Origin of the sequence: Sulfuricystis multivorans (genome assembly GCF_003966565.1) — a bacterium.
GTDB lineage: Bacteria > Pseudomonadota > Gammaproteobacteria > Burkholderiales > Rhodocyclaceae > Sulfuricystis > Sulfuricystis multivorans.
Window position 1 is genome coordinate 562568 of sequence record NZ_AP018718.1, and the last position, 56219, is coordinate 618786.

Sequence of the window (56219 nt, forward strand, 5' to 3'; positions counted from 1 at the left end):
TGAGGGAACTCGGTTTCGGCCGCGCATACCGTTATGCGCACGACGAGCCGGAAGCCTATGCGGCCGGTGAGAATTATTTCCCCGCAGGCATGCCGAAGGTCGAGTGGTACAAGCCGACGCCGCGGGGACTGGAACAGAAGATCGGCGAGAAGCTCAGGCATCTTGCCGCGCTCGATGCGGCCTGGCGCAAGAAACACCGCAACGACGGCTAGAATGCGTGCCATCCACGTTGAACACCGAATCTCGAAATGCTCGACATCCAGCTTTTGCGCACCCAGCCCGATTTCGTCGCTGCCGGTCTCGCCCGGCGCGGCATCGTGATCGATCTCGCCCCGTTCGAGGCGCTCGAAGCCGAGCGCAAGGCGGTGCAAACCCGCACCCAGGAACTGCAGGCCAAACGCAATGCGCTTTCGAAGCAGATCGGTATGCTCAAAGGCCGGCAGAGCAAGGGCGAGGATCTGGCCAGCGAGATCGAGCGTGTCATGACCGAGGTGGCGGGTCTTGGCGATGCGCTCAAGGCCAACGAGGAAAAATTGACCGTGCTGCTGGCGGAAATCGACGCTTTCGTCTCGCGCCTACCCAACCTGCCGCACGAGAGCGTGCCGGAGGGCCGGGACGAGACGGGTAATGTCGAAATCTCGCGCTGCGGCACCCCGCCCGTGTTCGATTTTCCGCCGAAGGATCATGTCGATCTCGGCGAAGCCTTGGGCGGCCTCGACTTCGAGCGCGCGGTGAAGATCGCCGGCAGCCGCTTTGCCTTGATGAAAGGCAGCATTGCCCGGCTACATCGGGCGCTGGCGCAGTTCATGCTCGACGTGCACACCCGTGAGCATGGCTACACCGAGGTCTATGCGCCTTATCTCGTCAATCCGGACAGCATGTTCGGTACCGGCCAGCTGCCGAAGTTCGAGGAAGATCTGTTCCGCATCGAGCGCAATGACGGCAGCCGGCTGTATCTGATCCCGACCGCCGAGGTGCCGGTGACCAACATCGTGCGCGGGGAGATTCTCGATGCCGAGAAACTGCCTTTGAAATTCGTCTGCCACACGCCCTGTTTCCGTTCCGAAGCCGGCAGCTACGGCAAGGACACGCGCGGCATGATCCGCCAGCACCAATTCGACAAGGTCGAGCTGGTGCAGATCGTCGCGCCGGAAGCTTCATGGCAGGCGCTGGAGGAGCTCACCGGCCATGCCGAGACGATCCTGCAGAAACTGAACCTGCCTTACCGCAAAGTGGCGCTGTGCGCCGGCGACTTGGGGTTTGCCGCCGCGAAGACGTACGATCTCGAAGTCTGGCTGCCGGCCCAGAACACGTATCGTGAAATTTCCTCCTGTTCGAATTTCGAGACCTTCCAGGCCCGCCGCATGCAAGCGCGCTGCCGGGACAAGGGCGGCAAGCCGCGCTTGGTGCATACGCTGAACGGCTCGGGACTGGCCGTCGGTCGCACGCTGGTCGCGGTGTTGGAAAACTACCAGTGCGCCGATGGCAGCGTCACCGTCCCCGAAGTGCTGCGCCCCTATCTCGGCGGTCTGGAACGACTCACTGCATAGACAGGCCGGTCTGCAAGGGTGCCGAACGCCGCGGCGCGATGCGTGTCAGGATGTCATAATAGTTGCGCACGTTTTCGACCATGATCACCGCCTCGCCGCCGCGCGCGCGGCCGCTTTTGAGCCGCGAGTAATACTCCGGCCGTGCGAGCAGTGGCAGCACGTCCTTCATGTCGGCCCAGTGATTGGGACTTTTCTTGAGCCCGACCGCGAACTGTCGCCCCCCTTTCAGATGCCCCATGCCGAGGTTGTAGGCGGCAAGCGCGAACCAGAGCCGTTCAGGCGGCAGGATTTCATCCGGCAGCTCATCCATCAGCATCGCCAGATAGCGGGTGCCGGCGAGAATGCTCTCGCGGGGATCGAGTCGGTTTTTCACACCGAGCCGGTCGGCGGTCTCTTCGGTGAGCATCATGATGCCGCGCACGCCGGTCGGCGAGGTGGCGAGGGGCTCCCATTTCGATTCCTGCCAGGCGAGCGCCGCAATGAGCCGCCAGTCGAACCCGCTGATTCTCTCTGCTTCTTCAAAAAAAGGCCGCAGTGCCGGCAGACGGGTCTGCACAGCATCGAGAAATGCTGCGACATCCTGATTGTCGAGCCGTTTGATGTGGCCGAAATAGCGATCGTAGAGGCGTCGCAGCGTGCCATCCTGACGGATCGCGGCGATGAATTCGGCCGCCTTATCACGTAGTTCTGGATAGGCCGGCGCAATCGCCCAGCCGTAGCCCAGCGTGCCTGGCAACTTCAAGGCGATGGCCAGATCTGGGCTGGTGTTGGTGGCCAGATCGAAATGCAGTTCGTCGCTGGCGACCAGTTCGTGGCGCAAATCGGCGATGCCGGCGATGAGCTCCAGCTCGTTCGTGCCGCTGTGTTCGACGAGGCGCGGCGGCGGTTCGATGCCAAGAGCAGCAAGGGCATGAGCTTGCGGCGCTCCCGGCAACAGATGAATCTCCTGCCCAGCCAATTTTTCAGTTTTCTCCAACGGTAAGGCGTTTGCATGTTGCACGATCACTTGGGATGTTTCGAACAGAGGCGGGCTGTTGAGCAGCGATGCGTCTTCAGCCTGGAGCGGCACGGTAGCGATCATGTGCGCCCGCTGCTGCAAGACCATTTCGGCCGCGTGTCCTAGGGCGGGCGGTGGAACGAAGCGCACTTTGACGCCAAGGTATTGTGCAAACCGTTCGACCAGATCGCGGCTGAAGCCGTTCATACCTTCGCTATCGATCGCCGGTTGCGCGAAGGCTGGATCGGCTGACAGGACGACGATGAGCGGCTGCCGTGGCCCCGGCGGCCTCAAGGGCGCTGGCGGTCCAAGGAAATCACAGCCGGTGAGCAGGGTACCGAAAATCAGCGTGACTGCAAGGCAACGGAGGCAGTCGATGAAAGAGTTTTCCCTCACGAAATGGCTGTCCCTTGCCGGGATGAAAGGTATAATGAAAAAATTATGGAGAGGTACCGAAGTGGTCATAACGGCGCCGACTCGAAATCGGATGGTCAGGGAAACCTGGCACAAGGGTTCGAATCCCTTCCTCTCCGCCACTCCCTGCATTATATTTCCCATTCATAAGCCAGCCTGATGCTGGATCAAGTAATTCTTTATTCGATTCTCGGAATTTCATGCATACAATCCCGACTAAAGAAGTCAGGTAAGAGACTAAGAGACTGAAACCGAACCCCCCCAACCCTTACAGAGAGGAAGTCAAAATGATCAATGTCAATGGCAAGGAAATCGAGACCGATGCCGAAGGCTATCTGGCCGATTTGTCCGATTGGAGCGAGGAAGTCGCCGAGTTCCTCGCCGCGCAGGACGATCTGAAGCTCGATGAGAAGTGCTGGCAGGTCATCAACTGGATTCGCAACTACTATGCAGAGAATGGCACTGCGCCCAATCTGCGCGTGATGACCAAGCTGATTGGCGAGGATCTGGGCGAAGAATTTTCCGACAAGAAGTTCCTCTTCGACCTGTTCCCCTATGGCCCGGCCAAGCAGGCCGCGCGTTATGCCGGCATGCCGAAGCCTACCGGCTGCGTTTGATCTTTGCCGCGCCGTGCCGTCCCGCCAGCGCCGACTTTCCGATGTGAGTCGGCGCCCGGCGGGACGTCCCATTTTCCGCCAGCGCCGACTTTCCGATGTGAGTCGGCGCCCGGCGGGACGTCTCATTTTCCGCCAGCGCCGACTTTCCGATGTGAGTCGGCGCCCGGCGGGACGTCCCATTTTCCGCCAGCGCCGACTTTCCGATGTGAATCGGCGCCCGGCGGGACGTCTCATTTTCCGCCAGCGCCGACTTTTCGCGGTGGGCCGGCGGCCGGCGGAGTAATGGTGATTCGCCCGGCTGCCAGGCCGGGACGAGATGCCTTTTGCCATTACCGATCAGATCGGCGCGCCCCATGCGTTTCAAGGCTTCGCGTAACAGCGGCCAGTTCTTTGGATCGTGATAGCGTAAGAACGCCTTGTGGAGCCGGCGTTGTTTGAGGCCCCGTGCGACGGCGACTTTCTCGCTTGCCGGGTCACGCTTGAGCGGGTTGTTTTCCGTGTGCCACATCGCCGTGGCGAGTGCCAGGGGTGTCGGCAGGAAGGTTTGTACCTGATCGAGGCGGAAATCATTGCGCTTCAACCATAGCGCGAGTTCGAGCATATCCTCATCGGTCGTGCCAGGGTGAGCGGCGATGAAGTAGGGGATCAGGTATTGCTCCTTGCCGGCGGCTTTCGACGCCTGCTCGAATAGGCGCTTGAATTTGTCGTAGGCGCCCATTCCCGGCTTCATCATCTTCGAGAGCGGCCCTTCCTCGGTGTGCTCCGGCGCGATCTTGAGATAACCGCCGACGTGATGGGTGACCAGTTCCTTCACGTATTCGGGCGAGCGCACCGCGAGGTCGTAACGCAGTCCTGAACCGATCAGCACTTTTTTTATGCCCGGCACCTGTCGCGCCTTGCGGTAGAGGTGGATCAAGGGGGCATGATCGGTATCGAGGTTCGGGCAGATGTCAGGATAGACACAGGAGAGCCGCCGGCAAGCCGCTTCGATCGCCTTGTCCTTGCAGGCCATGCGGTACATGTTGGCGGTTGGCCCGCCCAGGTCGGAAATGATGCCGGTAAATCCTGGCGTCTTGTCGCGGATCTCCTCGATCTCGCGCAGGATCGATGCTTCCGAGCGGTTCTGGATGATGCGGCCCTCGTGTTCGGTGATCGAGCAAAAGGTGCAGCCGCCGAAACAGCCGCGCATGATGTTGATCGAGAAACGGATCATCTCCCAGGCGGGTATCCTGGCGTCGCCGTATGCGGGGTGCGGCGCGCGGGCATAGGGCAGGCCGTAGATGTAGTCCATCTCGGCGGTGGAGAGTGGAATCGGTGGCGGATTGAGCCACAGGTCCCGGTTGCCGTGTCTTTGCACCAAAGCCCGAGCGTTGCCAGGATTCGATTCGAGGTGAAAGAGCCGCGAAGCTCTGGCATAGGCGAGTTTGTCGCTCTTCACCGTTTCGTAGTCGGGCAGGCGCAGGTAGCTGAGATTGCGATCGTCATGAGCGCGGCGCGTGCCGACCTCGCGCCATTCGGGGCTGGGCGTCCAGCCGGCAGGCACCAAGAAAGCAGAGCCGCGCAGGTCGCGGATGTCCTGAATGGGCGTGCCCTTGGCTAGCCGATGCGCGAGCTCCACCAGCGCCCGTTCGGCATTGCCGTAGAGCAACAGATCAGCCTTGCTGTCCGCGAGCACGGAGCGCTTGACGGTCTCTGACCAGTAGTCGAAGTGGGCGATGCGCCGCAAGCTGGCCTCGATGCCACCGATCACGATCGGCACCTCCTTGAACGCTTCGCGCGCCCGCTGGGCATAGACGGTGACGGCGTAATCCGGTCGCTTACCAGGTTCGGCATGCGGCGTATAGGCATCATCGGAGCGGATCTTGCGGTCGGCGGTGTAGCGATTGACCATCGAATCCATGTTGCCGGCGGTGATGCCAAAGAACAGGTTGGGGCGGCCCAAACGCCGAAAATCCTCCGCCGAGCGCCAGTCGGGTTGCGCAATGATGCCGACGCGAAAGCCCTGCGCTTCCAGCAGCCGCCCGACCAGCGCCATGCCGAAGCTCGGATGGTCGATGTAAGCGTCGCCAGTGACGATGATCACGTCGCAGGAATCCCAGCCGAGCGTTTCCATCTCGGCGCGCGTCATCGGCAGGAAGGGGGCGATGCCGAAGCGTTTCGCCCAATAGGGACGGTAGGCCGTCAGAGCCTTAGTGGTTTTCATTGCATTGCAGGAGTCTATCGCCGAATCAAAGCCTGATCCGGCTCTGGCTGGAGACGTGCTGGGCCAGAAAATCCATCTGGTCGGCGAGGATGTTGCGGTTCGAGAGGATCAGCCACTCGGCTTTGTTCGGCACATAGGGGGCGTAGAGCAGCTGCATGCCAGCCTGTTCCGGCGTACGGCCGCTTTTGCGCTGGTTGCAGGAACGGCAGGCGGTGACGACGTTCATCCAGGTGTCGCGCCCTCCCTGGGAAACCGGGACGATGTGGTCGCGCGTGAGTTTCGTGCTGGGAAGAGAGTTGCCGCAGTAAGCGCAGATGTGGCGGTCGCGATGGAACAGCTCGCGATTGTCGAGCGGTGGCACCTGTTGGAACTGGCGCCCCGAGAGCGCCCGCCCCTTGATCGCGATGATGCTGCTGAAGCGGATTTCCGAACGTTTGCCGGTAAGCCGGTTGAAGCCGCCGCGAATCACGAAGCTGTGCTCGCCGATCGCCCAGGCCACCAGATTCTTCGCGTAATAAAAGCACGCATGCTGCCATGTCACCCAGCGATGGGGGACGCCATAGGGGTCCAGCGTGAGGATCAGCGGATAGGCGCTCATGAACTTACGATGTTGCCGCGATACCTTTCAGACCATTGTGACAGGCTCAAGTTTATTCCAGTCGGCGGAAAAGGCTGACAAAAGCGTCCTGCTGCCAAGACAGGCGCTGCTGCTGTCGCAGGCGAGCGAGGCGCGGCGGGTGCGCCAGAACCCGCAGGCCGCGCGCCGCGCCTTGCCATCCGGCTGCTCGCGACGGCCTTTTCACGCTTCCTTTACGCGATCGATTCGACGTGCAGGCCGAAGCTGCCCTGGCGACGGTCGGCGAAAAAATGCCGCAGCGTCATCGCGATGGTGCGGAAGGCGACGTCGTCCCACGGCACCTGGGCTTCCTCGAACAGCGCGACTTCAAGGGTTTCACTACCGGGGGCGAAGTCGAGGTCGATGAGGCGGGCGCGGAAGATTGCATGCACCTGGCTGATGTGCGGCACCGAGATCATCGTATAAAGAGGCCCGAGCTCGACGTGCGCACAGGCTTCCTCGCGGGTTTCGCGTAGGGCCGCGGCGGCGAGCGTTTCCTCGTTCTCCATGAAGCCGGCCGGGAGGGTCCAATAGCCGTGACGCGGTTCGATCGCGCGCCGACATAGCAGGATGCGATCTTCCCAGACGGGCAGGGTGCCGACCACGAGACGTGGGTTGCGGTAGTGAATCGCGCCGCAGTTCGTGCAGACATGGCGCGGCAGGGAATCGCCGGGCGGAATGCGCACGCTGGTCGGCGCGCCGCAGGTGCAGCAGTAATTGATGGCTGGCTCCATAGTGGGTGATTTTAGCGTCTGATCGAAGAATAGACCTTTGGCCCAGGTGCTATAAATCTCCGATCGTCATGCTTCATCCATCTTTCGCATGTCATCCGTTACCGTGATCGAATCTCCAGTGCGCGCACGGCGCTCTGTCCATCCTCCTGGGCAGCGCGAGCGCATGCGACTGGCTACGCTGTTCAAGGCCGCGATGCAGGAGATCGCCGATCCAGCGACTCTTTCGGCCGCTGCGGCCGAAAGCGACCCGTTTGCTGCGGCAGACGAAGATCGGCTCCGTATCCTGATCGTCGATCAAGACAGCCAGTCACGGGAGAATCTCATCGTAGCCCTGGAAGGGAGGGGGCACCGTGTGCATTGGGCCGGTGACGGCCGGGCAGGATTTCTGATGGCGCTGCAGGTACGCCCGCACATTTTGATCACCGAATGGGACATGGCGGGTATGCGCGGTATCGGCATGATCCGCGCTTTGCGGGAAACCAGATTCGGTCGCGGCATCTATGTCCTGATCACGACCGAGCAGGAAAGCGAGGAAAAACTCGTCGCTGCCTTTGCCGCTGGTGCCGACGATTTCCTCGCCAAGCCGTTGAATCTGCGCGTCATGGAGGCCCGTCTGCGGGCGGCCGAGCGGGTCGTGCGTCTCCAGCGCGAAGTCGAGCGCGACCGGGACGAAATCCGACGCTATGCCGACGAACTGGCCGAGGCGAACCGGCGGCTACGCGAGGCGGCGCTCACCGACGTGCTGACGGGACTGCCCAACCGGCGCTACGCGATCGAGTTCTTCGGCCACGAATGGCAGGTGGCCAGCCGTAGTGGTCGCCCCCTCGTGGCGATGCTGATCGACGTGGATCATTTCAAGGAAATCAACGACAGTCACGGCCATGCCGGCGGCGACGTGGTGCTCAAGGAGATCGCCGCAGCCATCAAGCGTGGCCTGCGGGCGCAGGACGTGGTCTGCCGCACCGGCGGCGACGAATTCACGGTGATCTGCCCAGACACCGATCTGGCGGCCGGGCTCACCTGCGCCGAGCGGGTGCGCAAGTCTGTCGCGGGCTTACGCTTTGCATTCGGCGGGCGCTGTCAGCGCGGCAGCGTCAGTATCGGTGTGGCGGTACGCGATGCCAGTACCGGCGATATCGAAGCCCTGATCCAGTGCGCCGACGCAGGGGCTTATCTGGCCAAGCAGCGCGGGAGAAATTGCGTCGCGAGCGTGCAGGCGGCTTGAAAATCTCATTGAAATACATGAGGTAAAGTCAGTTTTGTAATGTTTTTTCTTACAAGCTTTTCCCATCCCATTCTTACAAAAGGATGGTTTTTTCATTGATTTTCTTCTTGCAATGCAGTCGAGAGAATGGCATGACTGCCAGACGGGTATGCGCGCATCTGACATCTCGGGGCGCATTTCCGGGATTGGCGGCAACGCAAGGAGAGAAAAGATGAAAGTGACCGACACCTACAATGACATCAAGGAGGTCAATCTCGCCTATCTGATGCTGGCCCAGAACATGATCCGCGCCGACCGTGAGGCGGCAGTGTTCCGGCTGGGCATCAGTGAGGAGATTGCCGACATCCTGGAAGCACTCACGCCGGGGCAGATCTTGAAGATGGCCAGCTCCGACATGCTGTTGATGAGTTTCCGTTTCGACGATTCCCTGTTGCTCGATCTGTTGGCGAACCACGAGCGCGAGCGCGGCGTCGGCCACATCCATGCCGCCATCCTCGCCGCCGGCAAGCCCGTCGAGACCGCGGCCTGATAAGTCGGTCGCAATCCTTCTTCAGGGAGGTCGTTCCATGCGCAACAAATCCGTGATCTCGGAGGCGAGGGATATTCGCCTGGCGATCGAACTCATCGAGCTAGGTGCTCGCTTGCAGCTCTTGGAAGCCGAAACCAACCTTTCCCGCGAACGCCTGCTCAAGCTCTACAAGGAAGTGCGCGGCGTCTCGCCGCCGAAGGGCATGCTGCCATTTTCGACCGACTGGTTCATGACTTGGCAGCCGAACGTGCATGCCTCGCTGTTCATGGCCTATTACAACTTCCTCGATCGCCACACGAAACTGGCGGGGATCGAGCGCATCATCAAGGCCTACCGGCTCTATCTGGAACAGACCCAGCGCTGCGGCATGGAGGGCGTACTGTCGCTGACGCGTGCCTGGACGATGGTGCGCTTCTTCGATGCCGGCATGCTGCAGATGACGCGCTGCAAGAGTTGCGGCGGCGAATTCGTCGCTCATGCCCACGACCCTCAGCACGATTATGTCTGCGGCCTGTGTCACATGCCGGCGCGCGCCGGTAAGACCCGTCGGGTGGCCGAAACCACGGAAGCGAAGGGCGTGGCCGCGGCTTGAGGCGGTTTCTTCTCCTTGTCCGTGCGGGGCGCCCATTCCGCTGAAAAGGGAGGGCGCCCCGCGCGTTTTTGCGTGACGACGACCGGAGGAAGCCGTTATCATGCGCGGCAAAGCGAAACGCGCTGGCCCATGAGTCGGCGCTGACGAAGAACGGGGATCCTCATGTTATTGCTCGTCGGCTATGTCATCGTTCTGGCGGCCTCCGTCGGCACCTATGCGGTGCACGGCAGCCTGGGCGCCCTGTGGGTGCCGCTCGAATATCTCGCCATCATCGGACTGACCATCGGTTATCTGGTCGCCTCGAACGGGCCGCGCTCATTGAAGGCGGTGCTCGGGGCGATTCCCTCGGTGCTCAAGGGGACGCCCTACAACAAGGCGTTGTACATGGATCTCCTGGCGCTGTTGTTCGAGATCCTCAGCAAGGTACGCAAGGAGGGGCTGATGTCGATCGAGGGCGACGTCGAGAATCCCGAGGCCAGTCCGATCTTTTCGAAATATCCGTCGGTGATGAAGGATCACCACGTGGTCGAGTTCATTACCGACTATCTGCGCATGATGGTCGGCGGCAACCTGAACGCCTTCGAGATCGAGAACCTGATGGACATAGAGATCGAGACCCATCATGCTGAAGCGCATTTCCCGGCACACATGATGCAATCGACCGCCGGTGCGATTCCCGCGATGGGTATCGTCGTCGCGGTGATGGGCGTGGTCAACGTGATGGGCTCGGTTGGCGCGCCGCCGGCGGTGCTCGGCAAGATGATCGGCGGCGCGCTGGTCGGTACCTTCCTCGGCATCCTGCTCTCCTATGGTTTCGTCGAGCCGATCGCCAACCAGCTCAACCGCCAGGTCGAAGAAGGCAGCAAGATCTATCACGTCATCAAGGCAGTGCTGCTCGCCAGCATGAACGGTTACGCGCCGCAGGTGGCGATCGAATTCGGCCGCAAGGTGCTCTTCTCCGCCGATCGGCCGAGCTTTGCCGAGCTCGAGGAAGACTTGAAGAACCGGAAAGGCAAGTGATGGTCGCCGGGGTGCCGTCTTGTCAGCGCCGAGTTTCGGATGAACCGCAATGAGTGACGATTCGCAACAACCCATCGTCGTCAAACGCGTAAAGAAAGGCGGCGCGGGCGGGCATGGTGGCGCCTGGAAGATCGCCTACGCCGACTTCGTGACGGCGATGATGGCCTTCTTCCTGCTGATGTGGCTGCTCGGCTCGACTACCAAAGGCGATCTGAAGGGCATCGCCGATTTTTTCCAGACGCCGTTGAAAGTCGCGCTGTTTGGTGGTTCCGGTTCCGGCGATTCTTCTTCGGTGATCCAAGGTGGCGGCGAGGATCTGACGCGCACCCACGGCCAGGTGAAAAAGGGCGAGATCGTGTCGCCGGCCAAGAAGATCAATCTGCAGGCGCTGAAAGCCGATTTCGAACGGCTGGAGCGCGAACGGCTGGAAGCGCTCAAGAGCGATCTCGAGAAACTCATCGAGGCGAGCCCTTCACTCAGGCAGTTCAAGAACCAGCTCTTGCTCGACATCACGACCGAGGGCTTGCGCATCCAGATCGTCGATGAGCAGAACCGGCCGATGTTCGATTCGGCGAGCTCCGAGCTCAAGCCCTATACGCGCCAGATCCTGCGCGAGATCGGGCCGCTGCTCAACCGCGTCGAAAACCGCATTTCGCTCGCCGGCCATACCGATGCCACACCCTATGCAGGCGGCGATCGTGGCTTCGGCAACTGGGAGTTGTCGACCAACCGCGCCAACGCGTCGCGCCGCGAGATGGTCGCGGCCGGCCTAGACGACCAAAAGGTGCTGCGTGTGGTCGGATTTGCCTCGACAGTGCCGTTCGACAAGGAACATCCCACCGCGGCGATCAACCGGCGCATCAGCATCGTGGTCCTGAACAAGCGCACCGAGGAGGCGATCTTGAGCGACGGGCGCGAAGTGCCGGTCGAGGCGGTGGTGGGCGAAGCGGCGGCCCTGCCGGCGGCCGGCCAGTGAAGTCGGATGTCGGCCACTGCGGGACGGCAGCGGCCGATCGCAAACGGAGGAGGACAGGGGAAATGACGCTTCGGCAACGCATCTATGGAGTGTTGGCGGTCCTGGTCGGCGTGACGCTGCTGGCCAACGGCTATTCTTTTGGGATGTTCGTGCGGCTCGCCGATCAGGCCGGGCAGGCCAACCCGCAGCTCCTTGCCGAGGCGCAGGCGATGCGCAACGGCATGATCGCCGTCATCGTCGTCGCTTCGGCGATAGGGCTGGGCGCTTTCGTGCATTTGGCGCGGCTCATGCTCGGCTTCCTCGGCGGCGAACCGCAGCAGGTGGCCGGCATCGTCAAGAGTATCGCCGCTGGTGATTTGACGACCCGCATCGATCTTGCATCCGATGACCAGGGAAGTCTTCTGGCGGCAATTGCCGGGATGCGCAAGAGTCTGGCCGAGATGGCCGGGCATCTGACGGCGACGGCTGGGCGCTTGCATGGCGCGGCAAGCGAGCTTGCCGGCGTTGCCACAGAGATGCAAAACAGCGCCCACGACGAGAGTGCCGCGGCAGAAGACACGACTGCGGCACTGTCTCGGCTGACGGCAGGAATCGCCGACATCGCTGCTCAGGCAGCCGAGGTCGAGCGTCTCGCGGCGGCGAGTGTCGAGCGTACCCAAGCCGGCAATGAGAGCCTCTCGCGCATGATCGGCGAATTGACCCAGGCCGAAGGCGCGGTGAGCGAAATGACCGAGACCGCGCGCGAGTTCATCGCCAGCGCCGCCTCGATTTCCGGTATGACGCGCGAGGTGCGCGACATCGCCGACCAGACCAATCTATTGGCCCTGAACGCGGCGATCGAAGCAGCACGTGCCGGGGAACAGGGGCGAGGGTTCGCCGTCGTCGCCGACGAGGTGCGCCGCCTGGCGGAAAAATCTGCCGCCACGGCGAGCGAAATCGATACCGTGACGCACAACCTCGAACGACTGGCCGCCAAGGTGCGCGAGACGCTCGAAAACGGCCTCGCCGCGCTGGCTACTTCCCAGGAATGTCTCGAAACCGTGGCGATGAGCCTCGGCGAGGTCAACGCTTCGGTAGGCGAGACGACTGCCGGCATGGGCCGCATCAACGCGGCGGTAGAGGTTCAGAGCCGGGCCAGCAGGGAGATCAGCGAGAACGTCGAAAGGATCGCCCGGCTGGCCAAGGCGGGGGATGCCAGCACCGGCAGGATGGCCGAAGCCGCGCGCCAGCTCGAAAGCCTGGCCGTCGAACTCGAGGCGAGCCTGCATCGTTTCAAGGTTTAACCCAGATTGTCCATTGGAACACGAGCGGGTTTCGAAGGCGAGGGCGAGCCAGATTTGCGTCCCCGCGACGATGCCGCCCGCAGCCCGGAAGCCGCCGTGTAGGGCGATGAAATGACCGTATCGAATGCTCATGGCGCATCAGCCCGCTCTCAATGGATAATCTGGGTTTAAGTGCAGAGAAACGCGTAATATCTCGGGCTGAAATTGCCGCCAGCCAAGGCGTTCGCCGGTAAACTTGCCGATGCCTTCGGTAGTGCTTGCGTTGAGAGGCCGAACATGTCCGAATTGCTGAAGAACATCGATGCCCGCACCCGTCTGGCGGGCACCAACAAGCTGGAAATCCTGCTGTTTTCGTTGGGCAGAGATCAGCGCACCGGCCGCACCGAGACCTTCGGCATCAACGTCTTCAAAGTGCGCGAGGTGATGAAGACGCCGCCGATCACTGCCGCGCCCGACATGCCCAAGGCCGTCAAGGGGATGGTCAGTCTGCGCGGCATCCTGGTGCCGGTGGTCGATCTCTCCGAATTCATCGGCATGCAGACCGAAACGCCGCGCGAGATCATGATCGTCACCGAATACAACGGCCACACCCAGGGTTTTCTGGTCGAGTCGGTGGATACCATCCTGCGGCTGGACTGGTCGAAGATGCGCGTGCCGCCCGAAATGCTCACCGCCCACATGGGTGGTCTGGTCACCGCCGTCACCGAGCTACAAGATGGCCGGCTGGTGATGCTGCTCGATGTCGAACGTGTTCTTTCGGAGACCGCCAAGTACGAAGACGAAACCGTCTATTCCCAGATCAAGCCGCTCGGCAAGGAAGGACTCACCGTCGTCTATGCGGACGATTCGTCGGTGGCGCGCAGCCAGATCGAGCGCACCCTGGCGGCGCTCGGCATCCGCGGCATCGCCGCGATGAATGGTTTGCAGGCGTGGCAGGAGCTGCAGAAACTCGCCGACTATGCCGAGGCGACCGGCCGGGAGACCAAGGATGTGGTGCAGCTGGTGCTCACCGATGTCGAGATGCCCGAGATGGACGGCTACATCCTCACCAAGAACATCAAGGCCGACGCCCGTTTCGCCGGCATTCCAGTGGTGATGCATTCGTCGTTGTCGTCGAGCTCGAACGAGCAGCTCGGTCGCTCGGTGGGCGTCGATGAGTATGTGCCGAAATTCGAGGCGCAGCGGCTGGCCGAAACCCTCAGCCGGCGGCTCCTCGGCAATCAGGCAGTCGCCCAGGCCGCCTGAAGGAGTAAAGGAATGAGCCAGACATCCCTGATCGAAAGCGTCGATGCGCGCACCCAACTGGCGGGCTCGAACCGCATGGAGATCCTGCTCTTCTCGCTCGGCACGCACGAGACCTTCGGCATCAACGTGTTCAAGGTGCGCGAAGTCAGCAAGACGCCGGAAATCACCAAGACGCCGCACATGCCGCCGGGCGTCGAAGGTTTGATCAGCCTGCGCGGCAACGTCATTCCGGTGCTGTCGCTGGCCAAGGTGATGCAGCTGGCCGATGCACCGAGCGGGCTCGGTGCCTCGATGATGGTCACCGAATACAGCAAGCGCACGCTCGGCTTTCTCGTCACCGATGTCGATCGCATCATCCGCGTCGACTGGGACAAGGTGCGCGCGCCCGAATCGGTCACCAGCGGTGGGCATCAGTACATCACGGCGATCACCGAGCTCGACAATGGCCGGTTGGTGTCGATCGTCGATGTCGAGCAGATCATGGCCGATACTTTCGGCGAGGTGATGGTCGGACAGGTCGACCGTCTCAGTGACGCAGAGAATTACAGCGTGTTCTTCGTCGATGATTCGGCCATCGCGCGCAAGAAGATCATCGAAGTGCTCGACCGCATGGGCGTGCACCACAAGCATGCGCAAAACGGCAGGGAGGCCTGGACGCGGCTTTCCGGCATGGCGGCCCACGCGCAGCAGGCGGGCCACGATCTGAAGGATGAAATCAACCTGATCCTCGTCGATGCCGAAATGCCGGAGATGGATGGCTATGTGCTCACCAAGCACATCAAGTCGGACAAACGCTTCGCTGGCATTCCGGTCGTGATGCACTCCTCGCTGTCATCGGAAGCCAACCGCGCGATGGGCAAGGCGGTCGGCGTCGATGCCTATGTCGCGAAGTTCGATTCCGAGGCGCTCGCCGATACCCTGCGTCCCCTGCTGCTCAAGTCGCGGAGCGGCTGACCGTAAATCATCAGGTTCCCCGGAGAATTGTTTTCATGCCTGCAGATCCAAGCAAAATCAAGTTTCTCGTCGTCGATGATTTTTCGACGATGCGCCGCATCGTCAGAAATCTCCTCAAGGAGCTGGGCTTCACCAACGTCGAGGAAGCCGAGGATGGCGCGGTGGCCTGGCAGAAGCTGCAAGGCGGCGGCTTCGATTTCGTCGTCACCGACTGGAACATGCCGAACATGGACGGCCTGACCTTGTTGCAAACGATCCGCAGCAATCCGGCGACGAAAGCGTTGCCGGTGCTGATGATCACCGCCGAGGCGAAAAAGGAAAACATCATTGCCGCGGCCCAGGCCGGCGCCTCAGGCTATATCGTCAAGCCTTTCACGGCGGCGACGCTGAACGAGAAGCTGACGAAGATTTTCGAGAAGCTGGGCTGGTAAGCAATGGCCAAACCGATCAAATTTGACGAATCCGGCGATTCGGCCGATCTGCAGGCGCTGTTCGACAGCATCGCCGCCAGCGCGGTGCCCCAGGCCGCGGTAGTCCGCGAGCCGGACGCTTCCGGTGATTCAGATGAACTGCAGGCGCTGTTCGACAGCGTCGCCGCACAGGTCGAGGCAGCGACGTCCGCGTCAGACGCAGGCGCGTCGGAAGCCGCGCCCGAAGGCGAAGCCGTTTTCAACCGCATTGGCCATCTCGCCCGCAAGCTGCATGATTCGCTGCGCGAGCTGGGGCTCGACAAGGCCCTGGAAGACACCGCACGGCAGATTCCAGACGCACAGGGACGCTTGCACTACATCGCGCAGATGACCGAGCAGGCGGCGTCTAAAGTGCTCAATGCCTGCGACATTGCCAAGCCGGCCCAGGACGAGCTCGCTACCGTGATCAAGGCGCTGGGCGGACGCTGGGAAAAAATGTTCGCCAACCAGCTCTCGGTCGAGGAATTCAAGCAGCTGGCCGCCGATACGCGCAGCTTCTTCACCGCCGCGCCGGCGCGGATCGCGCTGGTCAATGCCCAGCTCAACGAGATCATGCTGGCGCAGGATTTCCAGGATCTGACCGGGCAGGTGATCAAGAAAGTCTTGGACATCGTGCAAAATGTCGAGGCTCAGCTGCTGCAACTGCTGATCGAGACGATGCCGGCAGAAAAACGCGCGGCGGCGCCGGAAGGGCTGATGAATGGTCCGGTGATCGGCGCCGAGGGTTGCAGCGACGTGGTGACCAGCCAACAGCAGGTGGATGATTTGCTCGAAAGCCTGGGTTTCTAGGCGACGGGAATAGGGGAAAGAGATGAGCGATTTTGCCGGCATGGAAGACCTGTTGCAGGATTTCCTGGTCGAGGCCGCCGACCTGCTCTCCGGGGTCGACAACAAGCTCGTCGAGCTCGAAAAGAACCCGCAGGACGTCGGTTTGCTGAACGACATCTTCCGCGGCTTCCATACCATCAAGGGTGGCGCGGGTTTCCTGAATGCCACCGAGCTCGTGACGCTGTGCCATCTCACCGAAAACCTGTTCGACAAGCTCAGGAACGGCGAGATGACGGTCAGCAAGGAGATCATGGACGTGATCCTCGCCGCCACCGCGGCGGTACGCGAGATGTTCCATCAGCTCGAAGGCGGCGTCCAGCCTTCCCCGGCCGATCCGGTGCTGCTCGCCGATCTGAAGGCGGCCTTGGCCGGGGAGCTCGACAAGGCCACCGCGGCGATTCAGACGCCAACGCCTGTTGCGGCAAGTGGGGCGCCTGCCGTCGGCCCCGAGTGGGAGAAACTCTTCGGCGCCATTGCGGGTGCTACACAAGCTCCCGCGCCAGCTGCCGTTTCTCCAGCGCCGGCTTCTGCGCCGCCTGCCACTGCCGTGCCCGACGTGACGCAGCAAACGCCCGAACAGATCATCCAGCATGCGCTCGGTCGGCGCGCGAGCGACAAACCTGGCGCGATGAGCGTCCCGGTCGGCCGCCGTGCCGACGAGAAGGCGCGCGATACCACGATCCGGGTCGATACGGCGCGGCTCGATCAGGTGCTCAACCTCTCCGGCGAGATCGGCCTGACCAAGAACCGCTTAAGCGCCCTGCGCAGCGACATCCTCAATGGGCGCAGCGATACGGATACCCTGCATGCGCTCGACCAGACGGTGAGCCAGCTGGACCTGCTGGTCTCCGATCTTCAGAACGCGGTGATGAAGACGCGCATGCAGCCGATCGGTCGGCTGTTCCAGAAGTATCCGCGCATCGCCCGCGATCTGGCTAGGAACCTCGGCAAGGACGTCGAACTGGTGCTCGCCGGCGAAGAGACCGAGATCGACAAGACGATGATCGAGGATCTCTCCGATCCGATCATCCATCTGATCCGCAATGCCGTCGATCACGGCGTCGAGAGCCCTGAGGAGCGCCGCGCCGCCGGCAAGCCGGATAAGTCGGAAGTACGTCTCGAAGCGCGCCAGGAAGGCGATCACATCGTGCTGATCGTCGCCGACGATGGGCGGGGCATGAACGCCGAGCGGCTGCGCGCCAAGGCGCTCGAGAAAGGCCTCATCACCGATGAGGAGGCGAATACGATGGACGAGCGCCAGAGCCTCGCGCTCGTCTTCCTGCCGGGCTTTTCGACCAAGGACGTCGCTTCAGACGTCTCCGGACGCGGCGTCGGCATGGACGTGGTGAAAACCAACATCCAGAAGCTCAACGGCAGCATCGACATCCGTTCCGAGCCGGGCAAGGGCACCACGTTCATCATTTCGCTGCCGCTGACTTTGGCGATCCTGCCGGTATTGCTCGTGCAGCTGGGCGAGCAGCCTTTCGCGGTGCCGCTGTCGATGGTGCGCGAGATCCTGCCGATCCGCATCGACGAGGTGCAGGAAGTTGGCGGCCGGGCGACGATGGTGGTGCGCGGCGAGGTGATGCCGATCTACCCGATCGCCCATCTGCTCGGCTGGGCGCCGGAGCGGGTGCCGCAATACGGCGTGCTGATGCAGACGACCGAGCAGTCGTTCATCCTCGCCATCGACGGCTTCATGGGCCGCGAGGATGCGGTGATCAAATCGCTCGAAGGCTTCCGACCAAAAGGCGTGGCCGGTGTCACGACGCTCTCCAACGGCCAGATCGTGCTGATTCTCGACATGAAGGAACTGCTCGCCGACTTGGGCAGCCACCGCGGCGTGCCGCGCTCCGCGCTGATTCCGCCGGAGCGCGCGGCGGCGTAAGGCCGATGACACGCGGTGCCGTCCCGCCAGCGCCGACTATTCGAAGCGAGTCGGCGCCCGGCGGGACGTCTCATTTTCCGCCAGCGCCGACTTTCCGAAGCGAGTCGGCGTCCGGCGGGGTGTCGCTGCTTTGCCGGTGTCGTCTGACAAGGCACCAGAAACCGATGAAACAGCGGATATTGCGTTTTGGCCGGGGACTTCTGCGACTTGCCTTCGTGTCTGCGCTGCTTGGCCAGGCTTCCTCTGCAGCTGCTGCGACCCTCTGGGTCGGTGGGTGTGGGCCGGGGGCAAATTACGCTACGATCCAGGCCGCCGTGAATGCCGCAGCCAACGGCGATACCATCGAAATCTGCGCCGGCACTTACAACGAGGTCGTCACCGTGCCGACGGAACGGGATGGTTTGACGATCGAAAGCGCGACCGGAAACCGCCCCGACGTTACGATCTGGCACGACAATGCGACGCTGATTCTCAAGGGGAGCAATCTTACGCTGCGGCATTTGACCATTCGCAGCAACAATGGGCGCGGCATCGTACGTGGCTGGACGGCCACGCCCAGCGCGCACCGGTTCGAGAATCTCGACATTCGCGCCAAAGAAGAAGCGATCTATGTCGATACCTCGACCAAGATCACGGTCAAGGACGTGAAGGCGTCGAGTAGCAACAACCGCGGAATCTTCATTTTCAACGCTACGGATGGCGCGCATGAATTCGAAAACATCGAAGTCGATGCCAGGGATGAGGCGATGTATGTCTACTATGGCGGCGTGTCGTACAAGAACATCAAGGCGACGAGCCAGAATCAGAGGGCGATTTTTCTGCATGCCTATTACGATGTGCGATTCGAGAACGTCATGGCCAAATCGCAAAACGGTGATGGTATCCACCTCGATTGGTCTCCGAATCGCCGAAATGTCGAATTCGTCGATGTCGAGAGTGAGGCCAAGGGCAGAGCGATCTGGGTCTATACGGCCATGGCCGTCAAGATGACGCGTGTCACGGCCAAAAGTATGAACTCGGATGCGATACGTCTCGAATCGACTGCGCTGGGGCCACATGAGTTCGACACGATTACCGTGAGCGGCAGCGGAGGGGGGAAGTGGGGGATTTATTCCTATACCGGCGGGTCTCGTTTCGAGAATATCAATATCAATGGCACAGGGGGAGGAATCTTTCTGCGCGCTCATTACCCGGTGACATTTTCGAAGATCGATATCACCGCCACGCAAGGGAGGGGTATCGAGACCGACTGGGCGCCCTCCCGCCAGCCGCTGTCTTTTTCCGACGTCGTCATCCATTCCAAGCAGCGCGGATTCAGCCTCATGTATGGGGGCAAGGTGACGATGAAAAACGTCACGGTCGAAAATGAATCTGAAGAGGCGATCATTCTCTATGGGGGAGTCGTTGGGGCGCATGAATTCGAGAAGGTCAAGGCGGTGAGCAAAAGCAACGAGGCCCTCAGGACGGATGCGGGCGGCGTGTCGTTCAAAGACCTCGATTTGTACAGCAAATCACATTCAGCCTTGTACTTCGAGCCAGCCACGGCTAGTCCACCGATGGTGTTCGAGAACGTCAAAGCGCGCGCGGATAACGGCAGGGGTATTGTCGGAAATTGGGGGGCGGCATATGCGCCACCCAGTATCGTGATGCGGCGGCTCGACGTCAAAAGCCAGGGTATCGCGACCGATATCGCTCAGTCGGCGGCCGTGACGATCGAGGATTCGACGATCGAAAGCGTCAATGACCATGCCATCCACTTGGGATACGACGCTGTGGGTGCACATGTGTTGCGCAATGTGACCTTATTTGCCGGGAAGAACGGTGTGGAAATGGAATCCGGGCTTGGTCGGTGGAGTTCGACGAGCCCGCTCATCGATCGGGTATGTGTCAAACGTGGCCAAGACGGCATCCATCTGAAGAACTGGAATACGCGGCGCGTGCGTATCCAGAACTCCCGTTTCGACACGACCGCTTATGGTGTCGATATCGAATCCGATTGGGCGGCGCCAGCAAACGTGACGGGAAGCTGTTTCATGAAAAACACTACGCCTCGAGCGAAAAGCAATTCGCTGCAGCATCGCTTCGATGGCAATTACTGGAACGGCGTGCCCGGGGGCAGCGTCTATAGCGATGGCAAAGTGAGGGACAATGCGACATTGGGTAGTTGCCCGGTGAACGACTGCAGTCTCACGCCGGCGGGTCTGCACCATTTGCGCATCGAAACGGGTGGCACCGGCGTGACCTGCCAGCGCGAAGCAGTCAGCTTCAAGGCCTGCGCCGATGCGAGCTGCTCGGCGCTTTATACCGGTGGTGATGCGACGATCGATCTCGCGCCGGCGGGTCAGTGGTATGCCACCGCGAGCGGCGGCGGCGCGCTGGCCAATCCGCAGACGATCCCCGCTTCAGGCCAACTGACGCTTTACCTGCAACAGACGACGGCGGCGACGGTTTCGGTCATTGCGACTCCTGCTGGCGGTCCGGCGCCAACGGGTACACCGCCGGTGACGTGCAATGGGGATACCGCTGCAGCGCCTTGTGCGATCACTTTCATCGATGGCGGGCTGATCTTCACGGCCTCGAACCCTGGTGGCGAAGCGACGATTCCGTCGCAGGTGGCTGGCGTGCCTTTTTCGTATTACCTGCGCGCGGTGAAGAGCGACAAGACCACCGGCGCCTGCCAGGCCGCCGTGCAGGGCAGCCGCAGCGTCGTTTTCGGCGTGAGTTGTCTCGATCCGGCGACCTGCGCGACAGGCGGACCCTATCTCCAGGTCAATGGCGGCGGGCCGACGCAGACGCTGACCTTCGACGTCAATGGCTACACGACTTCGGCGGTGCAGTTCAACTATCTCGATGTCGGCAGAATCCAGCTGACTGCCTCGACCACCTCGTCGACCGGGGGGGGGCTTGCTGGCAGCAGCAATCCTTTCGTCGTCAAGCCCCACCATTTCGAGCTGGCGAACATCGTCTGCGCGGATGGAACAAGCAATCCTGCCGCCAACGATGCCACAGGCGCCAAGTTTTGCCGCGCGGGCGAGGATTTCAAGGTCGAGGTCTCGGCAAGGAGCGCGACGAATGGCGTGACCCCGAGTTTCGGCAAGGAAAGCGCTCCTGAATCGGTGAAACTGACCCACACGCTGATCGATTCCGGCGCGGGCAACAATCCGGTGCCAAACGGCAGCTTTGGCCCATTCGGCACGAAATGCGGTGGCGCTGCGGCCAACGGCTTCGCTTGCGGAACCTTTGTTTGGGATGAAGTCGGCATCATCAAACTGATGCCCTCGATCAAGGACGGGGATTATCTCGGCGCCGGCGATGCCAGCGGCAATGAGAGCGGCAATATCGGCAGGTTCTATCCACATCATTTCGAGACCCAGGTGACGAATGCCTGCGGCAGTTTCACCTACTCCGGCCAGCCGTTCCCACTGACCGTGACGGCGAAGAATCTCGGCGGCGGCACGACGCAAAACTACGCCGGGCCTTTTGCGAAGACCGTGACCCTTTTCGATGCCAATGGCACGGCAGGCGCCTTCAGCCCCGCGAGCCTGGCGGCGGGAGATTTCTTGGCAGGTGAGGCCGACAAGACCACGCCGCCGAGCGTGAAATTCAGCTTTGCCGCCAAACCCGCCGCGCCGGCGACGCTCAAGGTGCGCGCGACGGATACCGACGGCGTCACGTCGAGCGGCCACACCGAAGGCACGACGCCGATCCGATCCGGCCGGCTGCGGCTCGTCAATTATTACGGTTCCGAATTGCTCAAGCCGCGTGTCGAATATCGCGTCGAGTATTGGGACGGCAACCGCTGGGCGGTGAATGCAGCCGATACCTGCACCAGCTTCGCTGCGGCGAACATCGCCACCGGCGGGCTGGCCGGGCCGAGCGTCGGGGCATTGTCCGGCGGCATCGGCTTCATCACCTTCAACACCGCGCCGGCCGGCAGCTACGACATCGCGGCGAACCTCAACGCCGCGGGCAGCGATACTTCGTGCAATGCCGCCCACGGCGGTACTGCGGCGAACCAGACCTGGTTGCAAGGGCACTGGTCGGCTGCTTGCGGCGGCATCCCGCCCTGGCAGCAGGACCCGAACGCGCGCGTGCGTCTGGGCTCGCCGAAGGCGCCCTACATCTATCTGCGCGAGCGTTACTGAACGATGGCACGGCGCGGCTTCACGCTCGTCGAGCTGGTGGTGACGATGATCATCATCGGCATCCTCGCCTTTGTTGCCTTGCCGCGCCTTGAGCTGCTGCGCGGCTGGGACGAGATCGGCTACCGCGACAAGCTGCGCGCGACGCTCGAATATGCGCGCAAGGCGGCGGTGGCGCAGCGTCGTCTGGTGCGCGTGAGCATCGTCAATAGCGGCCTTTCGGTCGATGTACAGGCGCAGACGCCGGAAGGGGAGGGTGCTGCCGGCTGGCTGCCGCTCACCCTGCCCGGTTCGGGGGCAAATGGTTTTGCGGCGCCAGCAGGCGTCACATTGACGCCGGCGAACGATACCGTGATCTTCGATGCACTCGGCCGACCCGATGCCGGCAAAGCGTACGTCGTTTCCGGGGGCGCGGGCACCGTCACGCTTGAAGCGGAAACCGGCTATGTCCATTGAGCGCAGCCAGCGCGGCCTTTCGCTCATCGAGCTGATCGTCGCCATCGTCATCATCGGCGTCGCGCTGGCCGGGGTGCTCTCCGTGCTGAACCAGACCGTGCGTCATTCCGCCGATCCGCTGATCCGCAAGCAGGCACTGGCGATCGCCGAGGCGCTGCTCGAAGAGGTGAGTCTGCAGCCTTTCACCTGGTGCGACCCCGACGATGCGAACGCGGCGACGGCGACCGGTTATGCAAGTTGCACGGTGGCCGAGAACAACCTGGCTCCGGAAGCCGGCGAGGTGCGGGGCGCCTTCGACAACGTGAATGATTACAACGGGCTGGCGACCACCACCAACATCAGCGGCACTGGCGCCGCCGCCTACACGGCGAATGTGAGCGTCGCGCAGGCCGGCCTCAACGGCATTGCCGCCGATGCCGCGCTGTTGATCACGGTGACGGTGACGGCAGGCGGCGAGACGATCGAGCTGCAAGGCTATCGCACCCGTTACGCACCGAATGGTCTGCCATGAAACGCCAGCACGCCTTCACCCTCGTCGAGATGATCGTCGTGCTCGTGATCACCGGCATCGTCGCCGCCGCCGTCGCGGTATTCATCCGTTCCCCGGTCGAAGGCTATGTCGATGCGGTGCGCCGCGCGGAGCTCACCGATGCCGCCGACATCGCGCTGCGGCGCATCGCACGCGAGGTGCGTCTGGCGCTGCCGAACAGTGTGCGCGTGATGAGCTCGGGCGGCGTGAATTACCTCGAATTCATCATCACGCAAAGTGGCGGCCGCTACCGCGATCCGACCGACGGCTCTAGCGGGGGCAATTTCTTGAGCTTCACCAACCCGGCGGCGACGAGCTTCGATGTGCTCGGTCAGCTGCCGCAAATGGCGGTGGGGGATTTCATCGTCGTCTATAACCTCGGCGTGCCGGGGGCGGATGCCTACGCGGGCAACAATCGCGCGCAGGTTGCCGGGATCGCCGGCAACACGGTGACACTCGCGGCCAATCCTTTCGCCACCCAGTCGCCGCCGCTGCCCTCTCCCGGCGCGCGCTTCCAGGTCGTGCCGGGCAACCTGCGCGCGGTCACCTATGCCTGCCCGCAAGCCCTGCCCGGCAATCTGACACGCCACTGGAACTATGGCTTCAATGCCGCCCAGGCGGTGCCCGCCGGCGGCAACACGGCGTTGTTGGCGCAAAACGCGCGCTGCGAAGTCGAATACCAGGCCAATGCGACCGGGCGCAATGGCCTGCTCTATATCCGCCTCACGCTGACCGCCGGTGGCGAGAGTGTCGCGCTGTTCAACCAGATCCACGTGGATAACACGCCATGAAGATCCCGCCACGGAAACCGGATGGCTTCGCGATCGTCTCGGCGATCTTCATCCTCGTCGTGCTGGCGGTGCTTGGCGCCTTCATCCTCAACATCTCGGCGCAACAGCAGATCGGTTCGGCGCTCGACGTGCAGGGCACGCGTGCTTATCAGGCGGCCCGCGCCGGCATCGAATGGGGGCTGTATCAGCAACTGCAGGGCGGCGTGGCCTGCCCGGCGGGCAGTTTCAATCCGCCGGCGGCAACGCTTTCCGAATTCACCGTCAGCGTGACTTGCGTCGCGACGGCCGATCCGGGCGGCCACGGCGGGCCGACGGTGCGCGTGCTGACCGCCACCGCCTGCAACCAGCCGAATGCCGGTGACTGCCCGAATACGGTCGATCCGGGTTCGCACTACGTCGAGCGGCGCATTCAGGTCACCTTCTGAAACCCGGCGCTGGCGAGACGACACCCGACAGCAGGAAAGACCCTGCAATCCCCTTTTATTCGCCGGTTGGCGCACTGTTACGGCGGCAATAATTGCCGCCATGACGGGAAGAACCATCCATGGCTGAAGAGAGCGATCTCGAAAAGACCGAACCACCCTCCGGGCGACGTCTCGACAAGGCACGCGAGGAAGGGCAGGTCCCGCAGTCGCGCGAGCTGACCGCGTTTCTCGTCATGGCCGCGGGGGCTGGAGCCTTGTGGGGACTTTCCGGCTGGTTCGTGCGCCGCGGCGAGGAGGTCATGCGGATGGGGTTGGCGCTCGACCGCCGCGCCGCCTTCGATGATCACGCGCTCGGTCAGAGCCTGATGGCGATGGGTTCGGAGGCGCTCACGACCCTGGCGCCGTTCTTCCTTGCCACGCTGATCGCCGCGCTGCTCTCGCCGGTGCTGCTGACCGGCGGCTGGGTGTTCTCGCCGAAGGCGCTGACGTTTCGGCCCGAGCGGCTCGATCCGCTCAAGGGTCTCGGGCGGATGTTTTCCTGGCACAGCGTCGCCGAGCTGGTCAAGGGCGTGTTGAAGGCGCTGCTGTTGGGTGGCATCGTCTGGTGGGTGGTCGCCAACGAGCGTGACAACCTGTTCGCGCTGCTGGGACTGCCGATCGAGACCGCGCTGCCGTCGTTCGGCCGCATGATTCTGTATGCCTTCGTCGGCTTCGTCGCAGGTCTGGCGGTGGTCGCGCTGATCGACGTGCCGTTCCAGCTCTGGCGTTACTACACCGGCCTGAAGATGACCAAGGAAGAGCTCAAGCAGGAACTCAAGGAGCTCGAGGGCGATCCGCAGCTCAAGGCGCGTATCAGGAGCCAGCAGCGCGAGATGGCGCGGCGGCGCATGATGGCCGAGGTGCCGAAGGCCGACGTCGTGGTGACCAACCCGACGCACTTCGCCGTCGCGCTCAAATACGACGGCGCGCAGATGGGCGCGCCGCAGGTGGTGGCCAAGGGCATGAACCTCGTCGCGCAGAAGATCCGCGAGCTGGCCGAAGAACATCAGGTGCCGGTGCTCGAACTGCCGCCGCTGGCGCGGGCGCTCTATCGCCACGTCGAGATCGGCGAAGCCGTGCCGGCGGCGCTCTATACCGCGGTGGCCGAGGTGATGGCCTATGTCTATCAGCTGAATGCCTTCCTCGCGCAAGGCGCGGCGCACGGCCTCGTGCCGCCGACGCCGCCTGCAATGGTCAGCGTGCCGCCCAGCCTCGATCCTGGAGTGGCTGACTGATGGCGACCCAAGCCCAAACCCAGGCACTGAGCTGGCGGATGCTGGTGCGGCCGGAGAATCTCAAGGCGCTCGCGGCGCCTGTGCTGATCATCCTGATCCTGTCGATGATGGTGCTGCCGCTGCCGCCATTCATGCTCGACGTGTTTTTCACCTTCAACATCGCTTTGTCGGTGATGGTGATGCTGGTCGCGCTTTACACCTTGAGGCCGCTCGACTTCTCGGTCTTTCCCACCGTGCTGTTGGTGACGACGCTTTTGCGTTTGAGCCTGAATGTCGCCTCGACGCGCATCGTGCTGCTCCACGGCCATACCGGGCCGGATGCCGCCGGCAAGGTGATCGAGGCCTTCGGCCACTTTCTGGTCGGCGGCAACTACACGGTCGGCATCGTCGTCTTCATCATCCTGACGGTGATCAACTTCGTCGTCATCACCAAGGGCGCCGGGCGTATCGCCGAAGTCTCGGCGCGCTTCACGCTCGATGCGATGCCCGGCAAGCAGATGGCGATCGACGCCGATCTGAACGCCGGCTTGATCGGCGAAGAAGAAGCGCGCCGGCGCCGCAAGGAGATCGCCCAGGAAGCCGACTTCTATGGGTCGATGGATGGTGCCTCGAAGTTCGTGCGCGGCGATGCGATCGCCGGCATTCTGATCCTCTTGATCAACATCGTCGGCGGCTTGATCGTCGGCATGATCCAGCATGACATGCCCGCCGGGCAGGCGGCGAAGACCTACACCCTGCTGACCATCGGCGACGGCCTGGTCGCGCAGATTCCGGCGTTGATCATCTCGGTCGCTGCCGGTCTGGTGGTCTCGCGCGTCAATGACGAAAAGGATCTCACCACCTCGTTCATGGGGCAGCTCTTTGGCCGGCCGATCGTGATGGGGCTTGCCGCCGGCATCCTCGGCGTGCTCGGGGTGATCCCGGGCATGCCGAACTTGGTCTTCCTGCTGCTCGGCAGCGTGCTGGGCACACTGGCTTGGTACAAGCAGAAAATGCTGCGCGCGCGTGAGGCCGCGGCCGCCGCCGCGCCCGCCGCGGCACCGGCGGCCGACGAAGCGGCGGAGGCGAGCTGGGAAGACGTCGCGCCCGTCGATGTGCTCGGCCTGGAAGTCGGCTACCGGCTGATCCCGCTGGTCGATCGAGCCCAGAACGGCGAGCTGCTCAAGCGCATCCGTGGCCTGCGTAAGAAGTTCGCCCAGGAGGTCGGTTTCCTGCCCGCGCCGGTGCATATCCGCGACAACCTCGAGCTCAAGCCCAATGGCTATCGAATCACCCTGAAGGGCGTCGAAATCGGTGCCGGAGAAGCCTTCCCCGGCATGTCTCTGGCGATCAATCCGGGGCAGGTCAGCGGCACCCTGCCCGGCACGCCGACGCAGGATCCCGCCTTCGGTCTGCCGGCGGTCTGGATCGATGCGGGTTTGCGCGACCAGGCGCATCTGATGGGCTATACGGTCGTCGATGCCGGCACGGTGATCGCCACCCACCTCAACCATCTGATCATGTCCCACGCCGCCGAGCTGTTGGGCCGTCAAGAGACCCAGGCGCTGCTCGATCACATCGCCAAGGAGACGCCCAAGCTGGTCGAAGACCTGGTGCCCAAGCTGCTGCCGCTGGCCACGGTGCAGCGCGTGTTGCAGAACCTGCTCGAAGAAGGCGTCAACATCCGCGACATGCGCACGATCATCGAGGTGCTCGCCGCGCAGGGGGCGCGCAGTCAGGACCCGGTCGAGCTGACCGCGCAGGTGCGCATCGCGCTCGGCCGCGCGATCGTGCAGCAGATCTTCGGCAATGCAAGCGAGCTTTCGGTGATCGCGCTCGAACCGGGGCTCGAACGCTTGCTCGGCCAGGCCATGACCGGCGGTGCAGACGGGGCCGGCATCGAGCCGGGGCTGGCCGATGCATTGCTGCACGAGACGCAGGCCGCAGCGCAGAAGCAGGAGGCGATGGGGCTACCGCCGGTGCTGCTGGTATCGAGCCACTTGCGCTGGCTGCTGGCGCGCTTCCTGCGGCGCGCCTGGCCGACGCTGAAAGTGCTCGCCAACAACGAGATTCCGGAAACGAAGACGATCAAGGTGACCTCGGTCGTCGGCATCAAGAGCTGATAGAAAAAAGGAACGATCATGACGGTGAGACGCTTCTTCGGAGAAACCGCGCGCGAGGCGCTGCGCAAGGTCAAGGCGGCGCTGGGGCCGGAGGCGATCGTGATCTCGAACAAGGCGGTGCCCGGCGGCGTCGAAATCATGGCGATGTCGGCCGACAGCCTCGCGGCACTGCAGGCGGAAAGCGCGCCGTCCGCTCCATCGGCCTTAGCGTCCAAGGCTTCTGCGACGGCAAGCGCAGCGCTCGAGCCGCGCGCGCGGGGGGGTGCCGTCCCGCCAGCGCCGACTTTCCGAAGTGAGTCGGCGCCCGGCGGGACGTCCAGCATTCCGCCAGCGCCGACTTTCCGAAGTGAGTCGGCGCCCGGCGGGACGTCCAGCATTCCGCCAGCGCCGACTTTTCGAAGTGAGTCGGCGCCCGGCGGGACGTCCAATTCTCCGCCAGCGTCGAGTTTGGTCACCGATCCCTCGCCCGTCATTTGCACGCCGGCGCAGGTCAGCGAAACGACGGGGCGCAAGGATGCTGCAACGACGGATGAGGACGAGGGCGACGACTACACGGTCATGCTCTCGGCGAAGGCGCGCGCGCCGCACGCCGTGCATGCCTGGCAACCCTGGCAGCCGCCACGCCACGAAACGCTTGCGGCGGCGCCGGCCGAAAGGCCGAAGCTTCGCCCCCTGCCGCCGCGCCAGCGTGCGCCAGAGGGAATGCCCGCCGAAGAAGAGCAAGTCGCCGCCGCGCTGGCCCAGGCGAGCGCAACGGCCGGCGCTCAGAACGGCGCTGCCACCAGTGCCGGCGGTACGCTGCCTGGCGGCGATCAGCAGGTCCAGCAGCTGATGGACGAAATGCGCGCGATCAAATCCTTGCTTGAACGCCAGCTCGCCGGCTTCGCCTGGGGCGACTTGACGCGCCATGCGCCGGTGCGTGCGCAACTGCTGGGCGAAATGCTCGAAGCCGGCTTTTCCGGCGAGCTCGCGCGCCGTCTGGTCGAGGAGCTGCCCGACAGTCTGGACGTCTCGGAAGGGCGTAAATGGCTGAGCGCCGCGGTCAACCGGCGGCTACGCACCTTGTCCAGCGACAACGATCTGATCGACCAGGGCGGCGTGTTCGCGCTGGTCGGCCCGACCGGCGTCGGCAAGACGACGACGACGGCGAAGCTCGCCGCGCGTTGCGTGGTGCGCTACGGCGCCGACAAGCTGGCGCTGCTCACCACCGACGGCTACCGGATCGGCGCCCATGAGCAACTGCGCATCTATGGCCGCATCCTCGGCGTGCCGGTGCATGTGGTGCGCGACAGCGAAGACCTGCGCCGCATGCTCGCCGAGCTTACCGGCAAGCACATGGTGCTCATCGATACCGTCGGCATGAGCCAGCGCGACCGCATGGTCGCCGAGCAGGCGGCGATGCTGATGCGTGCCGGCGACGTCAAGCGCCTGTTGCTGCTCAATGCCACCAGCCGCGGCGATACGCTCGACGACGTGATCAAGAGCTATGCCGGCGAGGACATTGCCGGTTGCATCCTCTCGAAGGTGGATGAGGCGGCGGCGCTGGCGCCGGCGCTCGATGCCGTGGTGCGCCACGGCCTGCTGCTCACCTACATCGCCAACGGCCAGCGCGTGCCGGAGGATCTGCATCTGCCCAACCGCACCTATCTGCTGCACCGTGCCTTCAAGCTGCCGCCGCCGGGCTCGGTGCATCGGCTGCGCAACGACGAGTTCGGGCTGATCATGCCGACACCGAGCGAAAGCCGCGCTGCCACCCGGGGAGCGGTCCTTGTCTGAGCAGCTGCCGGCACCCGGTCCGGGCGATCAGGCCGAAGGGCTGCGCCGCCTGCTCGGCAGTCAGCCGATCGAGCTGACCGTCGCCGCGTGCGAGACCGAGCTGATCGATGCCTATGCGCGCATCAAGCGCATCGCATACGAGCGCAATTGCCATCACTTCAAAGTCAGCATCAGCCGGGCGCGCTCGGCTGAACAGGCCCGCAACGTGTTCGACAGCCTGCAACGTGTCGCCCGTGAATATCTCGGCGTGCGCCTCGAATACCTCGGCATGGCAAAGAGCGAGGGGACGCCTCCCCTGAGCGCTGCTCGGTCCATTCGCGGCGGGGCCGCCGTGAGGAGTCGATGATATAGTGAAAAGTGTTCATGACGACTTCCTTGTACACAGCGCAGGGCACGCTCGAAAAGGAGCGGCTGATCGATCGCTACGCGCCGTTCGTCAAGCGCATCGCCTGGCATTTGATGGCTAGGCTACCGGCCAGTGTGGATGTCGATGACTTGGTGCAAAACGGCATGCTGGGGCTTCTCGACGCGATCAAGCGCTTCGAGGATGGGATGGGCGCCCAGTTCGAGACCTATGCGATGCAGCGCATCCGCGGCGCGATGCTCGACGGCTTGCGCGAAAACGACTGGCTGCCGCGCACGGTGCGCAGTCAAATGCGCCGCGTCGAAACGGTGCTGCAGAAACTCGAGCATGAAAATGGCCGTCCGCCCAGCGAAAGCGAACTCGCCGCCGCGCTCGGCATGTCGCTGGCCGACTATCAGCACCTGTTGCAGGAAGCGCGCGGCCACCAGATCCTCTATCTCGAGGACCTGGCCGTCGAGAACGAAGATTTCCTCGATCGCCACGAGACCGAAACCGCGCCCGATCCGCTCGCGCTGCTCGAAGAAAGCGATGCGCGAGCCGCGCTCATCGCCGCGATCGAGAAGCTGCCGGAGCGGGAGAGGCTGATGATGGCGCTCTACTACGAACAGGATCTCAATCTGCGCGAGATCGGCGCCGTGATGGGTGTGACCGAATCGCGCGTCTGTCAGCTGCATGCCCAGGCCGTGGCGCGGTTGCGAACCGCGCTGGTCGGTGAGCAGGGAGCAGTCGCGCGCGCGTCCAAACGGCGCGGCCGCAAACCGCGCGCCATTTCCAACCCGTCGAACGGATATCATGGATAAGATCAGCATCGCGGGTCTGGCGCTTGGGCTGGCGGCCATACTGCTTGGCCAAGTGCTCGAAGGCGGGCACATCGGCTCGCTGCTGCAGCCCACCGCGTTCCTCATCGTCATCGGCGGCACGGTCGGTGCGGTGATGCTGCAGAGTCCCTGGCCGGTGTTCATGGCCGGTCTGAAGATGGGTAAATGGATCTTCGTGCCGCCGCCGACGGACGCCAAGCCATTGATCGATCAGATCGTCACCTGGAGCCACATCGCGCGTAAGGAGGGGCTGTTGGCGCTCGAAGCGCAGATTCCGCTGGTGCCCGATCCCTTCATGCAGAAAGGCTTGCAGCACCTCGTCGATGGGGTGGAGCCGGAAAGCCTGCGCGAAGTGCTCGAAGTCGAGATCGGCGCCTATGAAGCGCAGATGAAGCTCGCGGCGAAAATCTGGGAATCGGCCGGCGGCTATGCGCCGACCATCGGCATTCTCGGGGCGGTGATGGGGCTGATCCATGTGATGGAAAACCTCACCGATCCTTCCAAACTCGGCGCCGGCATCGCGGTAGCCTTCGTCGCCACGATCTACGGCGTTGGCTCGGCCAACCTGATCTTCCTGCCGATCGCCAAGAAGCTATTCGCCAACATCGCCCGCCTCGTTAGCTTGCGCGAGATGTTCGTCGATGGCCTGGTCGGCATCGCCAATGGAGACAATCCGCGCATCATCGAAAGCCGTCTCGAGGGCTATGTGGTCTGATCATGGCGCGCAAAAAGTCCGAAGAAGAACATGAAAACCACGAGCGCTGGCTCGTCTCGTATGCGGACTTCATCACGCTGCTGTTCGCTTTCTTCGTCGTCATGTATGCCATTTCGTCGGTGAATGAAGGCAAGTATCGCGTGCTGTCGGATTCGATCTCGGCGGCTTTCCGCAACATCCCGGGCAGCAGCGTCGGCGCGATGGTGCAGGTCAACCCGAGCGCGCCGCTGCCGGTGACGATCCCTTTCAAGAAACCGCAGGTCGCCAATCTGAAGACCGACCCGCAGCGGGAGAAAAACCGCGAGCTCTTGCGCAAAAAGGCCAAGGAGATCGCCGAGGCGCTGGCGCCGCTGGTCGAGCAAGGGCAAGTGCGCATCACCGAAGGTGCCCTGGGCATCACCGTCGAAGTCAATGCCAGCGTGCTGTTCGATTCGGGCGAGGCACGCTTGCAGCCTGCCGCCGTGCGCGCGCTGACCGCGGTCGGGCAGATTCTCGCCACCACCGATTTTCCGATCACGGTCGAAGGGCACACCGACAACGTGCCGATCAGCTCGCTGCTCTATCCCTCGAACTGGGAACTTTCGGGCGCGCGCGCGGCGAGCGTCGTGCGGTTGTTCATCGAAAACGGGGTCGATCCGCGCCGCCTGACCGCGGTGGGCTATGCGGACCAGCGCCCGGTGGCGGACAATGCGACGCCCGAAGGCCGGCTGCGCAACCGCCGCGTCGCGATCACCGTCGAGTCGCGCACGCCGGATACGCCGGTCGAGGTGGCCTTGCCCGAGTGATCAAGCCTTGCCGAGCGAATGACTGACGCCGCCCTGCCGCGGTTGTCCGTCGCGGCCGTAGACGGTGGCATTGTCGGCGGCCGCGCGTAGCACGTTCAGCGCCTGCTGGTTGCGTTGCAGGTGTAGCGCGATCAGCTTGCCATTGGTTTCGTTGAGCTCGCGCGCCTCGGTGGCGAGCCCGCGCAATGCTTCGGCCTCGGCAGGGGAAATTCCATTGAGCCGTTCCGCCAGCGCCGATTTTTCCGGAATCAGCGCCGCGAGCGCCTCGATGTCGCCTTTGATCAGAGCGGCCTGCTCACGGCGCAGCAGGTCGATGAAGACCCGCAGCGTTTCCGCGAAGGATTGTTCCGTCGTCATTGACGCTGGCGGACCAGCAGCTCGCGCGCGCTGTCGAGCAGGCTGCCGGCGATGCGCTCTGGGCCGATCTGGAAACGGCCTTCGGCAATCGCCTGGCGGATGCCCTCGACACGGGTGGCGTCGAAGGGCGCCTCACCGGCTTTCTGCAATTGGGCCGAGAGGGAGGAAATGTCGATCCGCTCCGTATTGACACCCGTCGCGGGAACTGTGGCCGCAGTCGCTGGTTTCGACTCCCGCGAGGCGGGATTCGTTGTCGTGTTGCCAATGGGGGAAAGCGTGGGGTCGATCTTCACGGCAATGTCCTGTTCCTGGTGTCGTCTTGGCTGTATTACGGCAACTCGGCGGAAAACCTGAGAACGAAAAAGGCGCTGCGAAGCATAGCGAAGGTCAATAGCCGACCTCGACGCTGCCATCGGCGCGAGCCGTGCCGCTGATCACCTGCCCGTTGGCCAGCCGCACCTGAGCGATTTCGCCCTCTCTGGCATTGGCGAGCGCGCGGCCTTCGTTGGCGACCGCGAATCCAGGGCCAACCGAGACGACCCGGACGGTCTGGCCTTGACGGATCACCAAGGGCGTTCTGATCACGTCGGCACGCAGCGGTCGGCCGGCGGGGATGGCGGCAGCGGCGGTCTTGCCGAGCGCCTGTGTGGGGTCGGTCAAGACGTTCGGCGGCAGTTCGGAAAGATCGCCCAGCTGGGTGGCCAGATCGTCGGCAACGATCGTCTGGCCCTGCGCGATCGGCCGCGCCGCGATCAGATAGTCGCCTTTGACGCGCACATGCACTTGCACATAGATGCGCCAACCGGCCTCGCTCAGACAACGGACGATCACGTGGGTGCGCCCCCAGACGCGCGCCCCGGGCGGTAGGCCGACATCGAACTGCTGGCATGGCGCGAGCTGGTTGTCGGCATCGAGGCTGCCGATCTCCCAGCTGACCTGACCGGGCAGCCCCTTGGTCTGGACTTTCAGCCAGGCGTCGATGGCTTTTTTCACCGGCAGCGGATCCTGCTGAGCGACGGTCAGCGAAGCCAACGGCAGCAGGAAAGCAAAAAGGGCGAGGCGGATGCGGATTCGCATGCGGCAATTAAAACATGACGCGCTGACTTTGACGTAAAGGGGGCAGCGAAGGCAGAAATTGCCGCCCAAGCGGCAAAGGAGGGGTGATAAAGGCGCTTCTTTGCCAGGAGGGCACCTCGAAACCTGCTGCACGACCCGATTGCTGCGTTGGGCGGTGCTGGCTTCGGCCGCTTCGCTTAACCTTGGCAAAGCCGAGGTTGGCCTTCGCCGCAACTTCGTTGTCGCTCCCTCGCTTAACTCATTGTTATGTGGTTTCGGCATCACATGCGCTTCGCTCCTGTTAGCCTGCACCGTAACTTCGCCTTCGGCTTTTTCTCGGTCGCTGCGCTCCGTCCGCCTTGCACTCGGGCCGCTCGCGACGGTTTTCCGCGGTGCCCAGGATTCGGGCTTGGCATGAAAGCTGCAGGTGTGAGGGCGTTCCAGTCTCCTATGCACTGACATCATGATCGACCGCCTCGAACAGGACTTGAGCTTCTTCCGTCACGCGCTGGGGGTGCGTGGCTACCGTCAGGAGCTACTCGCCTCGAACATCGCCAATGCGGACACGCCGCATTACAAGGCGCGCGATCTCGATTTCAAGGCGGCACTGGGCGCGGCGCTGGGCACCATGCCCACGGTGCCGCCGGTGCGGCTTGCTCGCACCCAGCCGGGCCATCTCGGCGGCAACGGGGCACCGCCCTTTGCCGGCGCCATGCGTTATCGCGCCGAATATCAGGGCGCAGTCGATGGCAACACGGTGAACATGGATGTCGAGCGCGCCGCATTCGCCGAGAACGCGCTGCAGATCGAGGCGCTGATCAGTTTCGTCAATCACCGTTTCCGCAGCATGCAGGCTGCGCTGCAAGGGCAGTGATCATGAGCGACTTCAGGATTTTCGCGATCGCCGGCTCCGCGCTCACTGCCCAATCCGCGCGTCTGAACGCCGTGGCGAGCAACCTCGCCAATGCCGACAGCGTAGCAGGTGCCGATGGCCGGCCCTATCGAGCCAAACAGGTGGTGTTCCAGGCCATGCCGGTGGAAGGCGGCGGCCTTGGTGTGCGCGTCACCCAGGTGGTGGAGAGCGCGGCGCCGCTGCGCATGCAATACGACCCGGCGAATCCGGCCGCCGACGAAAAGGGTTATGTCGCGCTGCCGAACGTGAATGTCGTCGAGGAGATGGTGAACATGATCTCGGCTTCGCGCGCCTATCAGACCAATGCGGAAGTGATGAATACCGCACGCGCCCTGATGAGCAAGACCCTGACGATCGGCCAGTGAGAAAGGAAAAGCAATGAGCGTCGCGAATACCGTCACGAGCCTAGCCGAGCAAATCTATGCCAGCCTGAATCCGAGTCGGAAGACGGATACCCCGACCGTCATCAATGAAGCGGAGAACCGCTTTCTGACGCTGCTCACCACGCAGCTTAGGAACCAGGATCCCCTCAATCCGCTCGACAACGCGCAATTGACCTCGCAGCTGGCGCAGATTTCCACCGTCAATGGCATCGAGAAGCTCAACGCTACGTTGCAAACGCTGCTCTCGGGCCTGCAAGACACGCAGGCGATGCAGGCCGCGCTGCTGGTCAATCACGGTGTGCTGGTGCCCGGCAATGACCTGATACTCGGCGAACAAGGGGCGATCGGCGGTGTCGAGCTCGCCAGTGCCGCCGAAGATGTCAGCGTCACGATCAAGGATGGCAATGGCCTCGTCGTCCGCACGCTGAGTCTCGGCGCACAGGAGGCAGGGATCAATCCCTTCGTCTGGGACGGCAAGGCCGACAACGGTGCCCAGGCCGCGCCCGGGAAGTACAGCGTCAGCATCGGCGCCAAGACGGGGACGACGAATTCGACGCCCACGGCGCTCGCCTATGGCCTCGTGCAAGGGGTGACGCGCGGCAGCAATGGGCTCACTCTCGATGTCGGCGGCTTCGGCGAGTTCGGTCTTGCCGACGTGAAACAAATTTTCTGACAGGAGCATCACCATGAGTTTCCAACAGGGTTTGAGCGGACTGAATGCCTCTTCCAAGGCCATCGACGTCGTCGGCAACAACATCGCCAACTCGGGCACGGTGGGTTTCAAAGCGGCGAACACCGCCTTTGCCGACGTTTTCGCCGCGACCATGAGCGGCATCAACCAGATCGGCATCGGCACCTCGATCGCCAGCATCAATCAGCAGTTCACCCAAGGCAACATCACGGTGACCAATAACCCGCTCGATCTGGCGATCAACGGCCAGGGCTTCTTCCGGCTGTCCAACAACGGCGCGATCACCTGGACACGCAATGGCCAGTTCAATGTCGATAAGGATGGTTACATCGTCAATGCCAACGGCTACCGACTGACCGGTTATCTCGCCAATGCGCAAAACGTGATCGTGCCCTCGACGCCGGCGGAGATCTACATCAATACATCCGACCTGCAGCCGCAGGCGACCGGGAGTAGCCCCTCGGGCAGCGGGCTGCAGATGGGGCTGAATCTCGATTCGCGCGCCGATGTGATCACCGCAGCCTTCGATATCAACGATCCGACCACCTACACGAGCTCGACATCCGCGACGGTCTATGACTCGCTGGGCAATGCGCATCTGTTGTCGCTCTATTTCGTGAAGACGGCGGCGAATTCCTGGAACGTCTATAGCAACCTTGATGGCGGCACCCCTTCAGCAGCGACGGCGATCGCCTTCGATGCAACCGGCAAGCTGACCTCCCCAGCCAATGGTCTCATTTCCCAATCGCATGCGGTAACCACCGGGGCGACCTCGCCGCTCGCCTTCAACCTGGATCTGACCGGATCGACGCAATATGGCAACATCTTCGGCGTCAATAGCATCACCCAGGATGGCTATGCCTCCGGCCGGCTGACCGGCCTCTCCGTGGCCGTCGATGGCACGATCCAGGGCCGTTACAGCAACGGCCAGACGCGCGACCTCGCCCAGGTGGTGCTCGGTAACTTCAACAATCCGAATGGTCTGGTTTCGTTAGGCAACAACCAGTGGGGCGAATCGGCCGATTCGGGCCAGCCGCTGATCGGCGTGCCGGGTTCGGGCTCGCTGGGCGTGATCCAGTCGGCGGCGGTCGAGGAGTCGAACGTCGATCTGACCGCCGAGCTGGTGAATATGATCACCTACCAGCGTCAATACCAGGCCAATGCACAGACCATCAAGACGCAGGATTCGATCCTGCAGACGCTGGTCAACCTGCGCTGACGAAACTCGGCGCTGACGGGACGGCACGATGGATCGCCTGATCTACACCGCGATGACTGGCGCGAGCGGCATCCTCTCGCGCCAGGCGGCTGTTACGCACAACCTCGCCAACGTCACCACGCCGGGCTATCGCGCCGAAGAACATCGTCTGCGCGCCGTGCAGGTGCTCACGCACAACGCCGCACCCGCCGCGTTGCCGACGCGCGCCTTCGCAGTGGATGCCAGCACGCACAGCGATTTCTCCGCCGGGCCGATGAATTACACCGGCAATGCCACCGATGTGGCGGTGAAAGGCCAGGGCTGGATCGCGCTGGCGCTTCCTGACGGCACGGAGGCCTACACCCGCAACGGCGGTTTCGAAGTTTCCGAAAACGGCCTACTGCAGACCAAGAATGGCATTCCGGTGCAAGGTGACGGCGGGCCGTTGAGCGTGCCGCCGGATTCGCGCATCACCATCGAGCGCGACGGCACGGTGTCGGTCGTGCCACAAAGCGGTGCGCAGAACACCGTCAATGCCATCGGCCGCATCAAGCTGGTCAACCCTCCCGAAGCCGAACTGGTGCGCGGCCCGGACGGCTTGTTCCGGCTCAAGTCGGGAGAGCCGGCGCCGCAGGACGAAACCGTGATGCTCGCTCCCGGCTATCTCGAAAACAGCAATGTCAATCCGGTCGAGCAAATGATCGCGATGATCTCGCTCGCCCGCCAGTTCGAAATGCAGATGCGCGTGATCAGCAATGCGGAAGCCAACGACCGCGCTGCAACGCAAGTGCTCACGCCGCGCTGATGAAAGGATGAATGAATGATCCGTTCCCTCTGGATTGCCAAGACCGGGCTGGACGCCCAGCAGACCAACCTCGACGTCATCACCCACAACCTGGCGAACGTCAGCACCAACGGCTACAAGCGGCAGCGGGCGGTGTTCGAGGATCTGCTCTATCAGAACCTACGCCAGCCGGGCGCGCAATCGACGCAAGCCACGCAGATTCCTTCCGGCCTGCAGTTGGGTGTCGGCGTGCGCACCGTCGCCACCGAGCACATCCATACCCAGGGCAATTTGCAAAAGACCGAAAACCCACTCGACATTGCGATCAACGGCCAGGGCTTCTTCCAAATCCAGATGCCGGACGGCACGCTGGCCTATACGCGCGATGGCGCCTTCCAGCGCGACAGCAACGGCCAGATCGTCACCGCGAGCGGCTATCCGCTCTCGCCGGCGATCACGATCCCTGCCGATGCGGTGAGCGTGACGATCAGCCGCGACGGCATCGTCTCGGTGCTGCAGGCCGGCCAGGCCACGCCGACCCAGGTCGGTAACATCCAGCTGGCGACCTTCATCAACGCTGGCGGTCTGCAAAGCATCGGCGAGAACCTCTACCTCGAGACCGCCTCGAGCGGCACGCCGACGCCGAACACCCCGGGCACGAACGGCGCGGGCCTGCTCAACCAGGGCTATGTCGAAACCTCGAACGTGAATGTCGCCGAAGAGCTGGTGACGATGATCCAGACCCAGCGCGCCTACGAGATGAACTCCAAGGCGGTGTCGACTTCGGATCAGATGCTGGCGCGGCTGACGCAGCTGTGATCGACGGGAACGGAGGAAGGGGAGACGCTATGACGAAAGAGAACCCGGCCGCCCTGCGGCTGATCTGTCTTCTGTCCTCTGTCCTCGGTCTTTCGGCTTGCGTGACGACGACCCCGCCGACGGCGGTGCATCAGCCGATGACCATACGGCCCGAGCCGCGCGTCGCCCTCACGCCCGCGAACGGCAGCATCTACAACGTCGCCACTGCGCGGCCGCTGTTTGAAGATCGCCGCGCGCGCTTCGTCGGCGACACGCTGACCATCAACATCGCCGAAAAGGTCGCCGCGGCGAAGAAGTCGGACACCAAGGCAGACCGCAAATACGACACCTCGCTGGGCGTGCCCACTGTGGCCGGCTTGCCGTTCAAGACCGTGCAGGGTACGACATTGGCCGCGAACAGCGCCACCAAGTTCGAAGGCTCGGGCGAGAACACCTCGTCGAACAACTTCACCGGCACGATCACCGTGACGGTGATCGAGGTCTATCCGAACGGCAATCTGCTCGTCTCGGGTGAAAAGCAGATCGGCCTCAAGGAAGGCGAAGAGTTCATCCGCTTCTCTGGCGTGGTCAATCCGGACACGATCACGGCCGCGAACACCGTGCAATCGACGCAGGTCGCCGATGCGCGTATCGAATACAAGGCCAACGGCTTCATCGATTCGGCGCAGGTGATGGGCTGGCTTAGCCGCTTCTTCTTGAGTTTCTTGCCCTTCTGATTCCGGAGCATCGCAATGACGAACATGCATAAATTCCTCATTGGCCTGATGTGGCTGTTTGCCGCGCTGCTGGTGGCCGATGCCGCGCGCGCCGAGCGCATCAAGGAGATCGCGACGATCGCCGGCGTGCGCAACAACCAGATCGTCGGCTACGGCATCGTCGTCGGCCTCGATGGCACCGGCGACCAGACGACGCAGACGCCCTTCACGGTGCAGAGCATGATCAACATGCTCTCGCGCATGGGGGTGAATCTGCCGCCGGGGCAAACGCTGCAGCTGAAGAACGTCGCCGCAGTGATGGTCACCGCCGAGCTGCCGCCGTTTGCCCGTGTCGGCCAGCCGCTCGATGTGACGGTCTCGTCGATCGGCAACGCCAAAAGCTTGCGCGGCGGGACATTGATCCTGACGCCGCTGAAAGGTGCGGACGGGCAGGTCTATGCGATGGCCCAGGGCAATGTCGTGGTCGTCGGCGCGGGGGCTACGGGCGGTGGCGCGAAGGCGACGGTCAATCATCTGGCCGCCGGCCGCATCATCAATGGCGCAACGGTCGAACGCGAAGTGCCTTTGTCGCTCGCGCAAGGCGACAGCATTCAATTCGAGCTCAAGCGCAGCGATTTCGGCACCGCGCAACGCGTCGTCGAAGCGATCGAGCGGGCGATGGGGCCCGGTGTCGCCACGGCGATCGACGGCCGGCAGATCCAGGTCAGGCTGCCGGCGCAGCCTGAAGCGCGCGTTGCTTTTCTCGGCCGCATCGAGAACCTCGAAGTCACCCCGGTCGAACTGCCTGCGAAGGTGATCGTCAATGCGCGTACCGGCTCGGTGGTGATGAACCGCGCGGTGACCATCGAGGAATGCGCGGTCGCGCACGGCAATCTCTCGGTCAGCGTCACGCCGCAGACGAATGTCAGCCAGCCCGCACCGCTGTCCGCCGGCCAGACGGTCGCGACGACCAACACCGGCATCGAGATCAAGCAGGAAGAACGCCAGCTCGTGCAGCTCAAGGCCGGAGCGAATCTCGCCGACGTCGTCAAGGCGCTCAATGCCGTCGGCGCCAACCCGCAGGATCTGATCGCGATCCTCCAGGCGATGAAACAGTCGGGATCACTGCGCGCCGAGCTCGAAGTGATTTGAGATATCCCGGAAATTGTCAGCATGTTCGACAGATCGCCCCAGGCTTGAATCGGGCAAGCTAGCGAGATGAATTCCGCGACGGCGATCCCTTCCGTATTCGATGCCCAGGCACTGACTGCTGTCAAAAGTGGCCTGCGCAAGGACGATCCCAAAGCGCTCAAAGCCGCTGCGCAGCAGTTCGAGGCGCTGTTTCTACAGATGGTGATGAAATCGATGCGCGCCGCAGTGCCGCAGGACGGACCGTTCGACAGCGACCAGACGCGTTTCTATCAAGAGCTGCTCGACGCCCAGCTTGTGCAGGTGATGGCGGCGAAAGGCGGCACTGGACTTGCGGCACTGATCGAACGTCAGCTCAGCCCCGCGGCAAGCCCAACTGCGCCGCTTGGCGAGGCCGGCATGCCGCTTGCGCCGCAGGCAAGACCAATGCCTCTAGCCCCCCAGCGCGGTTTTCCACTGCTTCCGCCGATTGCGCCCACACGGGCATTGCCCCTTTCGGGCAGCCCGCTGCGTCCGGCGGCGAATGAGGGCATGAGAAGCGCGGTTCCCCAGCCGACGACGCGAAGCGAGTCGGCGCCCGGCGGGACGTCGCCCATTCCGCCAGCATCCGCTGCCTTCGTCTCGGACATTTGGCCCTATGCGGTCGAGGCGGGTAGAACGATCGGCATCCCCCCGCAGTTCATCGTCGCCCATGCGGCGCTGGAAAGTGGCTGGGGGCGCGCCATGCCGCGCCTTCCCGACGGTCGGCCGAGCTACAACCTGTTCGGCATCAAGGCCGGCGGCCAGTGGCAAGGGCCGGTCGTCGAAGCTGTCACGACCGAATACATCGACGGCGCGCCGCAAAGGCGCAGCGAACGCTTCCGCGCCTACGGCTCCTATGCCGAAGCCTTCGCCGATTACGCCCAATTGCTCGCCGGCGCGCCGCGCTATGGCCATGTGCTTGGCAGCGTAAGCCCCGTCGGCTTCGCGCAGGGCTTGCAACGCGCCGGCTATGCCAGCGATCCGGACTATGCCAGCAAATTGCTCCGCGTCATGCGCGTCTTGAGTTGATTCTCAGGATGTCGGCAGACGAATTTTCCCGCTTGGCGCTTGGTAGCGCGCAGTTCGGCCTCGACTATGGCATTGCCAATCCCGCGGGAAAGGTCGCCATCGAGGAAGCGACGGAAATCCTTTCGCTGGCCAAGAGTGTCGGCATCCGGCTCATCGACACCGCGCCCACTTATGGTTCGGCACAAGCGCTGCTGGGACGACTGATCGGCTTGGATGGGCATTTCGATTTCGTCACCAAAACCCTGCCGGTCGGAAACGAAAGGATTGGAGAACCAGACCTGGCGAGAATCGCCGCAGCCTTCGAGGACAGCCTGAAGCATCTGGGCCGCGAGCGGCTCGCGGCGGTCATGGTGCATCATGCCGCGGATTTGCTCAAACCCGGCGGCGATCGTCTTTATGATCTAATGCGGCGTTGGCAGGTAGAAGGCCGGGTCGGGAAAATCGGCGCCTCGGTTTACGAACGAGCGCAGATCGAGGCGCTGCTTGAACGCCATGCGCTGGATCTAATCCAGCTACCGCTCAATATCTTCGATCAACGCCTGCTCCGTGATGGTGTGTTAGCAGCGCTGGCCAAGCAGGGAATCGAAATCCATGTCCGGTCAGTGTTTCTTCAGGGGTTGCTGCTGATGGAAGGCGATGCTCTTCCGGCGTATTTCATGCCTTGGCAGGATCATTTGCGGCAATTCCATGCGTACTGCCGGTCGCTGGGCATCAGCCCGCTGACGGCCTGTCTGGGTTTCGTCCTTGGCCAGCCTGAAGTCGCCAAGGTCATCATTGGTGTCGTGTCAGCCTCCCAGCTGGCCGAGTGCATCGCAGCTTCGAGGCAGTCGCTGCGCGGCGACTGGTCTACCTTCGCGCTCGATTCGCTCGAGATCATCGATCCGCGCCGCTGGCCACAGCCTCGCTGACCATGAGCCCAGATCGTGCATTTGGCTGGGCGAAGAGCTTTATGAGGCGCTCGAAATCGGGCTCATATGTCTGGCGGCGATCAGACCGCGAGCGGCAGCGCCCGCGCGTTTGGCCAATAAACGACGATTGGGTTTCTCGCGCGAACACAAATCTTCGCCGCTGGCGACGAAATCCGCGCACGTTCCAATAGGCAATCTGGGATGATCCTGGCGATCTTGCAAGCGCGCGCTTCTTCCACCCGCCTACCCCGCAAGGTGCTGGCGCCGATCCTGGGCGCGCCGATGCTCGCCAGGCAGCTCGAGCGGCTCGCACATTGCGGCGAAATCGACCGGCTGGTCGTCGCGACCAGCGTAGAACCCGGTGATGACGAGATTGTTGCCCTATGCAGGCAGCGGGGGGTCGAATGCTATCGCGGCAGTCTGGACGATGTGCTCGACCGCTTTTACCGTGCGGCAACTCGCCATCGGCCGGAACAGGTCGTGCGCTTGACCGGGGATTGTCCGCTCGCCGATCCGGCACTGATCGATGAGCTGATCCGCTTTCACTGTCACGAAGGGTTCGACTACAGCTCGAATTGCCATGAACCCAGCCTGCCCGATGGCTTGGATGCCGAAATCATCCGCATGGCCGTCCTCGAGACCGCCTGGCGCGAGGCGTGCCTGCCTTCCGAGCGCGAGCATGTGACGCCTTTTATTCGCAACCACCCAGAGCGTTTCCGCATTGGCCTGTGGAAAAACCCAGTCGATTTGTCCCGGCTGCGCTGGACGGTCGATGAACCGGCAGACCTCGATTTCGTGCGGGCCGTCTATGAGGCGCTCTATCCGCACCATCCCAGGTTCGGAATGCAAGACGTGCTCGAGCTATTGGCGCGCAAGCCGGAGCTCGTCGCCATCAATGCCGGCTTGCGGCGCAACGCTGGCTTTGAGAAATCGCTGCGCGCCGATGCGCAGCAGAAAGAGAAGAGCGAGGGCTGAAATGCAAAAGGAAGCTTTTCTGGCCGGTGAGGGAGATGCCTGGTTTCAGCGCAACCATGCCGCATTGGGGCTTCAGACGGCGGTGCGCCTAAGGCCGCTCCAGCTCTTCTTGCCTTACCTTGCGCCGGGTGACGAGGCGCTGGAAATCGGCTGCGCCGATGGCAGCAATCTCGCGGCGCTGGCTAGACAGTGCGGCGTACGCGGCTGTGGAGTGGATCCATCGCGTCAGGCCATAGAAGCCGGCAAGCGCAAATATCCGATGCTGGATCTGCGTCAGGGCACGGCTGAAGCGCTGCCCTTTGATGAAGGGCGGTTCAAGCTGGTCTGGTTCGGTTTCTGCCTTTATCTGTTGGATCGCAGCGAGCTGATGCGGGCCATCGCCGAGGCCGATCGCGTCTGTGCTGAAGGCGGTTTCATCGCGATCACTGATTTCGATCCCGTGTTGCCGTGTCGGCGTCCTTATCATCACCGGCCAGGGCTGTTCTCGTGGAAGATGGATTACAGCCGGCTTTTCTTGGCCAATCCGGCCTATGTGCTGGTCGCCAAGGCATCTTATGGTCATGGTGCGGAAACCTTTCATCCCGATCCGGGCGAGCGGATCGCGACTTGGCTGCTGCACAAATCCCTCGCTCACGCCTATTTCCCGGAGGAGGAGCAGCGATGAGCGAGCGCTATGCCCGATCCGAAGCCTTTCTTGCCCGCGCCGAGAAGGTCATTCCGCTCGGTTCCCAGACCTTCAGCAAGAGCAAGACCCAATATCCTTTCGGGGTCTCGCCCTATTTCGCCAGCCATGCCCAAGGCTGCCGTCTCTGGGACATCGACGGCAACGCATACCTCGATTGCGTGATGGGTCTGGCAGCCTTCATCCTTGGTTATGGCGACCCGGAGGTGAATACGGCGGTCAAAGCGCAGCTCGACAAGGGGAGCCTGTTTTCACTGCCGGCAACACTCGAGACCGAAGTTGCCGAGCGCCTGTGCGCGATGGTGCCTTGCGCGGAAATGGTGCGTTTTGGCAAGAACGGCTCGGATGCCACTGCCGGCGCGATACGGCTGGCCAGGGCCTATACCGGACGCGATCACGTCGCAGTCTGCGGCTATCACGGCTGGCAGGACTGGTACATCGGTTCGACGGCGCGCAACAAGGGCGTTCCCCAGGCAGTGTGCGAACTGACCCATACCTTCGCATACAACGATCTAGCCTCGCTCGATCGCCTGTTCGACGCCTATCCCGGCCAGATTGCTGCCGTAATCCTCGAGCCGATGAATGTCAGCTTTCCGCAGCCGGGGTTTCTCGAAGGCGTGCGCGAGCGCGCTACGCGCCACGGCACCGTGCTGGTGTTCGATGAGACCATCACCGGCTTTCGCTTCGCCAATGGCGGAGCGCAGGAGGTTTTTGGCGTGATTCCCGATCTCGCGACATTCGGCAAGGGACTTGCCAACGGTTTTCCGTTGTCCGCTCTCGTCGGGCATCGCGCCTTGATGCGCGAGATGGAGGAAATCTTTTTCTCCTTCACCTTCGGCGGCGAGACCCTTTCATTGGCCGCCGCCAGCGCCACGCTCGACAAGCTTGGCAAAAGCCCCATCCTGGCGGAAATCGCTGCGCGGGGTGAACGCTTCAAAGCCGCGCTAAAGGCGCTGATCGAGCGCAATGGCCTGGCTGGGTGCCTGTCCGTCTCGGGCCATCCGAGCTGGATATTTCTGCTCGTAAGCGATACCGAGGCGGCGAGTCAATGGGAGATACGCACCTGGCTGATGCAGGAACTGTTCGCGCGCGGCATCTTGTGGATCGGCAGCCACAATCTGAGCGCCGCCCACGACGAGGCGGCACTCGCTGCCTTGCTGGATGGCTATGGCGAGATCCTACCGATGCTTTTCCGGCATCTCGTCAAAGGCACATTGAGTCAGGTGCTACGCTGCGAGCCGCTGCAGCCGTTGTTCCGGGTGCGATGATCCAAGCGGCCAGGCGCATGACAAAATGTTCCATTCCATTCCGGACGAGGAGTGATTTTCATGACCCCCTTGCAACAAGCTTATCTTGCTCGGCTGCACGCCACCGCTCAGGCCAATCTGGAGTTCCTCCGTCTCAACATGCCGGAGATCCACCGCAAGGTGAGCGAAGGATCGCCGACGGCCACCATCGACATCTCCGACCAGGGGGATCTGACCATCCGTCATGCCGACGGCACGGCCCAGCCCTTGCCGCCGTTGATGATCGAATACGCCCGGCGCCTCGCGATTTTCGCCGACCCGGACGAGCGTAACCAGCTTTTGGCTTTCCACAACCTGCGCATCACGAGCGAAGAGGAAGACGCGGTTTCCGATACGGCTCACTATTTCTATTCTAGGCTGGACAAAATTTATCCAGACCTTTTTCGCAAGCATTTCACCAAGCATTACCCCGACGCGCAGGGGCTTTACCGCTATCCGGTGTTCGGCGACGAAAAAACCATCCCGCTGCTGATCGTGATCGGCAGCGGCATCGGCTACCCGATCTCACGTCTGCTGCTGGACTATCAGGTGCGCCATCTGATCCTGCTTGAGACCGATACCGACGCCTTCCGGCTGTCGTGTTTCTTTCACGACTACGTGGAACTGAGCCGCATCGCGATGGAAAAGGGCACCGACCTGACTTTCATCATCGAGCCCGATGTCGAGCAGCTTTCCGGGGCTCTGATGAATGCGATGCTCAGGAATCTGCCGCCTTTCTTCGTGCATGGCGCGGCGCTCTTTCCGGCGATGCCGGCAGACGAAAGGCTCGAAGAGATCACGACCATGATCACCGACACGCTGTGGCGGATGTTCCACGGGTTGGGGTTTTTCGACGACGAAATCATCTCGATCCGCCACAGCTTCATCAATCTGCCGCGCCATCACCCGGTCTATCGAAAGCCCAACGTCGTGACGGAAGAAGCCTTTGCCTTCGTCGTCGGCGCCGGCCCTTCGCTGGACGGATTGTTGCCGCTGTTGCAAAGACATCGGGCTCGGGCGGTGGTCATCAGTTGCGGCACGGCGCTCGCGGCCCTGCACCAGGCGGGCATCCGCCCGGATCTGCACATCGAGATCGAGCGCACGGCATTGACCTACGATGTTCTGATCCATTCCCTGCCGCGCGAATTCCTGCATGAAATCGATCTCATCACCACCCAGGTCATGGAGCCACGCGTGCTCGAGCTGTTCAGAAGCGCCCGCATCGCGATCAAGGAAGCGGACACGATGGGCAATCTGCTCGTGGCGCGCGGTTTCATCGAGAGGCCGCCCCTGGAGACGCAGCCCACCGTGACCAACATGGGCCTGACGCTCGCCTTGGGGCTGGGTTTCAAGAAAATCTGTCTTTTCGGCGTCGATGTCGGCTATAAGGATGAAGCACGCCACCATGCGCGCGATACGGTCTATCACGGCAAGCTGCCCAAGGAAGACCGCCTGCGCCGCCTGATCGGCAATGTGGCGACGAAACATCTGACCGCGCCCGGCAACTTCGGCGGCAGCGTGAAGACGAATTTCGCTTTCGAATCGGCCCGCCAGCACCTGTCCGGATGGATTCGCGCGCATCCTGCGGCGACCGTCTATAACCCCAACGACGGCGCGCTGATCGAAGGCGCCGTGACGATCGAGGCCGAGGATCTGGCAAGACGCCTGGAAGAGGAGCTACCCAGCCCCGAGCACAAAGCGCGCGTACTGGAGCAGATCGCCAAGGCTTTCGAGCCCATCGATCTTCCGCTTACCTCGGTCGCCCAGGCGCTGGTGGAAGAGTTCGACCGTTTCGATGCCGAGCTGCGTCCACTGCTCAACCGCAAGATCGCCAGCCGCGCAGAGATCATCGAGCGCATCATCGATACGTATCGTCTGATACGCACGGAAATCGTCGCCAGCACGGCGTCGTCGATGCTGTTTCGCGGCACCTTGCTGCATCTGATGAGCCTGTGCTTCAATGCCGCTTCGATCATCGAAGATGACGATGAGGCGATCGCCAAGGCGACCTATGATTTCGGTCTGATCCTCGAATTCATGGAAGCGGCGAGAAACGAGGTGTTGCGCGCGATCGAAGCCACCGCGCAATGACCGGATGAAAAAAACGTCACGGGAAGGAGTGCGAAACATGCGAGCCGATCCTCTGGAGGCCGTAAAGCGGGCCAAACGCGTGGAGCAAGCCCAAGAGCAGATGCTGGCCGGGCATCTGGACGAGGCGCGAGACCTTTTCGAGAGCCTTCTGGCCGAGGCCGCGGATTTTCCCCAGGCGCTGCATGGCCTGGGGCTGTGCCTCGTCCAGCAAGGCCGGCATGAAGAAGGCGAGCGCCATTTGCGCGCGGCGCTGGTGCATGCGCCGGACGATCCCCATTACTGGAACGATCTCGGCGAGACGCTGCGGCAGATGGGCCGGCACGATGAAGCCATCGAGGCTTATCGTCGAGCGCTGGAGATCGCCCCGCAATTCGTGCCAGCGGCCAATAACCTCGGTGTCGCCCTGCTGCAGCAGGGCGACATCGATGCCGCCGAAGCCGCCTTCTTGCGCGCTTTGGCTTGCGCAGAAGACGACCCTTATACCCAGAACAACCTCGGGGTGCTGCGCCAGCATCAAGGCAGGCTCGAAGAAGCGCTCGCAGCCTATGAGACGGCCGTGCTGCTCAAGCCGGATTTCGCGGATGCCCTTGCCAACTACACCGATTTGCTTCAGCACCATCCCGAGCTGATCGCTGCGTCGGTGCGCCGCCTGGGCGAGACTTTCGATACGCTGCGCGAAGCCGAAGACAGGAGCGGAGGAAAAACTCGCTAAGGAAACGCTGAAGAAGGCCGCGAGCGGGATGCAGCGCAAGGCGCACGGAGCGCAGCGACCGAGACATAACATGGAGTTAGGCGAGGGAGCGAGCACCGCGCAACGCGGCGATGCGCCCGCGCAGCAACTTATTCAGCGTTTCCCTAAAGTTCCTCTCCTGCCAGCCGATAAGGAAGCCAAGGCAGGTCGATCTGCCCAATGGCGCGGAAGAACTCCGCGCCCATCCTCAACCTAGAAAAGGAGATTCATCATGGCACAAGAAGTCACCCTGACCGCCTCGATGCGGGCCAACCTGATCAGCCTGCAAAATACCGAAGTACTGCTCAGTCGCACGCAAGAGCGCTTGGCGACGGGCAAGAAGGTCAACAGCGCGCTCGACAATCCGCTCAACTACTTTGCCGCGTCCGCGCACATGCAGCGCGCTTCCGATCTGACGGAGCGCAAGGATGGCATGGGCGAGGCGATCCAGACGATCAAGGCGGCGAACAACGGCATCGAAGGCATCAAGACCCTGCTGTCGAACGCGAAGGGTCTGGTGGAAGCTGCGCGCTCCTCATCCGATACTTCCGTTCAGGAAGCTCAGTTCCAGGAAGTTATTAGTCAAATCAAGGAGATGGTGCAAGATTCCGGCTATAAGGGCATCAACTTCCTGGGTGGAACTGCTGAGAGTTTGGATGTGTTGTTCAATGAGACGGGCACCAACAAGCTGACACTGACCGGTTTCGATGGCAACGCTTCTGCCTTGGCGACGTATGGTACTGCAGCCTCGGGATCGTATTTGACCACCGCTCAAACTTTCGGCGCCGCAGGTAGCAATCTTGACTCGATTGCGGGCGCGATCACTACTGCGATGAGCACGTTGCAATCCAAAGCCTCCGTGCTGTCGAGTAACCTCGCGGTCATCAATGCACGGCTGGACTTCACCAACCAGATGGTCAACACGCTGAAGGAAGGCGCGGACAAGCTGACGCTGGCCGACACCAACGAGGAAGGCGCGAACATGCTGGCCTTGCAGACCCGTCAGCAGCTCGGCGTCACCTCGCTGTCGCTTGCCTCGCAGGCCGCGCAATCGGTGTTGCGTCTGTTCTAAACTTTCGGGCGGCGCAGCGCGGCTTGGGCCGCACGGCGCTGGAGGTGGAACGAAGGCCGTGGCGGGCGCAAGTTCGTCACGGCATTCGTTCATCACTCCGGAACTGACGCGAGGGGATAGAACATGGTGAAAGAGGCGCAATCGGTAGCGGCGGCGATACTGCCGCCCATGGCCGGCATGCAGAAAGCCGACCCGCAGCCGGTCAGGGGCGCCGCCTTGCCTGGCCTCGTTCAGCGCTCCGCATCGGCTTCGATCGGCCCGGCTTCGGTCAATGAAGCCGCCAACGCGGTCTTTCCCCGGCCTTCTGCAGTCTATGCGCGACTGCAAAGCGCCAAGGATGGATTGCAAAACTCGGCGCTGGTCGACCGGCAGCGTTTGAACGATGCCGAAACGGTGCAGAAGCTTGCCCGCGAGATGCGGGCCAACCTGATGGCGATCGTCAAGAACTACCCGCCGTTTCCGCCGGACAGCGAAGACAGGAAGCGTTACCTCGAGATGGTGGTGGGGTTGCGCAGGGAAATGGAAGCCTTGATGGTGCCGCCGCCGGACAAGGGTGGGCCGCCCGCGCTTTCCGAAGACGGCCGCGCCGCGCTGGGAAGGCTCACGCCTTCATCGAGTGATGCCGAAGTGGCGGCTGCCGCGGATGCGTTGGCGACGCTGGAGGCGGGGCTGACCGGATTCGGCGAGGAAATCAAGAGGCGCTGGGTGGAGCAGGCATCGTCGCAGGCGGCGCGGCAGTTGAGCGCCGCCACGGCAGAGCAGCTCGCAAGGGTGGCAGGCGGGATCGGCACGACCGCGCGGGATCGGGGTTGAGGTGTCGCTCAAGATCAGCCTCAAGGCAGGCGAGCGGCTTTTCGTCGGGGGGGCGGTCGTCCAGAACGGCCAAACCCCCTGCGATCTGTTGATCCTCAACGACGTCCCGCTGTTGCGGGAAAAGGACATCCTCAACGAAGACGAGGCGAGCACGCATTGCCGACGCATCCAGCTGTGCGTGCAGCTGATGTACATGGACACACCGAATCTCTCTGGCTACCAGAAGAAATATGCGCAGCTCGTCGAGGAATTGCTGGTGGCTGCGCCGAGCACGGCTGCTTTGGTGGCTGAAATCAATCATCATCTGGCCTTCGGCCAGTATTACCAGGCGCTGAAGAGCGCAAAACGCCTGGTGGCTTATGAAGAGGAGCTGATCCGTCATGTCCAGTCCGCTTGATGCCTACCGCAGCGTGGAGAAGGCCACTTTGAGCGGACGCGACCTCGAAGCCAGCGTGTTGCTCAAGGCGGCACAAAAACTCGTCGAGGCGCAGCACCGCCTGGCCGACGAGAAAGATCTGCAAACGCTCGATGAGGCCCTGCGCTACAACCAACGGGTCTGGACGCTGTTTCAGAGCGAGATCAGCGAGTCGGCCAATCCATTGCCGGAGGAGATCAAAACGAATCTCCTGGCACTGATCGGCTTCATCGACCGGCGCACTTACGCGCTGATGGCAGAGCCCAAGCCCGATCGCATCGACGTCCTGATCGAGATCAACCGCAACATCGCCGGCGGTTTGCAGGCCGGGTCGGATGCGGCTCGCGTGTCTGAGGAATCGCAATAGGCAGCGGCTAACCGCAGTCGATTCACCCCATAAAACCTGTTTTTTCGGATTATGCCGCCGATGAAAATCGGTTTGACTTGCACGAGTTATCTTCCAGCGCGTAGCCCTGTCTGGCGACACCTGAATCCGGCCGAGATCGAAATTGGTGGGTATGGCGATTGGCCAGTTGCTTTGACTCGATCCGATGCGCGATGGATCGTCGTTTGGGTCGTTTTTCTGGAAGATCTTCTTCCTTGGTCGATTCTGCGTCAGGGCGGAGAAGCAGTTTCGCAGGCGCTGGATACTGCGCTGGGAGCGCTGGATCGACGCCTCCAATCGGTTGATGCGCCTACGATCGTTGCCTGGCTGGGCGGGTATGAAGACTCCCCGATCCGTCGCGCTCGCAAAGCCACTCTTCGCGATCGGGCTGCAGCGGAATTCGAACGGGAGCTTTACGAACGTTGCGCGCGGTATCCTCGTCTGTATCTTCTTTCTCTCGATCGCCTTTTCGCGGCTCAGGGCTTGAGGGGTTGCCTCGATGCGCGGAATTATCAAGTCAGCCGTTGCCGATTGTCTTTGGTGGGCTTGAACCTACTGGCAGAAGGTTTAGAGGCGCTGATCAAGAGGATGAGCAAGCCGGCTTGTAAGGCACTGGTGCTAGACTGCGACAATACGTTGTGGGGTGGTGTGATCGGAGAGGTGGGGTTGTCCGGCATCGTGTTGGGGCAGGATGGTTTGGGCCAGGCATTCGTCGCGTTCCAACAAGCGCTGGCGTTGCTTTCCGATTCCGGAGTGATTCTGGCCATCAGCAGCAAGAACGAGGCAAACGATGTCTGGCAGGTCTTTGATCGACATCCGGCCATGGCCTTGCATCGCGCAGATATCATTGCTGCCCGCATCGACTGGAATGAAAAAACGCAACACCTTCAGGAAATAGCAGCGGAGCTGGGGCTGGGACTGGATAGCCTGGTGTTTTGGGACGATAACCCGATCGAGCGGGAAAAGATACGCGCAAGCTTGCCGATGGTGGTAGTTCCCGAACCGCCCCCAGAAGTCGCTGATTGGCCGTCAGCCATCCTTTCCCTGAATGCGCTCGCGCGAATGACGGATACCCAGGACGATCTAGCCAAAAAAGCCCAGTATCAGGCGCGAGCTTCTTTCGAAAGCGCCTTGCGCTCTGCGCCGGATGGACGTGTTTTTCTCGCCAATATCGAGATGGTGCCCCGCTGCATCGAACTGGATGAAGCGACATTGCCCCGTGCCGTACAGCTTTGCGCCAAAACCAATCAGTTCAATTTGCGACTGGCGCGCCATGATGAAGCGGCACTGAAGAAACTGACCGGTTTTGTTGGTTGTGAGGCGTTTCTTGTCGCCTTGCAGGATAAGTTCGGCGATCATGGCATCACGGGACTGGTCGTGGCATATCGACCCGGTAGAGAAGATACGGCTTTCCTCGATACCTTTTTGTTGAGCTGTCGCATTCTCGGCAGGCACGTCGAAGCATGGATGCTCGATCGGTTACGACAACGCCTGCTGGCGGCTGGGTATCGTTATCTCGTGGCAGAATTCATTCCAAGCGAACGAAATACACCCGCGGCAAGATTTCTCGATAAACATGGGCTGAATCTCTGGCAGGGAAACGGGACGACGGACGAATTCGTGATGCCTGACGAGATGAAGGCTCTTTTTGCGCCATCGAGCCAACGTTACTGGGTCGATCTGCAACGCTGGCAAATACCCTATTTGGACATTTTTCGCCATGAATCGTCAGCAACTGCTTGAAATCATCAAGGAAGTTTTTCCGGATGCCAGATTCGATCCAAGCGATATCTCATTGGGCTTGGGAAGTTTTCCGCAATGGGATTCCCTAGGTAATTTCAATCTACTTTTGCAAGTGGAAGCAATCGCCGGCATTCGTTTTTCCAGCGAAGAGATCTCGGAAATCAAGAGTCTTGCCGGCATCATCGCCAGCCTCGAGCGGCGGGGTATCTATGCAGATTGAGGTTCATCACGTTACCTCCGCTTTTGCCGCCTGCGGGATCAAGCCCGGGCATTGTCTGATGCTGCATGCCGATGCTTTTCCCGCCGCGCAGCTGCCCGGTGATGATTTAGCGCAACGCATGGACAAATTGCTCGATGGCGTCCTGGCGGCTCTGGGGAGCGATGGAACTCTGGTCATGCCAACATTTTCGTACAGTGCTACGAAAGGCGAAGTTTTTTGCCCAGCCCGAACACCCAGCGAGGTCGGCTTGCTCAGCGAACATTTCAGGCAGCGTAGAGGGGTCCAGCGCTCGAAGCACCCGATTTTCAGCGTTGCGGCAAGCGGCTCGCTTGCCGAGCGCTTTGCCAAAACCATCGTTGAAGATTGCTTTGGAGCGGACACCGCATTCGATCTGCTCATGCGCCATGATGCGTGGATTGCCAGCCTGGGATGCTCGATGGACAGGATGACATTCGTGCATTATGTCGAGCAGGCGCATGGTGTGACTTACCGCTATTTCAAGAAGTTTCCGTTTGCAATCGAAATGGATGGCGCTGTCGAGCAGGGCTGGGTGCGCTACTACGTCCGCGATCTGGAGCGTCGCAGTGGTGTTGCGTTGGATAGACTCAAAAGCCGGCTGATGTCGGCAGGAGTCCTCAAGGTGGCGGAAATCGGCAGAGCGCAATTGCTTTGCGTTCGGGCGCGCGACTTTTTTACGCATGCCAGTGAGTGCCTCGATCAGCAAGAGAATGCCCTGATAGAAGAGGGTGTTGGAGAAGAAACATGATCTTCGATCATATCGGAATCTTCGTGTCTTCTCTGGAAGAAGGGCGGCGGCAACTTTGGCCGCTGGGCATCAGGGATTGGACTGAGGCAGTGGAAGATCGATTGCAAAAGGTCACCGTGGCCTTCGGTTACGACGATCGAGGGTTGTGCTATGAAATCATCGCACCTCTTGGTGAGGGGGGGCCAGTGACGCCAGTGCTGAGAAGCGGGCGCAATATCCTCAACCACGTTGCTTACCGGGTTGCTGACCTGGATCAGACGGTGCAGGATCTGCGCTCGGCCGGCAGCATGCCGTTGGGTGAAGCGAAGCCTGCGGCAGCATTCGCGGGGCGGCGCATTGTTTTTGTCCTGACCCCTTTGCGTATGATTTTGGAATTGATCGAAGATGCCCCATGATGCCGTAGTAACGAATATGAAGTACATCGACCATTGTCCTGTGTGTCGAGGCACGCAAAGCCGCCAGCTGCTGAGCCTGTCAAATTTTCCGATTTATCAAAATCCGGTGCAGGCGGATGTCGAGGTGCCCAGGCCCCACACGATCGATCTGGAATATCTTCAATGTCGCGATTGTGGGCATGCATTTCAGTCGGCTTACGGCAGCGCAACACTCAAAACCATCTACGAGCATTACTACTTTGTGCCGGAGGTCAAGAATGTGGCAGTGTCAAGACACCATGCGTTTTTATCCTGGCTGGCGAATTGCGCCTTATTTAGGAAAAATGCGCCCCGCCGGATATTGGAAATCGGTTGTTCCTCAGGTGGCGTGCTCGATGAAGTCCGCGCCCTTTTTTCTCTAGAAAAAACAGACGTTCTGGGAATCGAGCCGAATCGAGCGACGGCCCAGGCCGCAAGAAGGCTTGGCTTGCCAATCATAGAAAATTTCTGTGATGAATCGCTGATGCAAAGGGTCGAAAATTTCGATCTCGTCTTCTCCCGGAATGTCATCGAGCATGTCGACGATCCATTATCCTTTCTTCGCGGCATGCGTAAGGCAGCCGGAGAGCATGGTGTCGTGATCATCGAAACCCCCTCCTTGGACATCAGCTTGCGTGAAAGAAAAATTTTGCCTTTTCATTTTGAACATCTGCATGTGTTTTCCGCTCAGTCGTTGGCGCGCGCCGCTGAAGAAATGGGTTTGGTGCCGATCGATTGCGTAGAAACCGAATTCGGCGATCTGATCATGGCGTTTTACGCCCAGGCGAATTCATCGCAAAAGACACCTTTGACGGTGGCGGCGACGGATACGACCCTCGATCTTCAACCTTCCTACGATGCCAAACGTGCCTGGTGGCAGCGCCAACTGGTATCACAAAAGGTCATCTTTTGGGGAGCAGGCTCAGCTTGCCGCATCCTCATCGCCGATACAAACTTCATGCCTGAAGCGATTTGCGATAGCAATCCCAACAAGATCGGCATGAAATTCGTGGGGTTGCCTTACCGTATCGAGCCAGCCGAGGATCTGATTGGTGCTCTCGTCACTGCGGGAAGGGATGGAGAGTATCTTTTGGTGGCGGCATCGATGTTTCAAGAGGAGATACGCCAGGCAGCACGACGGTTGGGTTGGAGCGGGAAGTTTTTGGGATTACTGGATGGGTGAGATGGCGCAATGAAGAAAATAGGCGCGGATGATGGCCTTGTCATGCATGGTTGGGCGCGCGATCTGTTCCCTATCCCTCGCAGCCTGACGGGCGAAGGGGTGCGAAAGACATTGCGTTATCTATCCGAATTGATTCCTGGGCTGCGCATTCATGAGATTCCCTCGGGTACGCAGGTCTTCGACTGGGTCGTGCCGCCGGAGTGGAATGTCCGGGAAGCTTGGATCGCCGACGCCAACGGTGATCGCCTCGTCGATTTCGACCGACACAACTTGCATCTCGTCGGTTATTCGATCCCGATGGATGCCATCATGAGTCGTGAAGAGCTCGAAGCGCATCTTTATTCGCTTCCCGAATTGCCGGATGCCATTCCCTATGTCACCTCGTATTACGAACGACGCTGGGGGTTTTGCCTGAGCCATCGTCAGCGCGAACAATTGCCCGCCGGCCCCTTTCGGGTTTTCATCGATAGCTCGCTTTCGCAGGGCAGCCTCACTTATGCCGATTTGCTGCTGCCGGGCTCAAGTCAGCAAGAAATCCTTCTTTCGACGTATGTCTGCCATCCTTCAATGGGAAACAATGAGTTGTCCGGCCCTGTGGTGACGGCGGCGCTCGCTCGTTGGTTGATGACTCTTCCCAGACGGCGCTATACCTATCGGATCGTTTTCGTGCCAGAAACCATAGGTTCGATCGCCTATTTGAGCCTTCACTGGCGGCATATGCGCGAAACGACGGTTGCTGGCTATGTTTTGACATGCATCGGCGATGAAAGAAGTTATTCGTATCTCGAATCCCGTCGTGGCGACACGCTTGCGGATCGCGCGGCATTACACGTGCTCAAGCATACTGTCGGGAAATACGACCACTATTCGTTTCTTGAACGGGGGAGCGATGAACGCCAGTATTGCAGTCCTGGCATAGATTTGCCAGTAGGCTCGGTCATGCGCTCGAAGTATGGCACCTATCCTGAATATCATACCTCGTTCGACGATTTGTCTTTGATCACATCGCAAGGCCTACAAGGCGGTTACACGGTGGTCAAGACGATTTTGACTTTGCTCGAGGCAAATCATGTTTTTCGCACTACAGTGCTGTGCGAGCCGCAGCTGGGGCGGCGGGGGCTTTA

General features: G+C 61.9%; 58 protein-coding genes and 1 tRNA gene (2 of these 59 running past the window's edge). 52 read left to right on the top strand and 7 right to left on the bottom strand.

Annotated elements, in window-relative coordinates; all coding sequences use genetic code 11:
• Nucleotides 1–212 carry the final stretch of a replication-associated recombination protein A gene (locus EL335_RS02750; RefSeq protein WP_126444136.1) on the top strand. 1111 nt of this gene lie to the left of the window's left edge, so only the last 212 of its 1323 coding nucleotides appear in the window; its start codon lies beyond the left edge, outside the window; the stop codon is at nucleotides 210–212.
• 36 nt (nucleotides 213–248) lie between these two features.
• Nucleotides 249–1550: a serine--tRNA ligase gene (serS, locus tag EL335_RS02755; RefSeq protein WP_126444137.1), complete on the top strand. Its 1302-nt coding sequence runs from the start codon at nucleotides 249–251 to the stop codon at nucleotides 1548–1550.
• Here the strand turns inward: serS and mltF are convergent.
• Nucleotides 1540–2943 carry a membrane-bound lytic murein transglycosylase MltF gene (gene mltF, locus EL335_RS02760; RefSeq protein WP_172600007.1) on the bottom strand — a complete coding sequence of 468 codons (1404 nt, stop codon included), beginning with the start codon at nucleotides 2941–2943 and terminating at the stop codon, nucleotides 1540–1542. The two genes, serS and mltF, sit on opposite strands and share 11 nt — an antisense overlap.
• Nucleotides 2944–2990: 47 nt before the next feature.
• On the opposite strand from mltF, the gene EL335_RS02765 reads away from it, so the two are divergent.
• A tRNA-Ser gene (locus EL335_RS02765) sits at nucleotides 2991–3083 on the top strand.
• A 165-nt stretch (nucleotides 3084–3248) separates the two neighbouring features.
• Nucleotides 3249–3578, top strand: coding sequence for a TusE/DsrC/DsvC family sulfur relay protein (locus EL335_RS02770; RefSeq protein WP_126444139.1), 330 nt, complete (start codon nucleotides 3249–3251; stop codon nucleotides 3576–3578).
• On the opposite strand, the gene EL335_RS02775 is transcribed toward EL335_RS02770, so the two are convergent.
• The 3 genes from EL335_RS02775 to EL335_RS02785 form a co-directional block, all read right to left on the bottom strand.
• The gene (locus EL335_RS02775) at nucleotides 3562–5781 is read right to left on the bottom strand and encodes a YgiQ family radical SAM protein (RefSeq protein WP_126444140.1); all 2220 of its coding nucleotides are present in this window, start codon (nucleotides 5779–5781) and stop codon (nucleotides 3562–3564) included. The two genes, EL335_RS02770 and EL335_RS02775, sit on opposite strands and share 17 nt — an antisense overlap.
• Before the next feature lie 25 nt (nucleotides 5782–5806).
• Complete coding sequence (locus EL335_RS02780) at nucleotides 5807–6379, bottom strand: HNH endonuclease (RefSeq protein WP_126444141.1); 573 nt, start codon at nucleotides 6377–6379, stop codon at nucleotides 5807–5809.
• A gap of 212 nt (nucleotides 6380–6591) precedes the next feature.
• Nucleotides 6592–7119, bottom strand: coding sequence for an NUDIX hydrolase (locus EL335_RS02785; protein WP_126447633.1), 528 nt, complete (start codon nucleotides 7117–7119; stop codon nucleotides 6592–6594).
• Between the two features lie 100 nt (nucleotides 7120–7219).
• Here EL335_RS02785 and EL335_RS02790 point away from each other — a divergent pair, with 100 nt between their 5' ends.
• From EL335_RS02790 to motD, 23 genes are all read left to right on the top strand, one after another.
• Nucleotides 7220–8356, top strand: a complete 1137-nt coding sequence (locus EL335_RS02790) for a GGDEF domain-containing response regulator (protein WP_126444142.1) — start codon at nucleotides 7220–7222, stop codon at nucleotides 8354–8356.
• 211 nt (nucleotides 8357–8567) lie between these two features.
• Nucleotides 8568–8885 carry a flagellar transcriptional regulator FlhD gene (gene flhD / locus EL335_RS02795; protein WP_126444143.1) on the top strand — a complete coding sequence of 106 codons (318 nt, stop codon included), beginning with the start codon at nucleotides 8568–8570 and terminating at the stop codon, nucleotides 8883–8885.
• 37 nt (nucleotides 8886–8922) lie between these two features.
• Nucleotides 8923–9477 carry a flagellar transcriptional regulator FlhC gene (gene flhC, locus EL335_RS02800; protein ID WP_126444144.1) on the top strand — a complete coding sequence of 185 codons (555 nt, stop codon included), beginning with the start codon at nucleotides 8923–8925 and terminating at the stop codon, nucleotides 9475–9477.
• A gap of 162 nt (nucleotides 9478–9639) precedes the next feature.
• Nucleotides 9640–10497 carry a flagellar motor stator protein MotA gene (gene motA / locus EL335_RS02805; protein WP_126444145.1) on the top strand — a complete coding sequence of 286 codons (858 nt, stop codon included), beginning with the start codon at nucleotides 9640–9642 and terminating at the stop codon, nucleotides 10495–10497.
• A gap of 49 nt (nucleotides 10498–10546) precedes the next feature.
• Complete coding sequence (gene motB, locus EL335_RS02810) at nucleotides 10547–11473, top strand: flagellar motor protein MotB (protein ID WP_126444146.1); 927 nt, start codon at nucleotides 10547–10549, stop codon at nucleotides 11471–11473.
• Between the two features lie 62 nt (nucleotides 11474–11535).
• Nucleotides 11536–12756, top strand: coding sequence for a methyl-accepting chemotaxis protein (locus tag EL335_RS02815; RefSeq protein WP_126444147.1), 1221 nt, complete (start codon nucleotides 11536–11538; stop codon nucleotides 12754–12756).
• 276 nt (nucleotides 12757–13032) lie between these two features.
• Entirely contained in the window at nucleotides 13033–14001 is a 969-nt protein-coding gene (locus EL335_RS02820; protein ID WP_126444148.1) for a chemotaxis protein, read from the top strand.
• 12 nt (nucleotides 14002–14013) lie between these two features.
• Nucleotides 14014–14955, top strand: a complete 942-nt coding sequence (locus tag EL335_RS02825; protein ID WP_126444149.1) for a chemotaxis protein — start codon at nucleotides 14014–14016, stop codon at nucleotides 14953–14955.
• A 35-nt stretch (nucleotides 14956–14990) separates the two neighbouring features.
• Nucleotides 14991–15386: a chemotaxis response regulator CheY gene (gene cheY, locus EL335_RS02830; protein ID WP_126444150.1), complete on the top strand. Its 396-nt coding sequence runs from the start codon at nucleotides 14991–14993 to the stop codon at nucleotides 15384–15386.
• A 3-nt stretch (nucleotides 15387–15389) separates the two neighbouring features.
• Entirely contained in the window at nucleotides 15390–16214 is an 825-nt protein-coding gene (gene cheZ, locus EL335_RS02835) for a protein phosphatase CheZ (protein ID WP_126444151.1), read from the top strand.
• A 22-nt stretch (nucleotides 16215–16236) separates the two neighbouring features.
• Entirely contained in the window at nucleotides 16237–18141 is a 1905-nt protein-coding gene (locus tag EL335_RS02840; protein WP_284155417.1) for a chemotaxis protein CheA, read from the top strand.
• 164 nt (nucleotides 18142–18305) lie between these two features.
• On the top strand, nucleotides 18306–22286 hold the full coding sequence (locus EL335_RS02845; RefSeq protein ID WP_172600008.1) for a right-handed parallel beta-helix repeat-containing protein: 3981 nt from the start codon (nucleotides 18306–18308) through the stop codon (nucleotides 22284–22286).
• A gap of 3 nt (nucleotides 22287–22289) precedes the next feature.
• Complete coding sequence (locus EL335_RS02850) at nucleotides 22290–22739, top strand: pilus assembly FimT family protein (protein WP_126447637.1); 450 nt, start codon at nucleotides 22290–22292, stop codon at nucleotides 22737–22739.
• Nucleotides 22729–23250: a type IV pilus modification PilV family protein gene (locus EL335_RS02855; protein ID WP_126444153.1), complete on the top strand. Its 522-nt coding sequence runs from the start codon at nucleotides 22729–22731 to the stop codon at nucleotides 23248–23250. The genes EL335_RS02850 and EL335_RS02855 overlap by 11 nt, the downstream gene beginning before the upstream one ends.
• On the top strand, nucleotides 23247–24059 hold the full coding sequence (locus EL335_RS02860; protein WP_126444154.1) for a type II secretion system protein: 813 nt from the start codon (nucleotides 23247–23249) through the stop codon (nucleotides 24057–24059). Before EL335_RS02855 ends, EL335_RS02860 begins: the two co-directional genes overlap by 4 nt.
• Complete coding sequence (locus EL335_RS02865; protein ID WP_126444155.1) at nucleotides 24056–24484, top strand: pilus assembly PilX N-terminal domain-containing protein; 429 nt, start codon at nucleotides 24056–24058, stop codon at nucleotides 24482–24484. Before EL335_RS02860 ends, EL335_RS02865 begins: the two co-directional genes overlap by 4 nt.
• Before the next feature lie 119 nt (nucleotides 24485–24603).
• Nucleotides 24604–25758, top strand: a complete 1155-nt coding sequence (flhB, locus tag EL335_RS02870; protein ID WP_126444156.1) for a flagellar biosynthesis protein FlhB — start codon at nucleotides 24604–24606, stop codon at nucleotides 25756–25758.
• Nucleotides 25759–25796: 38 nt separating this feature from the next.
• Nucleotides 25797–27860, top strand: coding sequence for a flagellar biosynthesis protein FlhA (gene flhA, locus EL335_RS02875; RefSeq protein ID WP_284155483.1), 2064 nt, complete (start codon nucleotides 25797–25799; stop codon nucleotides 27858–27860).
• Between the two features lie 18 nt (nucleotides 27861–27878).
• Nucleotides 27879–29636 carry a flagellar biosynthesis GTPase FlhF gene (gene flhF / locus EL335_RS02880; protein WP_126444158.1) on the top strand — a complete coding sequence of 586 codons (1758 nt, stop codon included), beginning with the start codon at nucleotides 27879–27881 and terminating at the stop codon, nucleotides 29634–29636.
• Nucleotides 29629–29982 (top strand): P-loop NTPase family protein, encoded by a 354-nt coding sequence (locus tag EL335_RS02885; protein WP_126444159.1) that lies wholly within the window; start codon nucleotides 29629–29631, stop codon nucleotides 29980–29982. The genes flhF and EL335_RS02885 overlap by 8 nt, the downstream gene beginning before the upstream one ends.
• A gap of 29 nt (nucleotides 29983–30011) precedes the next feature.
• A complete protein-coding gene (locus tag EL335_RS02890; RefSeq protein WP_126447639.1) occupies nucleotides 30012–30800 on the top strand; it encodes an RNA polymerase sigma factor FliA in 789 nt (262 codons plus the stop codon).
• Nucleotides 30793–31533 (top strand): flagellar motor protein, encoded by a 741-nt coding sequence (locus EL335_RS02895; RefSeq protein WP_126444160.1) that lies wholly within the window; start codon nucleotides 30793–30795, stop codon nucleotides 31531–31533. Before EL335_RS02890 ends, EL335_RS02895 begins: the two co-directional genes overlap by 8 nt.
• 2 nt (nucleotides 31534–31535) lie before the next feature.
• Nucleotides 31536–32318 (top strand): flagellar motor protein MotD, encoded by a 783-nt coding sequence (gene motD, locus EL335_RS02900; protein ID WP_284155418.1) that lies wholly within the window; start codon nucleotides 31536–31538, stop codon nucleotides 32316–32318.
• Here the strand turns inward: motD and EL335_RS02905 are convergent, their stop codons facing one another.
• The 3 genes from EL335_RS02905 to flgA all read right to left on the bottom strand — a co-directional run bounded on the left by EL335_RS02905 (nucleotide 32319) and on the right by flgA (nucleotide 33752).
• On the bottom strand, nucleotides 32319–32675 hold the full coding sequence (locus tag EL335_RS02905) for a flagella synthesis protein FlgN (protein ID WP_126444162.1): 357 nt from the start codon (nucleotides 32673–32675) through the stop codon (nucleotides 32319–32321).
• Nucleotides 32672–32968, bottom strand: coding sequence for a flagellar biosynthesis anti-sigma factor FlgM (flgM, locus tag EL335_RS02910; protein WP_172600009.1), 297 nt, complete (start codon nucleotides 32966–32968; stop codon nucleotides 32672–32674). Before flgM ends, EL335_RS02905 begins: the two co-directional genes overlap by 4 nt.
• A gap of 94 nt (nucleotides 32969–33062) precedes the next feature.
• On the bottom strand, nucleotides 33063–33752 hold the full coding sequence (gene flgA, locus EL335_RS14280; protein ID WP_172600010.1) for a flagellar basal body P-ring formation chaperone FlgA: 690 nt from the start codon (nucleotides 33750–33752) through the stop codon (nucleotides 33063–33065).
• A gap of 442 nt (nucleotides 33753–34194) precedes the next feature.
• Here flgA and flgB point away from each other — a divergent pair, with 442 nt between their 5' ends.
• From flgB to EL335_RS03040, 25 genes are all read left to right on the top strand, one after another.
• On the top strand, nucleotides 34195–34605 hold the full coding sequence (gene flgB, locus EL335_RS02920) for a flagellar basal body rod protein FlgB (RefSeq protein ID WP_126444165.1): 411 nt from the start codon (nucleotides 34195–34197) through the stop codon (nucleotides 34603–34605).
• Nucleotides 34606–34607: 2 nt separating this feature from the next.
• Nucleotides 34608–35009 (top strand): flagellar basal body rod protein FlgC, encoded by a 402-nt coding sequence (flgC, locus tag EL335_RS02925; protein ID WP_126444166.1) that lies wholly within the window; start codon nucleotides 34608–34610, stop codon nucleotides 35007–35009.
• Nucleotides 35010–35022: 13 nt separating this feature from the next.
• Nucleotides 35023–35700 (top strand): flagellar hook assembly protein FlgD, encoded by a 678-nt coding sequence (locus tag EL335_RS02930; RefSeq protein WP_126444167.1) that lies wholly within the window; start codon nucleotides 35023–35025, stop codon nucleotides 35698–35700.
• Between the two features lie 13 nt (nucleotides 35701–35713).
• A complete protein-coding gene (gene flgE / locus EL335_RS02935) occupies nucleotides 35714–36937 on the top strand; it encodes a flagellar hook protein FlgE (protein ID WP_126444168.1) in 1224 nt (407 codons plus the stop codon).
• 28 nt (nucleotides 36938–36965) lie between these two features.
• A complete protein-coding gene (gene flgF / locus EL335_RS02940; RefSeq protein WP_126444169.1) occupies nucleotides 36966–37721 on the top strand; it encodes a flagellar basal-body rod protein FlgF in 756 nt (251 codons plus the stop codon).
• 15 nt (nucleotides 37722–37736) lie between these two features.
• On the top strand, nucleotides 37737–38519 hold the full coding sequence (flgG, locus tag EL335_RS02945; RefSeq protein WP_126444170.1) for a flagellar basal-body rod protein FlgG: 783 nt from the start codon (nucleotides 37737–37739) through the stop codon (nucleotides 38517–38519).
• A gap of 29 nt (nucleotides 38520–38548) precedes the next feature.
• The gene (locus tag EL335_RS02950; protein WP_284155419.1) at nucleotides 38549–39235 is read left to right on the top strand and encodes a flagellar basal body L-ring protein FlgH; all 687 of its coding nucleotides are present in this window, start codon (nucleotides 38549–38551) and stop codon (nucleotides 39233–39235) included.
• Between the two features lie 24 nt (nucleotides 39236–39259).
• Complete coding sequence (locus EL335_RS02955) at nucleotides 39260–40366, top strand: flagellar basal body P-ring protein FlgI (protein ID WP_126447643.1); 1107 nt, start codon at nucleotides 39260–39262, stop codon at nucleotides 40364–40366.
• A 66-nt stretch (nucleotides 40367–40432) separates the two neighbouring features.
• Nucleotides 40433–41413: a flagellar assembly peptidoglycan hydrolase FlgJ gene (gene flgJ, locus EL335_RS02960; protein ID WP_126444171.1), complete on the top strand. Its 981-nt coding sequence runs from the start codon at nucleotides 40433–40435 to the stop codon at nucleotides 41411–41413.
• 8 nt (nucleotides 41414–41421) lie between these two features.
• Nucleotides 41422–42321: an aldo/keto reductase gene (locus EL335_RS02965; RefSeq protein WP_126444172.1), complete on the top strand. Its 900-nt coding sequence runs from the start codon at nucleotides 41422–41424 to the stop codon at nucleotides 42319–42321.
• 201 nt (nucleotides 42322–42522) lie between these two features.
• Complete coding sequence (locus EL335_RS02970) at nucleotides 42523–43296, top strand: cytidylyltransferase domain-containing protein (RefSeq protein WP_126444173.1); 774 nt, start codon at nucleotides 42523–42525, stop codon at nucleotides 43294–43296.
• Between the two features lies 1 nt (nucleotide 43297).
• Complete coding sequence (locus tag EL335_RS02975; RefSeq protein ID WP_172600011.1) at nucleotides 43298–43960, top strand: class I SAM-dependent methyltransferase; 663 nt, start codon at nucleotides 43298–43300, stop codon at nucleotides 43958–43960.
• Nucleotides 43957–45246 carry an aminotransferase class III-fold pyridoxal phosphate-dependent enzyme gene (locus EL335_RS02980; protein ID WP_126444175.1) on the top strand — a complete coding sequence of 430 codons (1290 nt, stop codon included), beginning with the start codon at nucleotides 43957–43959 and terminating at the stop codon, nucleotides 45244–45246. The genes EL335_RS02975 and EL335_RS02980 overlap by 4 nt, the downstream gene beginning before the upstream one ends.
• 60 nt (nucleotides 45247–45306) lie before the next feature.
• Nucleotides 45307–47355, top strand: a complete 2049-nt coding sequence (locus EL335_RS02985) for a motility associated factor glycosyltransferase family protein (RefSeq protein WP_126444176.1) — start codon at nucleotides 45307–45309, stop codon at nucleotides 47353–47355.
• 37 nt (nucleotides 47356–47392) lie between these two features.
• The gene (locus tag EL335_RS02990) at nucleotides 47393–48067 is read left to right on the top strand and encodes a tetratricopeptide repeat protein (protein WP_172600012.1); all 675 of its coding nucleotides are present in this window, start codon (nucleotides 47393–47395) and stop codon (nucleotides 48065–48067) included.
• Nucleotides 48068–48317: 250 nt separating this feature from the next.
• Nucleotides 48318–49157: a flagellin N-terminal helical domain-containing protein gene (locus tag EL335_RS02995; RefSeq protein ID WP_284155421.1), complete on the top strand. Its 840-nt coding sequence runs from the start codon at nucleotides 48318–48320 to the stop codon at nucleotides 49155–49157.
• A gap of 123 nt (nucleotides 49158–49280) precedes the next feature.
• A complete protein-coding gene (locus tag EL335_RS03000; RefSeq protein ID WP_126444179.1) occupies nucleotides 49281–49970 on the top strand; it encodes a hypothetical protein in 690 nt (229 codons plus the stop codon).
• 1 nt (nucleotide 49971) lies between these two features.
• Nucleotides 49972–50367 (top strand): flagellar biosynthesis repressor FlbT, encoded by a 396-nt coding sequence (locus tag EL335_RS03005; RefSeq protein ID WP_126444180.1) that lies wholly within the window; start codon nucleotides 49972–49974, stop codon nucleotides 50365–50367.
• Complete coding sequence (gene flaF / locus EL335_RS03010) at nucleotides 50351–50752, top strand: flagellar biosynthesis regulator FlaF (protein WP_126444181.1); 402 nt, start codon at nucleotides 50351–50353, stop codon at nucleotides 50750–50752. Before EL335_RS03005 ends, flaF begins: the two co-directional genes overlap by 17 nt.
• 60 nt (nucleotides 50753–50812) lie before the next feature.
• Nucleotides 50813–52513 (top strand): HAD-IIIC family phosphatase, encoded by a 1701-nt coding sequence (locus EL335_RS03015; protein ID WP_172600013.1) that lies wholly within the window; start codon nucleotides 50813–50815, stop codon nucleotides 52511–52513.
• The gene (locus tag EL335_RS03020; RefSeq protein WP_126444183.1) at nucleotides 52491–52733 is read left to right on the top strand and encodes an acyl carrier protein; all 243 of its coding nucleotides are present in this window, start codon (nucleotides 52491–52493) and stop codon (nucleotides 52731–52733) included. The genes EL335_RS03015 and EL335_RS03020 overlap by 23 nt, the downstream gene beginning before the upstream one ends.
• Nucleotides 52723–53499, top strand: a complete 777-nt coding sequence (locus EL335_RS03025; RefSeq protein WP_126444184.1) for an AAC(3) family N-acetyltransferase — start codon at nucleotides 52723–52725, stop codon at nucleotides 53497–53499. Before EL335_RS03020 ends, EL335_RS03025 begins: the two co-directional genes overlap by 11 nt.
• On the top strand, nucleotides 53496–53894 hold the full coding sequence (locus tag EL335_RS03030) for a VOC family protein (RefSeq protein WP_126444185.1): 399 nt from the start codon (nucleotides 53496–53498) through the stop codon (nucleotides 53892–53894). The genes EL335_RS03025 and EL335_RS03030 overlap by 4 nt, the downstream gene beginning before the upstream one ends.
• Nucleotides 53895–53910: 16 nt before the next feature.
• Nucleotides 53911–55095, top strand: coding sequence for a class I SAM-dependent methyltransferase (locus EL335_RS03035; RefSeq protein ID WP_172600014.1), 1185 nt, complete (start codon nucleotides 53911–53913; stop codon nucleotides 55093–55095).
• Nucleotides 55096–55104: 9 nt separating this feature from the next.
• Nucleotides 55105–56219, top strand: partial view of a DUF4910 domain-containing protein gene (locus tag EL335_RS03040; protein ID WP_284155422.1) — the 5' portion only. 181 nt of this gene lie beyond the right edge of the window; only the first 1115 of its 1296 coding nucleotides appear in the window; its start codon is at nucleotides 55105–55107; the stop codon falls past the right edge of the window.

Bases quoted from the DNA above. Each gene is read 5' to 3' on its own strand.
- serS (WP_126444137.1), top strand. From the start codon at position 249: ATGCTCGACATCCAGCTTTTGCGCACCCAGCCCGATTTCGTCGCTGCC.
- EL335_RS02770 (WP_126444139.1), top strand. From the start codon at position 3,249: ATGATCAATGTCAATGGCAAGGAAATCGAGACCGATGCCGAAGGCTAT.
- EL335_RS02775 (WP_126444140.1), bottom strand. From the start codon at position 5,781: ATGAAAACCACTAAGGCTCTGACGGCCTACCGTCCCTATTGGGCGAAA.
- EL335_RS02780 (WP_126444141.1), bottom strand. From the start codon at position 6,379: ATGAGCGCCTATCCGCTGATCCTCACGCTGGACCCCTATGGCGTCCCC.
- EL335_RS02790 (WP_126444142.1), top strand. From the start codon at position 7,220: ATGTCATCCGTTACCGTGATCGAATCTCCAGTGCGCGCACGGCGCTCT.
- flhD (WP_126444143.1), top strand. From the start codon at position 8,568: ATGAAAGTGACCGACACCTACAATGACATCAAGGAGGTCAATCTCGCC.
- flhC (WP_126444144.1), top strand. From the start codon at position 8,923: ATGCGCAACAAATCCGTGATCTCGGAGGCGAGGGATATTCGCCTGGCG.
- motA (WP_126444145.1), top strand. From the start codon at position 9,640: ATGTTATTGCTCGTCGGCTATGTCATCGTTCTGGCGGCCTCCGTCGGC.
- motB (WP_126444146.1), top strand. From the start codon at position 10,547: ATGAGTGACGATTCGCAACAACCCATCGTCGTCAAACGCGTAAAGAAA.
- EL335_RS02815 (WP_126444147.1), top strand. From the start codon at position 11,536: ATGACGCTTCGGCAACGCATCTATGGAGTGTTGGCGGTCCTGGTCGGC.
- EL335_RS02820 (WP_126444148.1), top strand. From the start codon at position 13,033: ATGTCCGAATTGCTGAAGAACATCGATGCCCGCACCCGTCTGGCGGGC.
- EL335_RS02825 (WP_126444149.1), top strand. From the start codon at position 14,014: ATGAGCCAGACATCCCTGATCGAAAGCGTCGATGCGCGCACCCAACTG.
- cheY (WP_126444150.1), top strand. From the start codon at position 14,991: ATGCCTGCAGATCCAAGCAAAATCAAGTTTCTCGTCGTCGATGATTTT.
- cheZ (WP_126444151.1), top strand. From the start codon at position 15,390: ATGGCCAAACCGATCAAATTTGACGAATCCGGCGATTCGGCCGATCTG.
- EL335_RS02840 (WP_284155417.1), top strand. From the start codon at position 16,237: ATGAGCGATTTTGCCGGCATGGAAGACCTGTTGCAGGATTTCCTGGTC.
- EL335_RS02845 (WP_172600008.1), top strand. From the start codon at position 18,306: ATGAAACAGCGGATATTGCGTTTTGGCCGGGGACTTCTGCGACTTGCC.
- EL335_RS02850 (WP_126447637.1), top strand. From the start codon at position 22,290: ATGGCACGGCGCGGCTTCACGCTCGTCGAGCTGGTGGTGACGATGATC.
- EL335_RS02855 (WP_126444153.1), top strand. From the start codon at position 22,729: ATGTCCATTGAGCGCAGCCAGCGCGGCCTTTCGCTCATCGAGCTGATC.
- EL335_RS02860 (WP_126444154.1), top strand. From the start codon at position 23,247: ATGAAACGCCAGCACGCCTTCACCCTCGTCGAGATGATCGTCGTGCTC.
- EL335_RS02865 (WP_126444155.1), top strand. From the start codon at position 24,056: ATGAAGATCCCGCCACGGAAACCGGATGGCTTCGCGATCGTCTCGGCG.
- flhB (WP_126444156.1), top strand. From the start codon at position 24,604: ATGGCTGAAGAGAGCGATCTCGAAAAGACCGAACCACCCTCCGGGCGA.
- flhA (WP_284155483.1), top strand. From the start codon at position 25,797: ATGCTGGTGCGGCCGGAGAATCTCAAGGCGCTCGCGGCGCCTGTGCTG.
- flhF (WP_126444158.1), top strand. From the start codon at position 27,879: ATGACGGTGAGACGCTTCTTCGGAGAAACCGCGCGCGAGGCGCTGCGC.
- EL335_RS02895 (WP_126444160.1), top strand. From the start codon at position 30,793: ATGGATAAGATCAGCATCGCGGGTCTGGCGCTTGGGCTGGCGGCCATA.
- motD (WP_284155418.1), top strand. From the start codon at position 31,536: ATGGCGCGCAAAAAGTCCGAAGAAGAACATGAAAACCACGAGCGCTGG.
- EL335_RS02905 (WP_126444162.1), bottom strand. From the start codon at position 32,675: ATGACGACGGAACAATCCTTCGCGGAAACGCTGCGGGTCTTCATCGAC.
- flgA (WP_172600010.1), bottom strand. From the start codon at position 33,752: ATGCGAATCCGCATCCGCCTCGCCCTTTTTGCTTTCCTGCTGCCGTTG.
- flgB (WP_126444165.1), top strand. From the start codon at position 34,195: ATGATCGACCGCCTCGAACAGGACTTGAGCTTCTTCCGTCACGCGCTG.
- flgC (WP_126444166.1), top strand. From the start codon at position 34,608: ATGAGCGACTTCAGGATTTTCGCGATCGCCGGCTCCGCGCTCACTGCC.
- EL335_RS02930 (WP_126444167.1), top strand. From the start codon at position 35,023: ATGAGCGTCGCGAATACCGTCACGAGCCTAGCCGAGCAAATCTATGCC.
- flgE (WP_126444168.1), top strand. From the start codon at position 35,714: ATGAGTTTCCAACAGGGTTTGAGCGGACTGAATGCCTCTTCCAAGGCC.
- flgF (WP_126444169.1), top strand. From the start codon at position 36,966: ATGGATCGCCTGATCTACACCGCGATGACTGGCGCGAGCGGCATCCTC.
- flgG (WP_126444170.1), top strand. From the start codon at position 37,737: ATGATCCGTTCCCTCTGGATTGCCAAGACCGGGCTGGACGCCCAGCAG.
- EL335_RS02950 (WP_284155419.1), top strand. From the start codon at position 38,549: ATGACGAAAGAGAACCCGGCCGCCCTGCGGCTGATCTGTCTTCTGTCC.
- EL335_RS02955 (WP_126447643.1), top strand. From the start codon at position 39,260: ATGCATAAATTCCTCATTGGCCTGATGTGGCTGTTTGCCGCGCTGCTG.
- flgJ (WP_126444171.1), top strand. From the start codon at position 40,433: ATGAATTCCGCGACGGCGATCCCTTCCGTATTCGATGCCCAGGCACTG.
- EL335_RS02965 (WP_126444172.1), top strand. From the start codon at position 41,422: ATGTCGGCAGACGAATTTTCCCGCTTGGCGCTTGGTAGCGCGCAGTTC.
- EL335_RS02970 (WP_126444173.1), top strand. From the start codon at position 42,523: ATGATCCTGGCGATCTTGCAAGCGCGCGCTTCTTCCACCCGCCTACCC.
- EL335_RS02975 (WP_172600011.1), top strand. From the start codon at position 43,298: ATGCAAAAGGAAGCTTTTCTGGCCGGTGAGGGAGATGCCTGGTTTCAG.
- EL335_RS02980 (WP_126444175.1), top strand. From the start codon at position 43,957: ATGAGCGAGCGCTATGCCCGATCCGAAGCCTTTCTTGCCCGCGCCGAG.
- EL335_RS02985 (WP_126444176.1), top strand. From the start codon at position 45,307: ATGACCCCCTTGCAACAAGCTTATCTTGCTCGGCTGCACGCCACCGCT.
- EL335_RS02990 (WP_172600012.1), top strand. From the start codon at position 47,393: ATGCGAGCCGATCCTCTGGAGGCCGTAAAGCGGGCCAAACGCGTGGAG.
- EL335_RS02995 (WP_284155421.1), top strand. From the start codon at position 48,318: ATGGCACAAGAAGTCACCCTGACCGCCTCGATGCGGGCCAACCTGATC.
- EL335_RS03000 (WP_126444179.1), top strand. From the start codon at position 49,281: ATGGTGAAAGAGGCGCAATCGGTAGCGGCGGCGATACTGCCGCCCATG.
- flaF (WP_126444181.1), top strand. From the start codon at position 50,351: ATGTCCAGTCCGCTTGATGCCTACCGCAGCGTGGAGAAGGCCACTTTG.
- EL335_RS03015 (WP_172600013.1), top strand. From the start codon at position 50,813: ATGAAAATCGGTTTGACTTGCACGAGTTATCTTCCAGCGCGTAGCCCT.
- EL335_RS03020 (WP_126444183.1), top strand. From the start codon at position 52,491: ATGAATCGTCAGCAACTGCTTGAAATCATCAAGGAAGTTTTTCCGGAT.
- EL335_RS03025 (WP_126444184.1), top strand. From the start codon at position 52,723: ATGCAGATTGAGGTTCATCACGTTACCTCCGCTTTTGCCGCCTGCGGG.
- EL335_RS03030 (WP_126444185.1), top strand. From the start codon at position 53,496: ATGATCTTCGATCATATCGGAATCTTCGTGTCTTCTCTGGAAGAAGGG.
- EL335_RS03035 (WP_172600014.1), top strand. From the start codon at position 53,911: ATGAAGTACATCGACCATTGTCCTGTGTGTCGAGGCACGCAAAGCCGC.